This window comes from Actinomadura sp. 9N215 (assembly GCF_044326345.1).
GTDB lineage: Bacteria > Actinomycetota > Actinomycetes > Streptosporangiales > Streptosporangiaceae > Spirillospora.
Window position 1 is genome coordinate 1 of record NZ_JBIRBA010000033.1, and the last position, 55,711, is coordinate 55,711.

57 protein-coding genes, 1 tRNA gene and 1 pseudogene (1 of these 59 cut by a window edge) are annotated in these 55,711 nt (G+C 71.2%); 32 read left to right on the plus strand and 27 right to left on the minus strand.

Annotated elements, in window-relative coordinates; all coding sequences use genetic code 11:
* The first annotated feature begins 47 nt into the window (after positions 1–47).
* Positions 48–944 (plus strand): endonuclease/exonuclease/phosphatase family protein, encoded by an 897-nt coding sequence (locus ACH34T_RS37545; RefSeq protein ID WP_396025751.1) that lies wholly within the window; start codon positions 48–50, stop codon positions 942–944.
* Between the two features lie 28 nt (positions 945–972).
* Here the strand turns inward: ACH34T_RS37545 and ACH34T_RS37550 are convergent, their stop codons facing one another.
* Both ACH34T_RS37550 and ACH34T_RS37555 read right to left on the minus strand, forming a co-directional pair.
* Complete coding sequence (locus tag ACH34T_RS37550) at positions 973–2,544, minus strand: long-chain-fatty-acid--CoA ligase (RefSeq protein WP_396025752.1); 1,572 nt, start codon at positions 2,542–2,544, stop codon at positions 973–975.
* Positions 2,545–2,620: 76 nt separating this feature from the next.
* Positions 2,621–2,791, minus strand: a complete 171-nt coding sequence (locus ACH34T_RS37555; protein WP_396025753.1) for a hypothetical protein — start codon at positions 2,789–2,791, stop codon at positions 2,621–2,623.
* 208 nt (positions 2,792–2,999) lie between these two features.
* Between ACH34T_RS37555 and ACH34T_RS37560 the strand changes: the two genes are divergently transcribed.
* Both ACH34T_RS37560 and ACH34T_RS37565 read left to right on the plus strand, forming a co-directional pair.
* Positions 3,000–3,746 carry a response regulator gene (locus ACH34T_RS37560; RefSeq protein WP_396025754.1) on the plus strand — a complete coding sequence of 249 codons (747 nt, stop codon included), beginning with the start codon at positions 3,000–3,002 and terminating at the stop codon, positions 3,744–3,746.
* Positions 3,743–4,861, plus strand: a complete 1,119-nt coding sequence (locus ACH34T_RS37565) for a sensor histidine kinase (RefSeq protein WP_396025755.1) — start codon at positions 3,743–3,745, stop codon at positions 4,859–4,861. The genes ACH34T_RS37560 and ACH34T_RS37565 overlap by 4 nt, the downstream gene beginning before the upstream one ends.
* Positions 4,862–4,917: 56 nt before the next feature.
* Here the strand turns inward: ACH34T_RS37565 and ACH34T_RS37570 are convergent, their stop codons facing one another.
* Both ACH34T_RS37570 and ACH34T_RS37575 read right to left on the minus strand, forming a co-directional pair.
* On the minus strand, positions 4,918–6,744 hold the full coding sequence (locus ACH34T_RS37570; protein WP_396025756.1) for a hypothetical protein: 1,827 nt from the start codon (positions 6,742–6,744) through the stop codon (positions 4,918–4,920).
* Positions 6,745–6,922: 178 nt separating this feature from the next.
* A complete protein-coding gene (locus ACH34T_RS37575) occupies positions 6,923–7,282 on the minus strand; it encodes a hypothetical protein (RefSeq protein WP_396025757.1) in 360 nt (119 codons plus the stop codon).
* A gap of 283 nt (positions 7,283–7,565) precedes the next feature.
* On the opposite strand from ACH34T_RS37575, the gene ACH34T_RS37580 reads away from it, so the two are divergent.
* From ACH34T_RS37580 to mptB, 3 genes and pseudogenes are all read left to right on the plus strand, one after another.
* Positions 7,566–7,901, plus strand: coding sequence for an STAS domain-containing protein (locus tag ACH34T_RS37580; protein ID WP_131965887.1), 336 nt, complete (start codon positions 7,566–7,568; stop codon positions 7,899–7,901).
* A 306-nt stretch (positions 7,902–8,207) separates the two neighbouring features.
* On the plus strand, positions 8,208–8,960 hold the full coding sequence (locus ACH34T_RS37585) for a glycosyltransferase family 2 protein (RefSeq protein ID WP_396025758.1): 753 nt from the start codon (positions 8,208–8,210) through the stop codon (positions 8,958–8,960).
* Positions 8,961–9,250: 290 nt separating this feature from the next.
* Positions 9,251–9,751 (plus strand): annotated as a pseudogene (gene mptB, locus ACH34T_RS37590) (polyprenol phosphomannose-dependent alpha 1,6 mannosyltransferase MptB); the annotation flags it as partial.
* A gap of 577 nt (positions 9,752–10,328) precedes the next feature.
* Here mptB and ACH34T_RS37595 read toward each other — a convergent pair.
* Complete coding sequence (locus tag ACH34T_RS37595; RefSeq protein ID WP_396025759.1) at positions 10,329–12,572, minus strand: hypothetical protein; 2,244 nt, start codon at positions 12,570–12,572, stop codon at positions 10,329–10,331.
* A 54-nt stretch (positions 12,573–12,626) separates the two neighbouring features.
* On the opposite strand from ACH34T_RS37595, the gene ACH34T_RS37600 reads away from it, so the two are divergent.
* The 3 genes from ACH34T_RS37600 to pheA all read left to right on the plus strand — a co-directional run bounded on the left by ACH34T_RS37600 (position 12,627) and on the right by pheA (position 15,685).
* A complete protein-coding gene (locus tag ACH34T_RS37600; RefSeq protein WP_396025760.1) occupies positions 12,627–14,099 on the plus strand; it encodes a glycosyltransferase 87 family protein in 1,473 nt (490 codons plus the stop codon).
* The gene (locus ACH34T_RS37605) at positions 14,099–14,572 is read left to right on the plus strand and encodes a DUF4446 family protein (protein ID WP_396025844.1); all 474 of its coding nucleotides are present in this window, start codon (positions 14,099–14,101) and stop codon (positions 14,570–14,572) included. The genes ACH34T_RS37600 and ACH34T_RS37605 overlap by 1 nt, the downstream gene beginning before the upstream one ends.
* A 174-nt stretch (positions 14,573–14,746) precedes the next feature.
* The gene (gene pheA / locus ACH34T_RS37610; RefSeq protein WP_396025761.1) at positions 14,747–15,685 is read left to right on the plus strand and encodes a prephenate dehydratase; all 939 of its coding nucleotides are present in this window, start codon (positions 14,747–14,749) and stop codon (positions 15,683–15,685) included.
* A gap of 33 nt (positions 15,686–15,718) precedes the next feature.
* On the opposite strand, the gene ACH34T_RS37615 is transcribed toward pheA, so the two are convergent.
* On the minus strand, positions 15,719–16,192 hold the full coding sequence (locus ACH34T_RS37615; RefSeq protein ID WP_396025762.1) for a hypothetical protein: 474 nt from the start codon (positions 16,190–16,192) through the stop codon (positions 15,719–15,721).
* Positions 16,193–16,308: 116 nt separating this feature from the next.
* Here ACH34T_RS37615 and ACH34T_RS37620 point away from each other — a divergent pair, with 116 nt between their 5' ends.
* From ACH34T_RS37620 to ACH34T_RS37630, 3 genes are all read left to right on the plus strand, one after another.
* Complete coding sequence (locus ACH34T_RS37620) at positions 16,309–17,115, plus strand: class I SAM-dependent methyltransferase (RefSeq protein ID WP_396025763.1); 807 nt, start codon at positions 16,309–16,311, stop codon at positions 17,113–17,115.
* Between the two features lie 195 nt (positions 17,116–17,310).
* The gene (gene serS / locus ACH34T_RS37625) at positions 17,311–18,570 is read left to right on the plus strand and encodes a serine--tRNA ligase (protein WP_396025764.1); all 1,260 of its coding nucleotides are present in this window, start codon (positions 17,311–17,313) and stop codon (positions 18,568–18,570) included.
* A 63-nt stretch (positions 18,571–18,633) separates the two neighbouring features.
* The gene (locus ACH34T_RS37630) at positions 18,634–19,455 is read left to right on the plus strand and encodes a Cof-type HAD-IIB family hydrolase (protein ID WP_396025765.1); all 822 of its coding nucleotides are present in this window, start codon (positions 18,634–18,636) and stop codon (positions 19,453–19,455) included.
* Between the two features lie 831 nt (positions 19,456–20,286).
* Here ACH34T_RS37630 and ACH34T_RS37635 read toward each other — a convergent pair.
* Positions 20,287–20,826 (minus strand): bacterial proteasome activator family protein, encoded by a 540-nt coding sequence (locus ACH34T_RS37635; RefSeq protein WP_396025766.1) that lies wholly within the window; start codon positions 20,824–20,826, stop codon positions 20,287–20,289.
* A gap of 13 nt (positions 20,827–20,839) precedes the next feature.
* The gene (locus tag ACH34T_RS37640) at positions 20,840–21,796 is read right to left on the minus strand and encodes an NAD(P)H-quinone oxidoreductase (protein WP_396025767.1); all 957 of its coding nucleotides are present in this window, start codon (positions 21,794–21,796) and stop codon (positions 20,840–20,842) included.
* A 204-nt stretch (positions 21,797–22,000) separates the two neighbouring features.
* Between ACH34T_RS37640 and ACH34T_RS37645 the strand changes: the two genes are divergently transcribed.
* The 6 genes from ACH34T_RS37645 to ACH34T_RS37670 all read left to right on the plus strand — a co-directional run bounded on the left by ACH34T_RS37645 (position 22,001) and on the right by ACH34T_RS37670 (position 26,029).
* Positions 22,001–24,277: an AAA family ATPase gene (locus ACH34T_RS37645; RefSeq protein ID WP_396025768.1), complete on the plus strand. Its 2,277-nt coding sequence runs from the start codon at positions 22,001–22,003 to the stop codon at positions 24,275–24,277.
* A 6-nt stretch (positions 24,278–24,283) separates the two neighbouring features.
* A complete protein-coding gene (locus ACH34T_RS37650; RefSeq protein ID WP_396025769.1) occupies positions 24,284–24,745 on the plus strand; it encodes a hypothetical protein in 462 nt (153 codons plus the stop codon).
* A 17-nt stretch (positions 24,746–24,762) separates the two neighbouring features.
* The gene (locus ACH34T_RS37655; protein WP_396025770.1) at positions 24,763–25,155 is read left to right on the plus strand and encodes a signal peptidase I; all 393 of its coding nucleotides are present in this window, start codon (positions 24,763–24,765) and stop codon (positions 25,153–25,155) included.
* A 4-nt stretch (positions 25,156–25,159) separates the two neighbouring features.
* Positions 25,160–25,636 (plus strand): hypothetical protein, encoded by a 477-nt coding sequence (locus tag ACH34T_RS37660; RefSeq protein ID WP_396025771.1) that lies wholly within the window; start codon positions 25,160–25,162, stop codon positions 25,634–25,636.
* 60 nt (positions 25,637–25,696) lie between these two features.
* A tRNA-Ser gene (locus ACH34T_RS37665) sits at positions 25,697–25,785 on the plus strand.
* A gap of 76 nt (positions 25,786–25,861) precedes the next feature.
* Positions 25,862–26,029, plus strand: a complete 168-nt coding sequence (locus ACH34T_RS37670) for a hypothetical protein (protein WP_396025772.1) — start codon at positions 25,862–25,864, stop codon at positions 26,027–26,029.
* 33 nt (positions 26,030–26,062) lie between these two features.
* Here the strand turns inward: ACH34T_RS37670 and ACH34T_RS37675 are convergent, their stop codons facing one another.
* Positions 26,063–26,806 carry a M15 family metallopeptidase gene (locus tag ACH34T_RS37675; protein ID WP_396025773.1) on the minus strand — a complete coding sequence of 248 codons (744 nt, stop codon included), beginning with the start codon at positions 26,804–26,806 and terminating at the stop codon, positions 26,063–26,065.
* Between the two features lie 164 nt (positions 26,807–26,970).
* On the opposite strand from ACH34T_RS37675, the gene ACH34T_RS37680 reads away from it, so the two are divergent.
* Positions 26,971–27,387: a hypothetical protein gene (locus tag ACH34T_RS37680; RefSeq protein WP_396025774.1), complete on the plus strand. Its 417-nt coding sequence runs from the start codon at positions 26,971–26,973 to the stop codon at positions 27,385–27,387.
* Positions 27,388–27,492: 105 nt separating this feature from the next.
* Here ACH34T_RS37680 and ACH34T_RS37685 read toward each other — a convergent pair whose 3' ends face one another.
* On the minus strand, positions 27,493–27,954 hold the full coding sequence (locus tag ACH34T_RS37685; RefSeq protein ID WP_396025775.1) for a MarR family winged helix-turn-helix transcriptional regulator: 462 nt from the start codon (positions 27,952–27,954) through the stop codon (positions 27,493–27,495).
* Between the two features lie 167 nt (positions 27,955–28,121).
* Between ACH34T_RS37685 and ACH34T_RS37690 the strand changes: the two genes are divergently transcribed.
* From ACH34T_RS37690 to ACH34T_RS37700, 3 genes are all read left to right on the plus strand, one after another.
* A complete protein-coding gene (locus tag ACH34T_RS37690; RefSeq protein WP_396025776.1) occupies positions 28,122–29,132 on the plus strand; it encodes a pirin family protein in 1,011 nt (336 codons plus the stop codon).
* A 341-nt stretch (positions 29,133–29,473) separates the two neighbouring features.
* Positions 29,474–30,667: an ATP-binding protein gene (locus ACH34T_RS37695; protein ID WP_396025777.1), complete on the plus strand. Its 1,194-nt coding sequence runs from the start codon at positions 29,474–29,476 to the stop codon at positions 30,665–30,667.
* A gap of 405 nt (positions 30,668–31,072) precedes the next feature.
* On the plus strand, positions 31,073–31,324 hold the full coding sequence (locus tag ACH34T_RS37700) for a hypothetical protein (protein ID WP_396025778.1): 252 nt from the start codon (positions 31,073–31,075) through the stop codon (positions 31,322–31,324).
* Here ACH34T_RS37700 and ACH34T_RS37705 read toward each other — a convergent pair.
* Together ACH34T_RS37705 and ACH34T_RS37710 are read right to left on the minus strand one after the other, a co-directional pair.
* Positions 31,279–32,169: a MauE/DoxX family redox-associated membrane protein gene (locus tag ACH34T_RS37705; RefSeq protein ID WP_396025779.1), complete on the minus strand. Its 891-nt coding sequence runs from the start codon at positions 32,167–32,169 to the stop codon at positions 31,279–31,281. The two genes, ACH34T_RS37700 and ACH34T_RS37705, sit on opposite strands and share 46 nt — an antisense overlap.
* Positions 32,163–33,305: a hypothetical protein gene (locus ACH34T_RS37710; protein ID WP_396025780.1), complete on the minus strand. Its 1,143-nt coding sequence runs from the start codon at positions 33,303–33,305 to the stop codon at positions 32,163–32,165. Before ACH34T_RS37710 ends, ACH34T_RS37705 begins: the two co-directional genes overlap by 7 nt.
* A gap of 271 nt (positions 33,306–33,576) precedes the next feature.
* Between ACH34T_RS37710 and ACH34T_RS37715 the strand changes: the two genes are divergently transcribed.
* Positions 33,577–34,074: a SigE family RNA polymerase sigma factor gene (locus ACH34T_RS37715; protein WP_396025781.1), complete on the plus strand. Its 498-nt coding sequence runs from the start codon at positions 33,577–33,579 to the stop codon at positions 34,072–34,074.
* Positions 34,075–34,457: 383 nt separating this feature from the next.
* The gene (locus ACH34T_RS37720; protein WP_396025782.1) at positions 34,458–34,784 is read left to right on the plus strand and encodes a hypothetical protein; all 327 of its coding nucleotides are present in this window, start codon (positions 34,458–34,460) and stop codon (positions 34,782–34,784) included.
* Positions 34,785–34,893: 109 nt separating this feature from the next.
* Here the strand turns inward: ACH34T_RS37720 and ACH34T_RS37725 are convergent, their stop codons facing one another.
* Positions 34,894–35,319, minus strand: coding sequence for a hypothetical protein (locus ACH34T_RS37725; protein WP_396025783.1), 426 nt, complete (start codon positions 35,317–35,319; stop codon positions 34,894–34,896).
* On the minus strand, positions 35,316–35,567 hold the full coding sequence (locus tag ACH34T_RS37730) for a hypothetical protein (protein ID WP_396025784.1): 252 nt from the start codon (positions 35,565–35,567) through the stop codon (positions 35,316–35,318). The genes ACH34T_RS37725 and ACH34T_RS37730 overlap by 4 nt, the downstream gene beginning before the upstream one ends.
* A 225-nt stretch (positions 35,568–35,792) precedes the next feature.
* Between ACH34T_RS37730 and ACH34T_RS37735 the strand changes: the two genes are divergently transcribed.
* Complete coding sequence (locus tag ACH34T_RS37735; RefSeq protein ID WP_396025785.1) at positions 35,793–37,541, plus strand: RNA polymerase sigma factor; 1,749 nt, start codon at positions 35,793–35,795, stop codon at positions 37,539–37,541.
* Here ACH34T_RS37735 and ACH34T_RS37740 read toward each other — a convergent pair.
* Positions 37,538–38,329, minus strand: a complete 792-nt coding sequence (locus ACH34T_RS37740; RefSeq protein ID WP_396025786.1) for a MerR family transcriptional regulator — start codon at positions 38,327–38,329, stop codon at positions 37,538–37,540. The genes ACH34T_RS37735 and ACH34T_RS37740 overlap by 4 nt on opposite strands.
* Before the next feature lie 91 nt (positions 38,330–38,420).
* Here ACH34T_RS37740 and ACH34T_RS37745 point away from each other — a divergent pair, with 91 nt between their 5' ends.
* Both ACH34T_RS37745 and ACH34T_RS37750 read left to right on the plus strand, forming a co-directional pair.
* A complete protein-coding gene (locus ACH34T_RS37745) occupies positions 38,421–39,407 on the plus strand; it encodes an adenylate/guanylate cyclase domain-containing protein (protein WP_396025787.1) in 987 nt (328 codons plus the stop codon).
* An 88-nt stretch (positions 39,408–39,495) separates the two neighbouring features.
* Complete coding sequence (locus tag ACH34T_RS37750) at positions 39,496–40,074, plus strand: dihydrofolate reductase family protein (RefSeq protein WP_396025788.1); 579 nt, start codon at positions 39,496–39,498, stop codon at positions 40,072–40,074.
* Positions 40,075–40,128: 54 nt separating this feature from the next.
* On the opposite strand, the gene ACH34T_RS37755 is transcribed toward ACH34T_RS37750, so the two are convergent.
* Positions 40,129–40,314, minus strand: coding sequence for a DUF397 domain-containing protein (locus ACH34T_RS37755; protein ID WP_396025789.1), 186 nt, complete (start codon positions 40,312–40,314; stop codon positions 40,129–40,131).
* Positions 40,315–40,985: 671 nt separating this feature from the next.
* On the opposite strand from ACH34T_RS37755, the gene ACH34T_RS37760 reads away from it, so the two are divergent.
* Both ACH34T_RS37760 and ACH34T_RS37765 read left to right on the plus strand, forming a co-directional pair.
* Entirely contained in the window at positions 40,986–42,584 is a 1,599-nt protein-coding gene (locus tag ACH34T_RS37760; protein WP_396025790.1) for a hypothetical protein, read from the plus strand.
* Between the two features lie 190 nt (positions 42,585–42,774).
* On the plus strand, positions 42,775–43,107 hold the full coding sequence (locus tag ACH34T_RS37765) for a hypothetical protein (RefSeq protein WP_396025791.1): 333 nt from the start codon (positions 42,775–42,777) through the stop codon (positions 43,105–43,107).
* 4 nt (positions 43,108–43,111) lie between these two features.
* Here the strand turns inward: ACH34T_RS37765 and ACH34T_RS37770 are convergent, their stop codons facing one another.
* The 5 genes from ACH34T_RS37770 to ACH34T_RS37790 form a co-directional block, all read right to left on the minus strand.
* Positions 43,112–44,740: an FAD-binding oxidoreductase gene (locus ACH34T_RS37770; RefSeq protein ID WP_396025792.1), complete on the minus strand. Its 1,629-nt coding sequence runs from the start codon at positions 44,738–44,740 to the stop codon at positions 43,112–43,114.
* 128 nt (positions 44,741–44,868) lie between these two features.
* Positions 44,869–45,750 (minus strand): NAD(P)H-binding protein, encoded by an 882-nt coding sequence (locus ACH34T_RS37775; protein ID WP_396025793.1) that lies wholly within the window; start codon positions 45,748–45,750, stop codon positions 44,869–44,871.
* A gap of 146 nt (positions 45,751–45,896) precedes the next feature.
* On the minus strand, positions 45,897–46,319 hold the full coding sequence (locus tag ACH34T_RS37780) for an MmcQ/YjbR family DNA-binding protein (RefSeq protein WP_396025794.1): 423 nt from the start codon (positions 46,317–46,319) through the stop codon (positions 45,897–45,899).
* Between the two features lie 266 nt (positions 46,320–46,585).
* Positions 46,586–46,753, minus strand: coding sequence for a hypothetical protein (locus tag ACH34T_RS37785; RefSeq protein ID WP_396025795.1), 168 nt, complete (start codon positions 46,751–46,753; stop codon positions 46,586–46,588).
* Between the two features lie 296 nt (positions 46,754–47,049).
* Entirely contained in the window at positions 47,050–49,680 is a 2,631-nt protein-coding gene (locus ACH34T_RS37790) for a replicative DNA helicase (protein ID WP_396025796.1), read from the minus strand.
* A gap of 338 nt (positions 49,681–50,018) precedes the next feature.
* On the opposite strand from ACH34T_RS37790, the gene ACH34T_RS37795 reads away from it, so the two are divergent.
* Positions 50,019–51,344, plus strand: a complete 1,326-nt coding sequence (locus ACH34T_RS37795) for an MATE family efflux transporter (RefSeq protein WP_396025797.1) — start codon at positions 50,019–50,021, stop codon at positions 51,342–51,344.
* 63 nt (positions 51,345–51,407) lie between these two features.
* A complete protein-coding gene (locus tag ACH34T_RS37800; protein ID WP_052357975.1) occupies positions 51,408–51,596 on the plus strand; it encodes a hypothetical protein in 189 nt (62 codons plus the stop codon).
* Between the two features lie 391 nt (positions 51,597–51,987).
* Here the strand turns inward: ACH34T_RS37800 and ACH34T_RS37805 are convergent, their stop codons facing one another.
* The 6 genes from ACH34T_RS37805 to ACH34T_RS37830 all read right to left on the minus strand — a co-directional run bounded on the left by ACH34T_RS37805 (position 51,988) and on the right by ACH34T_RS37830 (position 55,383).
* Positions 51,988–52,821: a peptidoglycan recognition family protein gene (locus ACH34T_RS37805; RefSeq protein WP_396025798.1), complete on the minus strand. Its 834-nt coding sequence runs from the start codon at positions 52,819–52,821 to the stop codon at positions 51,988–51,990.
* Positions 52,822–53,005: 184 nt separating this feature from the next.
* Complete coding sequence (rplI, locus tag ACH34T_RS37810) at positions 53,006–53,452, minus strand: 50S ribosomal protein L9 (protein WP_396025799.1); 447 nt, start codon at positions 53,450–53,452, stop codon at positions 53,006–53,008.
* A 16-nt stretch (positions 53,453–53,468) separates the two neighbouring features.
* Positions 53,469–53,705 carry a 30S ribosomal protein S18 gene (gene rpsR, locus ACH34T_RS37815; RefSeq protein WP_019631633.1) on the minus strand — a complete coding sequence of 79 codons (237 nt, stop codon included), beginning with the start codon at positions 53,703–53,705 and terminating at the stop codon, positions 53,469–53,471.
* A gap of 221 nt (positions 53,706–53,926) precedes the next feature.
* On the minus strand, positions 53,927–54,502 hold the full coding sequence (locus ACH34T_RS37820; protein ID WP_396025800.1) for a single-stranded DNA-binding protein: 576 nt from the start codon (positions 54,500–54,502) through the stop codon (positions 53,927–53,929).
* 53 nt (positions 54,503–54,555) lie between these two features.
* Entirely contained in the window at positions 54,556–54,846 is a 291-nt protein-coding gene (gene rpsF / locus ACH34T_RS37825; protein ID WP_396025801.1) for a 30S ribosomal protein S6, read from the minus strand.
* A 375-nt stretch (positions 54,847–55,221) separates the two neighbouring features.
* A complete protein-coding gene (locus tag ACH34T_RS37830) occupies positions 55,222–55,383 on the minus strand; it encodes a hypothetical protein (RefSeq protein ID WP_396025802.1) in 162 nt (53 codons plus the stop codon).
* A gap of 217 nt (positions 55,384–55,600) precedes the next feature.
* Here ACH34T_RS37830 and ACH34T_RS37835 point away from each other — a divergent pair, with 217 nt between their 5' ends.
* Positions 55,601–55,711, plus strand: the 5' portion of a protein-coding gene (locus tag ACH34T_RS37835) for a hypothetical protein (protein ID WP_396025803.1). It continues 189 nt past the right edge of the window; only the first 111 of its 300 coding nucleotides appear in the window; its start codon is at positions 55,601–55,603; the stop codon falls past the right edge of the window.

A 55,711-nucleotide genomic window follows, 5' to 3' on the forward strand; every position in this document is an offset into this window, starting at 1 on the left:
GTGGGATTCCGGCATCGTCCCCGGCTGACCCCCCTTCTGGAGAACGTGTGCGATCCCCCCGCGCCCTGATTCCGCTTCTCTCGGTCTGCGCCGCCGCCGCCGTCGTCGCGGCGGCCGCCACCGGCGCGAGCATCGAGGGGCTGGCGGGCGGCGACCGTTCCCCCGCCGCCCACGCCGACGGCGCCGCGGTCCGGCCGGACGCCGTCACGATCAACGCGCTGACGTGGAACGTGTGCGGCGGCGCGGAGCCGGGCTGCCCGCTCGGGGCCGCCCCGGCCGCGCTGGCCAAGCAGGTCGCGCAGCGGATGCACGCCACCGAGGTCGGCGGACGGAAGGTCGCGACGGACGCCGTCCTGCTGCAGGAGGTCTGCGAGGGGCACGTGCGCGCGTTCAAGAAGGCCGCGGTGACGTCCCGGTGGGCGTGGGCCTTCGCCGCGCCGCCCAAGGGAGCGTCCTGCGCGGCGGGGCAGGGACGGCTCGGCGTCGCGATCGGCACCACGGCGCCGCTCGCCGGGACGGAACGCGCCGACCTCCCCGCGCCTCCCGGACGGGCGCACGTCGCGCTGTGCGGCGAGGTCCCGTCCTGGACGACGCGGGTGTGCGTGACGCGGCTCGACCCGTCCGAGGACGCCGGATGGCGCCGCAGGCAGACCACCGCGCTCGCCGCTCTGGCGGGCACCGGCCGGGTGCTGTTCGGCGGCGACCTCGGCGCCGCGCCGGCGAGCCCGGCGTTCGACCCGCTGTACCGGTCGTACGCCGAATGCGACCAGTCGGAGCAGTCCCGCACCGGCGCCATGACCCGCCAGGACTGGACGGGCGCCGCGGTGGAGAAGACCGACTACCTCTTCATCGGCAAGTCAGCCGCCGTCTCGTGCAGCGTTCCGGCGGAGCGGGTGAAGGCGTCCGACCATCGGCCCCTTTCGGCCGTGGTCCGCTACTCCTAGACGCCCGCCGCCCGGAGGTTCGTCGGGCTCAGTGGACCTGGCGCTCCTGGCCCTCCCAGTAGGGGGCGCGGAGCTCGCGTTTGAGGATCTTGCCGGTGGGGTTGCGGGGGATGCTCTCGCGGCGCTCGATGACCGTGGGGCATTTGAAGTGCGCGAGGCGTTCGCGGCAGTAGTCGATGATGTCCTTGTCGGTGAGGTCGCCGGCGTCCGGGGAGAGGACGACGATCGCCGTCGGCGTCTCGCCCCACTTGGCGTCCGGGACGCCGATGACCGCGCAGTCGCTGACGCCGGGATGCCCCATGAGGACGTTCTCGACCTCCGCGGGATAGATGTTCTCGCCGCCCGAGATGATCATGTCCTTGACGCGGTCGTGGATGTAGAGGTAGCCGTCCTCGTCGACGTAGCCGGCGTCGCCCGTCCGGAACCAGCCGTCGTCCGACTGGGCGGCGGCGGTCGCCTCGGGCATGTCCCAGTAGCCCTTCATGGTCTGGGACGTCCGGCACAGGATCTCGCCGACCTCGCCGAGGGGCAGGTCCTCCTGCGACGCCGGGTCGACGATCCTGAGTTCGCAGCCGGGGTTGGGGAGGCCGGCGCTGCGCAGCCGGTGCGTGTTCGGGCCGTCCGGGTCGTGGTCCCCGGCGGGCAGCATCACGACGGCGCCGGTGAGCTCCGTCAGCCCGTACACCTGCATGAAGTCGGTGTCCGGCAGCATCCGCATCGCGCCGCGCAGGACGTCCTCGCTGATCGGCGACGCGCCGTACAGCATCAGCCGGAGGCTCGACAGGTCGCAGGCGGTGACCTCCGGGATCAGCGGCATGAACTGCAGCAGCACCGGGACGAGGAAGATGTGCGTGACCCGGTTCCGCTCGATGCCCCGCGCGATCTGCGCCGGGTCGGGCTCGCGGGTGATGACGCCGGGGATGCCGTTGTAGACCGCGGAGAGGGTGAGCATGTTGCCCGCGATGTGGTACATCGGCATCGCGATCATGAGGACGGACGAGTCGTCGACGTCCCACGATTCGTTGGTCACGGCCAGCGCGGCGAAGTAGTTGTCGTGCGTCAGCATGACGCCCTTGGGCAGGCCCGTGGTGCCCGACGAGTACAGCTGCGCGAACACGTCCGCGGTGTCGGTGACGTAGCCCGGCTCCGGCGGGGCGTCCGGCGCGCCGTCGACCCAGGCGGCGTAGTCGTCGTACCGGTGGCCGGAGCCGCCGATGACCACGAAACGGGTGGTGTGCTCCAGCCTTTCGGCGATCGCGTCCAGGACGGGCACGAACTCGTGCCCGACGATGAAGACCTTCGCCCGCGCGTTGTTGACGATGTAGGCGACCTCGTCCGGCGCCAGCCGGTAGTTCACCGGGACCTGGACGGCGCCGATCCGGGCCGCGCCGAAGAGCTGCTCGGCGTATTCGAGGGAGTTCTTGTCGAGGATCGCGATCCGGTCGCCGTACCCCGCGCCGGCGGCGGCGAGCGCGGCGGCGACCCGGTCGGCGCGCCGGTCGAAGGCGCCGTAGGTGATCTCGGCGTCGCCCGCGACGTAGGCGACACGGTCCGGATGCGAGCGTGCACGCTCGCGCAGCAACTCCGTCAGACCCGGCACGGTAGGTCCCTTCGCCGATGACCGCCTGGTTGTCCCGGCATCATGCGGTCACCGGAGAGGCCCCGGCAAGGCCCGGCTAACTGCTTTTGTACATCTTGGAAACGAACGTGACGGCGAGCACCACCAGGACCGCGACGAACCCGATGAAGAAGAAGAACTTCAGCATCGAAAGGATCGCGCCGATGGCGGTCATCGCCAGCCACACCGCGAGGATGACACCGAGGACGGTCAGGATCGTCTTACCCATGACCACACCGTATGCGCTGGCCCGGTGAAGGTCATCACTCTCGGGAACGACCCTGGCCCCACCGTCCGGCGGAGCGCCCCCTGAGGCCGACCCTGAGGCCGTGGGCGCCCGCACCCAGGGTCGTGCCGTGATCGGCTCCCGCAGGTCAGTTCCTTACAGGGTGATGACGTGCGGGCTGGAACGGTCGCGGTGGCCGTAGCGTGAGGTTGTGAACACCGTGTCCCATGCCGGCCGCGTCCTGGTCGTCGACGACGACCCGACGGTGGCGGAGGTCGTCGCCCGCTACCTGACCCGCGACGGGCACCAGGTGGTCTGCGCGGCGGACGGCCCCGCCGCGCTGCGCAGGGCCAGGTCCCTGGACGACCCGCCGGACCTCGTCGTCCTCGACCTGATGCTGCCCGGCATGGACGGTCTTGAGGTGTGCCGGCGGCTCCGCGAGACGTCCACGGTCCCGATCGTGATGCTGACGGCGCTCGGCGCGGAGACCGACCGGCTCGTCGGCCTGGAGACCGGCGCCGACGACTACGTGACGAAGCCGTTCAGCCCGCGCGAGCTGGCGCTGCGGGTCAGGTCGGTGCTGCGGCGGGCGCGGGGCTCGCTCGTGCCGACGGGGGCGTCCGGGGCCGGGCCGTCCGGGCCCCTGCGGGACGGCGGCCTGGTCGTGGACGTCGGCGCGCACGAGGCGGAACTGCGCGGCGGGCATCTGGCGCTGACGTCCCGCGAGTTCGACCTGCTGGCGTTCCTGCTCCGCCATCCCCGGCGGGCGTTCACCCGCGAGGAGCTGCTCGAACAGGTCTGGGACTGGACGTTCGGGGACTCGTCCACCGTCACCGTGCACGTCCGGCGGCTCCGCGAGAAGATCGAGGACGATCCGACCGCGCCGCGCCGCATCGTCACCGTCTGGGGCGTCGGCTACCGCTACGAGCCCGCCGCGCCTTCTGGCGAGGTCCGATGATCCCGTTCGCGGACCTCCTCCTGGTGGTCTTCTACGCGACCCTCGCCGCGTTCGCCGTCGCGGTGGTCGCGCTCGGCGTCCTGTACGCGCTGCGCGGCCGGTCGGTCGCGACGCAGCTGATCGTGGTGGCCGTGGCGACCGTGCTGGCGACGATCTCCGGCATCCTCGTGATCTCGTTCCTGATGCTGCTGAACGACCATGACCGCTCGGTCGTCCTCGCGGTGGTGACGTCCGCCGGGCTGGTGGCGATGGCCGTGTCCGTCCTGCTCGGACGGCGTCTCGTTGCCGCGAACCGGACGCTGGTGGACGCCGTCCGCGCCGACCCGTTCAGGCCGCCGCCGGCCGAGCGGCTGCCGCGCGAGCTGGCCGAGCTGTCCCGCGAGCTGGCGGCCGCCTACGACCGGCTCGCCGCGTCCCACGAACGCGAGCAGGCCCTGGAGACCAGCCGCCGCGAACTGGTCGCCTGGGTGAGCCACGACCTGCGCACGCCGCTGGCCGGGCTGCGCGCGATGGCCGAGGCCCTGGAGGACGAGGTCGTCGCCGACCAGGACACCGTCCAGCGGTACCACGGGCGCATCCGCGTCGAGGTGGAGCGGCTCACCGAGATGGTGGACGACCTGTTCGAGCTGTCCCGCATCCACGCCGGGGCCCTGCGGCTGTCCCGGCAGCGCGTCGGCCTGGCGGACCTGGTCGCCGAGGCGGTCGCGGGCGCGGAGGCGCTGGCCCGCGCGAAGGGCGTCCGGCTGCACGGCGACGTCCGGGAGGGCCTGCCCGTCCAGGTGGACGCGGGCGAGCTGGGCCGCGCGCTCCGCAACCTCGTCGTCAACGCGATCAGGCACACGCCGAGCGACGGCGCCGTCGAGATCATCGGCGAGGTGCGCGGCGGCGAGGCCCGGGTGACGGTCGCGGACGCCTGCGGCGGCATCCCGGAGGACGACCTGCCCCGCGTGTTCGACGTCGCGTTCCGCGGCGAGACGGCCCGCACGCCGGGCGGCGGCGCGGGGCTCGGGCTCGCCATCGCCCGCGGCATCGTCGAGGCCCACGCGGGCGAGATCGGCGTCGCGAACGACGGCCCCGGCTGCCGCTTCGAGGTCCGCCTCCCCCTCACCGTCTGACCGGGCGCCGTCTGACCGGGCACCGCCTGACGGGAGCCGCCTGAGGCGGTCGGAGCTCACTCCGGGATCGGGATCCTGACGCGCGGGAGCTTCGGGACGGGCCCGCGCCAAGCGCCCGACAGCAGCACGCTGAGCGTGTACACGTGCCAGATCTGCTTCAGCCACCGGCGGCTTGACGTGTCGGCCAGCACGTCCGCCATCGCCTGCCGGTCCACGAGATCGAACAGGTTCGCCGGGCCGTCCATGATCTGCTCCGTGAGCACCCGGCGGAACGCCTCGTCGCGGGACAGGCGCCAGTTGAACGACGCCGTCCGTCCCACCGCGGGGAGCGTGGCGCGGGCCCGCCAGGCCCGGCGTCCGACGAGCCGTGGCCGCCGCTCCCGGTCGAACCGCCACCGCTTGCCCTCCGGCGGGATCAGGGCGAGCGCCGGGGCCAGCTCCCGCAGGAGTAAGAAGAACGGCTCCTCGCTGCGCCGCCACGACGGCGGCAGGGCCAGCACGTCCCGGACGACGCGGTTGTCGAAGAACGGGTGGTAGTACGGCGAGTTCATCAGGACCGCGCTGTGCGAGCCGACGATCCAGCGTCCCGTCCGGTAGAAGAGGTACAGCTTGTCGAGGACGTCGAAGCCGTCCCGCTCCGCACGGTCGGTCCAGCGGGCGTGCTCGGCGGCGGCGAGCGCGTTCGCCTCCGGCGTCATGATCGGCTCCGCCGCCCGGAAGATCAGCCGGACCCGGGCGAGCAGCCCGTCGGCGCTGATGTCGTCCTGGTCGTACAGGAAGCCGCCGCGGAACGTCTCCCCGCCCGATCCGGACGTCTGCGGGACGAAGCTGTACTCACGGTACGAGTTCACCCGCTCGTAGGCCGAGTTCATTCCCTCGCACATGCGGACGATGTGATGCGCCCGGGCGAGCGGATGCTGGATGGCGACGGTGTCGCGGCTCGGCTCGGGAACCGCCAGGCTCACGCGGTGCTCGATGCCGAGCGCCGCCGCGACCCGGCGGCCGAGGATCACGTCCGGCTCGTCCGCGAACCCGTGGGTGGACCCCTCGAACCGCACCCCGGCGGCCGACAGCGCCGCCGCCATCAGCCTGCTGTCCCGTCCGCCGGACAGCGCCAGCGTCACCGCCTCGCGATGCCGTCCCAGCGGCTCGGCGGCGGCCACGAGCGACTCGGCGAGCGGCCGGACGGCCTTCGCGCGCGCGGCGGCCTCGCGGGGCGCCGGGCCCGTCCTCGGCAAAGGCAGCCGGCGGACCACGGTCGGCTCGCCCGGCACGGCCTCAAGCACGCTCGCGGCGGGGAGCGCCGTCACCCCGCGGAACGGAGTGTCGTCGTTGGTGAGGAACCCGTGCCGGACGATCGGGTGCAGCGCCTCCACCGCGATGTCGACGGACGGGTCCGCCAGCCCCGTCTCCAGCGCCCGCGCCACCAGATGGACGAGCAGCGCGCGGCTCCCGGCGATCCGGACGCCCCGCGTCTCGGTGTGGTAGACGGGGCAGACCCGGGCGATGGCGGTCGCGGCGGCGACGCCGTCGTCGCCGGCCCGGAACGCGGAGAAGACGCCGCCCATCTCGGCGGTGACGTCCCCGAGATCGTCCTTGGCGAGCAGGGCGTCCGTGTCGCGTTCCGGGTCGGTGAGGTAGCCGCAGTACCCGAGGACGCGCCCCGGCCTGCCGGTGAGGATGCCGGGCAGGAGCTCGTGCTCGGGCTCGTTGGACCAGCCGAGGAGCGCCGCGCCCCCGCCGGGCGCGGTCCAGGAGTCGGCCGAGATCACGTCGGCCGGTACGGGGAACGCTTCACTGACGGCGCGGTGCGCGGCCTCGAACAGCAGGGGCGCGAGACGTTCACGGCCTCGGCGGGCGGACAGAGCGAGATAGACGCGCACGAGCACTCCCCACGCGGGTGGGACCCTACGACATCCGGTCCCCTCACCCGGCGGGACGAAAACGGGATGACGTTCGCACGGCCAATCGGTGAACAAACACCGATTTCTGTCACCCTGGGTGATCGTTTGATTTCGCGGCTATCGGTCGAGGCTCGCGGCTACCGGTCGAGTGTCTCGGCTACCGGTCGAGGGTCTCGGCCATTGTGCGGAAGGTCGGGCAGGGCCAGCGGGACATGCAGGCGCGGCACCGCCGGATGGGGCTGCCGGGATCGCTGGTGATGCCGCCCGCCTCCTGCGGACGGTGCAGGTCGAGCAGCCGGACGCCGAGGTCGGCGAACGCGATGACCTCCTCGCGGGCGCCGGCGAGGAAGGCGAGGTCCTCCCGGGACAGACGCGTCCTGACGGGGACGAAGCCGCTCTTGTTCACCAGGCGCCCCAGGTACTGGGTGGACGAACGCCACGAACTGGACTTCGCCGAACGCGCGCGAATCGTCTCAAGACGTTCACGCAGCCGGGTCTCTCTCGGATCCGCCTTCATGCGCGGCGCACCCCCTCACACACGCGCTTGGCCTGCCGCTGTCTGCACCCGTTCAGCCTCCCCTACTCGACGGCTCCACGGGACGGGAACCGCCGAGATCACCCTGACCGGGGCGTCGACCCGAACCGACCGGGGCTCCATCCCAGGCCGGAGGCGAATTCACGCCATCACGGTGCGTAGTTCACAAAGCGTACGGGACCGCGCGGACGGCGACACGCCCGCCCCACCGGGGACTTGGCGAACTGTCTGGCCCGCGGGCCATTCCCGAGATAGTGTGCCGGACGTGGAGCTAAACGTCTCGACCGCGTCTCAGGAGGGTCACGCCGTCGTCACAGCGACCGGCGAGCTCGACCTGTACACCGCGCCCAGGCTGCAGGCCGCGCTCGCGGGCCTGCTGCGCGAGCAGGTCGACCGCATTGTGGTCGACCTCAGCGGCGTCGAGTTCTGCGACTCGACCGGCATGAACGTGCTGCTCGCCGCCATGAAGCGGCTCAAGGAACAGGGCGGCTCGCTCGAACTCGCCGCCCCGCGTCCGGCCGTCCGGCGCATCCTGCAGGTCACCGGGCTCGACACCGTCTTCACCGTGAACGACGCCGCCCCCGCCATGGACGCCGGCTGACCCGGCCGTCCCTGTTCATGCACGCCGCCTGACTCGGCCGTCCCTGCTCATGGACGCCCGCCTGAACCGGCCATCCCCCGCCATCCGCCGCCGTCTGCCGCCCGCGACGGGTGGCGCGAAGATCCCCCGCCCGCCGCGAAACCGTCCCCGCCCGGTACGGAAACGTCCCATACCTGGCCGCCGGCTGACGTCAGGCCGTCCCGCCGGTTAACTCCGGTGGGCGCGTGCCGTCCCTACGGATAACGGGTTGAACCGTTCACCCCCGCGGGACCCGCCGCACCGCCAACCCCGACTACGATCGCCGATATGCAGGACCTAGCGGTGATCATCCCGGCCAAGGACGAAGCCGACCGCATCGCGGCCACCGTCAAGGCCGCGCACGAGCTCCCCGGCGCCGGCCTCGTCGTCGTGGTCGACGACGGCTCGTCCGACGGGACCGGGCGCGCCGCCCGCGAGGCCGGGGCGCGGATCGTCCGGCACAGCCGCAACCGCGGCAAGGGCGCCGCGATGGAGAGCGGCGCCGAGGCCGTCCGCCTCCTCGACGAAGGCCGCGACCACCCCCGCCACCTGCTCTTCCTCGACGCCGACCTCGCCGATACCGCCCGCGAGGCCGCCCCGCTCGCCGAACCCGTCCTGGCCGGCGCCGCCGACATGACGATCGCCGTGTTCACCACCACCGTGAAGCTCGGCGGGCACGGGTTCGTCGTCCGGCTGTCCCGCGACGGGATCCGCCGCGCCACCGGCTGGGAGGCCACCGCGCCCCTCAACGGGCAGCGCTGCCTGACCCGCGCCGCGTTCGACGCCGCGCTGCCGCTCGCCGCCGGGTTCGGCGTCGAGACCGCGCTCACCATCGACCTGCTCCGCCAGGGCTTCCGCGTCACCGAGGTCGAGGTCCCGCTCGCGCACCGCGCCACCGGCACCGACTGGAAGGCCCAGCTGCACCGCGCCCGGCAGTTCCGGGACGTGGCCAGAGCGCTCGCCGTCCGCGACCCGGCCGCGGCCGGGTTGACCCGACGTGTGACGCGGCGCCTCGACGGCCTGCGCGGCAGCCGCCCGTGACCCGACTCGGAACGGGCGGGCTGTGCGGAATCGGGTTCAGCCTGGCGTGCTTCCTCACGACCGCCCTGCTCGGCCCGTCCGTGTTCCAGCCCGCACTCGGGGGCCCGCGCACCGAGCCGCCCTTCTCCTTGGACGTCAACCCGTCGCCATACCTCGTCATCGGGCTCGTCGTGGCGGGCGTCGTCGCGGGCGCGGCCGGGCTCTGCATGTGCTTCGTCGCCGCCCGGAGGGGCTGGCGGGTCGGAGCGCGGCCGCTGGTCGTCGCGGGGCTGCTCGCCGCCGTCGCGTTCATGGCGATGCCGCCGGTCGGGTCCACCGACCACCTCAACTACGCCTCGTACGGGCGGATGGCGGCGACCGGCCACGACCCGTACGCCACCCGCGCCGTCGACCTGCCGAGCGACCCGGTCGCCGGGGCGCCGGAGGAATGGCGCACCACGCCGTCCGTGTACGGGCCGATCGCCACCGGCGAACAGGCGTTCGCCGCCTGGATCGGCAGCGGGTCCGTGCGGGTGACCGTGTTCGTCCTGTCGATCGTGAACACGCTCGCGTTCGCGATCACGGCGCTGATCCTCTACCGGACGTCCAAGACCGAGGAACGGCGGCTCCGCACGGCCCTGCTGTGGACGTGCAACCCCCTCGTCCTGTTCCACCTGGTCTCGGGCTCGCACAACGACGTCCTCGCGATCGCGCCGATGGTCGCCGCGCTCGCCCTCTTCAGCGGACGGGAACGTCCAGGCTGGGTGCGGGCGCTCAGCGCGGGCGTCCTCGCCGGGGCGGGTGCGGCGATCAAGGTCCCGGCGGCGCTCGTCGGCGGCGGGCCCGCCTGGACGCTGCTCCGCGAGGCGTGGACGGAACGCCGCTGGCGCTCGATCGCCGGCCTCGCCGCGCTGTTCGGCGGCGCCGGGGCCGTCGCCGCGATCTCCTACGCGCTCGCCGGCCCGCACGCCCTCGACCAGGTGCGGGAGGCGAGCGACATGGTCTCGTTCGCGACCCCGTGGCATCTCGTCGACGAGTTCCTCGGCCGCGGCTCGCAGCGCACCATCATCAAGACGGGCGCCCTGCTGGTCGGGATCGCGCTGTTCGTGCTGCTCGTCCGCGTCCTGCCGACGGAGGAGACGGCGGGGGAGTCCCTCGCGCGGGACGCGGAGAACCGCCGGGTCGCGGCCGCGTTCGTCCTCGCCTGGCTCCTCGCCGCCCCCTACGCGCTGCCCTGGTACGACGGGTTCGGCTGGGCGGTGCTGGCCCTGCTGCCCTGGACGCGGGTCGACTGGATCCTCCTCGCCCACACCACCGCGCTCAGCCTCGCCTACCTCCCGGCCCGCGCGCCCGCCCGCATCAAGCTCCCGGACGACCTGTCCTGGCTGTTCACCGTCGTTCGGCCGACCGTTGTTCCGTGGACGCTGATGGCGATTCTGGCGGCGCTGGTGGTTCAGAGTCTGCGTTCCACAGGTCGATCTCCAGTGCCCGAACCCCGGCGGCGAGCATCAGCGGAGTCGCCAGGCTGAACGCCACCGACAGGATCACCACGCCCGAGTCGTTCACCAGCATCCCGATCACGCCGACCGTCAGCGCGCACAGCAGCGCCGGACGCATCGTCACGCTGTGCTCGTACGCGCGCTGCAGCAGCGACACCCGCCACCGCGTCGGCCGCGCCAGCACGAAGAACAGGAACCCGATCGCGGCGGCGAGCGGCAGCGTCAGGTGCCAGTACCCGAGGCTGTTCAGCATCGCGTTGAACTTGCGGACGATGACGCCCCACGCGTCGCCGTCCATGAGGTCCTGCCAGAAGCGGCCCAGGTGCGTCGGGTTGGCGCTCTTGGAGTTCAGGTACGAGATGAGCAGCACCAGCGCGGCCCCGGCCAGGCAGAACAGGCCGAGCTTCAGCGGCGAGACGCGCCGTCCCGTCACCATCAGGCCGAGCATCGCGAACGCCGGGACCATCGCCAGCACGCCGCCGAAGTCGCTGCCCCACGACGGGAGCCCGTCCACCGCGACCGCGAACGCCCCGATCGCCGCGACGATCCCGAGCGCGACCGTCTTGCGGCCCGCGCGCAGCGGGAACTCCGTCAGCCACGCCGCCGTCAGGATCGCGGCGACGGCGAACAGCGAGAACGCCTGGTTGCCGAAGCCGTAGAACCGTCCGGCGACGAGCGCCGTGTACCCCATCAGCGTGTTCAGCTGGAGGCTCGAACCTGTCATCACGTCCAGCGCCAGGACCAGCGCCGTCACCAGCGTGATCACCAGGCCGGGCGCGAACGCGGACCGGCGCCACGGCCCGGCCAGCGCCAGCCCCGTCAGCAGCCCCGCGAAGCCGAGCACCGTGCAGATCAGGACGGGCGTCGCATGGGACGCCCGCCACCACGGCAGCAGCCCCGCGAGGAACGACGCGCCGGTCGCCGCGCCGCCGAGCAGCGCGATCACGCGAGTGCCGCCGAGGATCCGCGCCCGGGACTTGCGGTCGCCGCCGACCCGCCGCAGCGCGAGCGCCGCGATCCCGTACAGGACGAGCTGCGTCGCGAACAGCACCCAGTAGAACGACGTCTGGACGCTGCGGATCGCCTGTGCGGCGACGTCCTCGTCCTCCAGCTCCTCCACCCGCTCCGGCGTCGGCCGCGACGTCGGCTGCGACCGCCACACCGACCCGACGGCCTCCTTCGGCTGCCGCAGCCCGAGCAGCTTCATCGCCGTCGCGGTGAGGTCGGTGAGCGTGACGAGGCCGTCCTGCCGGGTGGCGCTGGACGTCATGTACCCGGCCTTGTACCCGCCCTCTCCCTTGGTCTGCGCGATGGCGACGCGGAGGTGCGGCTCCACGCTGACGTCGGACAGGCCCGCGAGGAGCACCGTCGTCCCGTCCGGGACCCCGGCGACGACCTGGCCGACCCGGCGGTCGGCGGCGGCCGCGGCGGCGGCGCGCTTGCGCTCCGACAGCGGCTCCTGCTCGCCCTTCAGGTCGACGCCGGCGTCGATGTAGGCGCGGAACAGGTCGTCGACGTCCACGGCGGTGAGCGGGCAGCGCGCCCAGTCGGCGGCGGTCGCCTTGTCGGGCGTGGGGACGTACCGGTCGACGCGCCCGCCGCCGTCGCCGGCCCCGAACACCGCGCCGGGCCCGACCGCCATCGTGCACCCGCCCGCCCCGTGGACGGCGTCGCCGAGCAGCCCGATCTGGGCGTGGTAGTTGGTGTCGGCGTTGTCGCTCTTGATCGCCGGCCAGCCGGGCGCGACGGCGCCGCCCACCGGCGGCGGGCCCGTGGCGGACGGCTGGCCCGGCAGGATCGGCGCGGCGGGGAGCGCGCAGTTCCCGTTCGGCAGCCGGGACCGCTGCCCCGCCGACAGCGTCAGCCAGGCGTCCGTCGGGCAGGTGTTGACCCGCGTCGTCCGGACGCTGAGGCTCGCCGCGGAGCCCCCCGCCGTCAACTCCCAGAGCGCGGGCGTCTTCTCCCGGTCGATGTCGCTCCACTTCAGCCCGGGAACCCCGACGACCACGACCCGTCCGCCGATGGCCGCCCCCTCCGCGCGCGCGGCAGACGCGGGCGGCGCGAGGGCGGACGCCGTGAGCGTCGCGACGAGGATGGCGAGGAACATGGCGATCTTGGTCCCCCGCGAAGTCATGGCGCTCAGGTTACAAGAGGCCGATGACCCCACAGTGGCCATATCCTGCGGGCTGTGGACGGTCCCGAGGCGCATCTGGTCGGCGAAGCCGGTGACGGAACCGGCGAGGCCGGAGCCGGGGGCGGCCACGCCCATGAGCCGTCCGGCGAGCAGGCCCGCGACGCCGACGAGCCCGCACGCCCGTCCGCACGCCCGTCTGTACGCGAGTCCGGGCGCGGCGCGGGGCCGAAGTCCGTGCGCGGCGCCGGGCGGCGGAGGAGGAGGACGGCGGGCGATCTGCTGATCGTCCTCGCGGGGGTCGTGGTCGCCGCCGTCGCGATGTCGCCGATCGTCACGCGCTGGCTGGGCAACGAGCCCGACCAGCGGCTCGTCGACCTGGAGGTCTACCGGGACGGCGGACGCGCCATCCTGCGCGGCGCCCCGCTGTACGACGTCCTCACGCAGCCGCCGCAGCTCCTGCCGTTCACGTATCCGCCGTTCGCGGCCGTTCTCGCCGTCCCGTTCACCGTCATCCCGTGGCGGGCCGCGCAGCTGGTGTGGACGGGCCTGATCTGCGTCGCGCTCGCGATCTCGGTCTGCTACGCGTTCCGCGACCTCATCCGCCGCGCCGGGCGGTGGGCGCCGCTCGCCGCGGGCGTGCTGGTCGGGGCGATGGCGTGGCTGGATCCCGTCCGCGACCAGTTCAGGTTCGGGCAGGTCGGGCTGTTCCTCCTCGCGATGTGCCTGGCCGACTGCTGCGCCAGGACGCCCCGCTGGCCGCGCGGGATGCTCGTCGGCCTCGCGCTGGCGATCAAGCTGGTGCCGGGCGTCTTCCTGATCTACTTCCTGATCACCGGACGGCGCGAGGCCCTCGGGAACACGCTGGTCACGGCCGCCGCGGCGACGCTCGGCGGGTTCGCGTTGCTGCCGTCCGACTCGTCCGACTACTGGTTCGGCGCGCTGCTCCAGGGTGGCGACCGGACGGGCGCGGTCGACGGCACCACCAACCAGGCCGTGCACGGGATCGTCGCGCGGATGCTGCCCGAGGGGCCCGCCCGGACGCTCATGTGGCTCCTGCTCGCGCTGATCGTGGCGTGGTACGGCTTCGCCTGGGCCCGGCGCGCGTCGCGGGCCGCCGAGCTCCACGACGGACCCGAGTCGTACAGCCTGCTGCTGGCGGCGGTCGCGATCGTGGGGCTGCTGTCGGTCGTGCTGTCCCCGGTGGGCTGGATCCACCACCTTGTGTGGATGATCGCGGTGTTCGGCGCTTTGGTGGGGGATGCCCGAGACACGCGAAGATGTCTTTTCGCGTTCGGACTCTGGCTGCTGTTCCTCTTCCCGATCCCCTGGTGGGGACGGTCCCTGATCGGCCCCGAGCACTCCGCCGTCTCGGTTTTCGCGGGCCAGGTCGTCCGCGACCTGTTCGGCGTCGCCGCCCTCGCGTCGATCGTCCTTCTCGGAACCTGGCTGGTGAAACGGGCCGAACCGCGGCTCCGGCGCGAAGATCCTTCGCAACCCGAGGTCGGGATGGGTACGCTCAGCCCGTGATGCTTGTCGCGGTGGCCGTCGCGGGCCTGGTCGCCGGGGTTGCGGGGCTGTCCATCGCCGTGGTCGCCCACAACCGGGTGAACCAGGTCGTCGACGAGTGCGGGGAAATGCTCAGGCGCCAGCTCCAGGTGGCCAGTGGGTCGGGGGCGATGGACGAACGCGCGCTGCGCGACCTCGCCATCGTCCACTACGACGCCCTCAAGGAGATGTCGGGACACCGGTCCTTCTCGCTCGCCCTGATCAACGCGGTCGGGGACGGGATCGTGATCAGCTCGATCAACGGGCGCACCGAGACGCGGACCTACGCCAAGGCCGTCCAGGGCGGCCACCCGGTCGAGATGCTCTCCCCCGAGGAGAACCAGGCCCTGCGCGCGGCCCGCCTCGGCAAGGGCCCCATCGTGTCGATGGACGACCCCCTGCCCGACTTCGGCAGCGGCAACGGCGACCGCCCCGCCCCCACCGCCCGCACCTGACCCACACCCGCGCCCCGCAGGCGGAGCGGGCTTGGAGTGTGCGGGGGCTTGGGCGGGTGGAGCAGTTGAACGCTCCAGGGGGCTTGCGCATGCGGGCAGTAGACTCGGTCTGCACAACTCGCATGTCCGCGAGGCGCATCACGCACACCAGGAACGCTCGCACCGGGGGACCTCGTGACCTTAGACGCCAGGCCAGCGCGCTACGCCTACCTGGGTCCGCGCGGCACTTTCACCGAGGCCGCGCTGCTGACCCTGCCCGGCGCCGCCGAAGCCGAGCACCTCCCGCTCGCGACCGTCCCGGCCGTCCTGGACGCCCTCCGCCGCGGCGACGCCGACACCGCCGTCGTCGCCTTGGAGAACTCCGTCGAGGGCTCCGTCCCGACCACGCTGGACGAGCTCGCGACCGGCGAGGCCCTGCAGATCGTCGGCGAGATCCACCTGCCGGTCTCGTTCGCGCTGCTCGTCCGTCCCGGCACGAGCCTCGCCGACATCAAGACCGTCGCGTCCCACCCGATCGCGCAGCCGCAGTGCCGCCGCTGGCTGCTCGACACCGTCCCGGACGCGGAATGGCGCGCCGCGACGTCCAACGCCGAGGCCGCACAGCACGTCGCCGACGGCCACTACGACGCCGCCCTCGCCGGGTCGTTCGCCGCGCCGCGCTACGGCCTGTCCATCCTCGCCGAGGACATCCACGACGTCGCCGACGCCGTCACCCGGTTCGTCGTCCTGCACCGTCCGTGCACGCCGCCCGCCCCAACCGGCATGGACAAGACGACCGTCGTCGCGTTCATCGGCGAAGACCACCCGGGCGCACTGCTGGAGATCCTCACCGAGTTCTCCGTCCGCGGCATCAACCTGACGCTGATCCAGTCGCGCCCGACCGGCGCCGGCCTCGGCTCCTACCTGTTCTGGATGGACTTCGAGGGCCACGTCGCCGACGCCCGCGTGGGCGAGGCCCTGATGGGCCTGCGCCGCGTCTGCTCCGACGTCCGCTTCGTCGGCTCCTACCAGCGCGCCGACCAGGGCCGCCCCGAGATCCGCCGCGGCACGCACGACACCGACTTCACCGAGGCCGCCGCCTGGCTCGGCTCCATCCGCGACGGCCACACATAATCCCCGCGTCCACGACGACCCCATGGCGTCGGCTCAGGTTCTGGGGCGGGCGCTGCGGTTGCCCCACCATTGTTCGGTTTTCTTCCAGCCCTCTTGGCAGGCGGCCACGTAGGCCTCGCGTCCGGCGGGGAATTTGCCGCCTCCGCTCAGACCTTCCTGGTAGGACTTGGCACAGAAACCGGACGGCGGGTTGTCGCCGAAGGTCATGCGCATGCCCGCGGCCAGCTGGGCCATCTTGGTGTACGTGTAGCTCTTGCCGTCCGGGTCGATCATCACGATCGTCCGGCTGTTGGTGATCTTCGGGTCGGACGGTGTGGCCCGGGGCGCGGCGGAGGCGCTGGTCGTCGGTGCGGCGGACGCGGGCGGCGCCGACGTCGGCGTCGTGGGCGTGGTCGACGCCTGCGGGGACGAGGGTCCCTTGGCCGTGTTCTCGCCGTCGCCGTCGCACGCCACGGCGCCGAAGAGAAGGCCGACCAGAGCCAGCGGAATCGCAATCTTCTTGTGCACGGGCAACTCCGGGCGGTAACAGGGGATTTCGGGCCGGACTTTACACGAGTCGTAGACGTCCGCCCCTGGCGGTTGGTTCGGGGACGTTTGGACGTGCGCTGACGTAGTCTGCGTGGGTGGTCAAGGACTTCGATCTCTACGAGCGGGAACTGTGGGCCGGACTGGCGTCCGCGTACGAGCGGGGAGGCGGCCGGCTCACCCGTCACATGGTCGGTCCACTGCTCGACGCGGCGGGCGTCGCGGACGGCACGCGGTTCCTCGACGTCGGGACCGGCCCGGGGTTCGTGTCGGAGGGCGCGGTGCGCCGTGGAGCTGAGGTGTCGGCGCTGGACGCCGAACCCGACATGGCCGACACCGCCCGCCGGAACGTCCCGGGCCTGGACGTGCGCGTCGCCGTCCTGCCCGAGGTGCCGTTCCCGGACGCGACGTTCGACGCCGTCGCCGGGAACTTCGTGATCAACCATGTGGGCGCGCCGGACGTGACGCTCGCGGAGCTGCGGCGCGTCCTGCGGCCCGGCGGGCGGCTGGCGCTGACCTGCTGGGTGATGCCGGTTCGCGGGGCCCTCGGGATCGTCAGGGAGGCGATCGAGGCGGCGGGCGTGCCGTGGCCGGACGACATCCCCGAGCCGCCGTTCCTGGAGTACGGCGAGCCGGCGGCGTTCCGGGGCCTGGTCGCCGCGGCCGGGTTCGGGGAGGTGGGCGTCGAGGAGGTGACGTGGGAGCACGTCGTCGACCCCGAGGAGTGGTGGGAGTCCGGCGCGCTGTCCGGGGTCGGCACCAGCGGCGTGATCGTCGGACGGCAGCCCGCGGAGACCGTCGCGCGCATCAAGGACGCCTACGACGGGATCGTCTCCGCGTACGCGGCGGCGGACGGCGGGGTCGCGCTGCCCGCGCACGCGCTCCTGGCGAGCGGCGCCCGCTGACAGCTGGCCGACGGCCCCTGCTGACGGCGCCCGCTGACGGCTGGCCGACGGCACCCGCTGACGGCGCCTGCTGACGGCTGGCCGACGGCGTCCGCTGATGGTCGGCTGACGGCGTCCTGACATCTCGGACGGGGGTTTTCCACAACCGGGATAGTCGCGCGCGGAGCGGGGGGTCCGGCCGGTAGCCTCGGGTCTGTGATCGACCTGCGAGCTCTTCGAGAGGATCCCGAGCGGCTGCGCGCGTCGCAGCGCGCCCGCGGTGAGGATGACGGCGTCGTCGACCGGCTGCTCGACCTGGACGGACGGCGCCGCTCGGCGCTGACGTCGTTCGAGCAACTCCGGGCGGAGCAGAAGAGTTTCGGCAAGTCGGTGTCCAAGGCGCAGGGCGACGAGCGGCAGCAGCTGCTGACCCGGGCGAAGGAGCTGGCGCAGCAGGTCAAGGAGGCCGAGGCGGAGGCCGACCGGCTCGCCGAGGAACTCGACGCGCTGCTGAAGGGCGTCCCGAACCTCATCGAGGACGGCGTCCCGCCCGGCGGCGAGCAGGACTTCGTGGTCCTGGAGCACGTCGGCGAGCCGACGAAGTTCGACTTCGAGCCGAAGGACCATCTGGAGCTGGGCGAAAGCCTCGGCGCGATCGACATGGAACGCGGCGCGAAGGTGTCCGGCGCGCGGTTCTACTACCTGACGGGCGTCGGCGCGCGGCTGCAGTACGCGCTGCTGAATCTCGCCATCGAGCAGGCGGTCGCGTCCGGGTTCGTCCCGATGTACCCGCCGGTGCTGGTGAAGCCGGAGGCGATGGAGGGCACCGGGTTCCTGGGCGCGCACGCCGCCGAGGTGTACCAGCTGCGCGAAGAGGATCTGTACCTGGTCGGGACGTCCGAGGTGCCGCTCGCCGCGTACCACATGAACGAGATCATCGACGGGCTGCCGCGGCGGTACGCGGCGTGGTCGTCGTGCTTCCGCCGCGAGGCCGGCTCCTACGGGAAGGACACGCGCGGCATCATCCGCGTCCACCAGTTCGACAAGGTGGAGATGTTCTCCTACTGCGACCCCGGCGACGCGCACGCCGAGCATCTGCGGCTCCTGGAGTGGGAGAAGGAGATGCTCGCCAAGGTCGAGATCCCGTACCGGGTGATCGACGTGGCGGCGGGCGACCTCGGGTCCAGCGCGGCGCGCAAGTACGACTGCGAGGCGTGGGTGCCGTCGCAGAACACGTACCGGGAGGTCACGTCCACGTCCAACTGCACCGAGTTCCAGGCGCGGCGCCTGGCGGTGCGGTACAAGGACGACGCCGGCCGCAGCCGCCCGGTCGCGACGCTGAACGGGACGCTCGCGACGACGCGCTGGATGGTCGCGATCCTGGAGAACCACCAGCGGGCGGACGGGACGGTCCGCGTCCCGGAGGCGCTGCGGAAGTTCCTCGGGCAGGACGTCCTGGAGCCCGTCCAACGGTAAGGCCGCAGGAGAGCCTGTCGTATATGTCGCCTAGGGTGGGTCTGACCTGCCCTGGAAGGTGACATGACCCAAGCCTCGCCACGCCTGATCGCCACCGATCTCGACGGGACGATCGTGCGCTCCGACGGCACGCTCTCCACCCGGACCGTCGCCGCCCTGGCGCGCGTCGAACAGGCCGGGGCGGTGCTCGTGATGGTCACCGGGCGGCCGCCGCGCTGGATGACGGAGGTCGCCGCGGCCGTCCGCCACCACGGCGTCGCGATCTGCGCCAACGGCGCCGTCGTGTACGACCTGCACACCGACACCGTCCTGCACGCCGCGGAGATCACCCCCGACGTGGTCGCCGAGACGGTCGCGCGGCTCCGCGCCCTCGTGCCCGAGCTGCGGTTCGCCGTGGAACATCCGACCGGTTTCGTCTTCGAGGACAGCTACGACCTCGGCCGCTGGGACGCCGAGGCCCTCGGCGGACGGAGCGTGACCGCCGCCGAGCTCGTCGGCCACAGCGGCACCAAGCTGCTCGCCTTCCACCGGGACGCCGACGCCGACGCGCTCACGGAGAAGGCCGTCGAGGCCGTCGGCGACCTCGTGACCGTGACCAACTCGTCCGGGCGCGGGCTGCTGGAGATGAGCGCGCGCGGCGTCACCAAGGCGAGCGCGCTCGCCGAGCTGTGCGCCGAACACGGCATCGCGTCCGGCGACGTCGTCGCCTTCGGCGACCAGCTGAACGACCTGCCGATGCTCACCTGGGCGGGCACCTCGTACGGCGTCGCCAACGCGCACCCGCTGGTGCTGGCCGCCGTCACGCACAAGACGTCCAGCAACGACGACGACGGCGTCGCAAAGGTCCTCGAACGCCTCTTCCCCACCACCAACGCCGCGTCCTAGAACTCCCCCGCCACACCCCGACGAAGTCCCGACGCGGCACACCCAAACACCACCGTGACGCGGCACACCCCCGCGCCGCCACGATGCGGCACGTCCCGGCACGGCTGTGACGTGATGCGTCCCGGCACCGCCGTGACGCGACACGCCCCCGCGCCGCCGTGAACCGGCACGCCCCCGCGCCATCATGAAGCGGCACGTCCCGGCGGCGCCGTGAAGCGCCACGCCCCCGCGCCATCGTGAAGCGGCACATCCCAGCGCCGCGGTGATGCGGCGCCTCCGCGGCGTCGTGATGCGGGATGGCCCGGCACCGTCGTAAAGCGGCACGCCCCCGCGCCATCGTGAAGCGGCACGCCCCCGCGCCGCGGTGTTGCGGCACATCCCAGCACCGCGGTGATGCGGCACGCCTCCGCGGCGTCGTGATGCGGGATGGCCCGGCACCGTCGTAAAGCGGCACGCCCCCGCGCCATCGTGAAGCGGCACGCCCCCGCGCCGCGGTGATGCGGCACGCCTCCGCGGCGTCGTGATGCGGGATGGCCCGGCACCGTCGTAAAGCGGCACGCCCCCGCGCCGCCGTGAAGCGACACCCTCCCGGGCCATCGTGAAGCGGCACATCCCCCGTGCCGCGGTGATGCGGCGCCTCCGCGGCGTCGTGATGCGGCACGCACCGGCGGCGGCGAGATGCGGCATGGCCCGGCGGTGTCGTGATGCGGGATGGCGCGGTGCGGGTGTGATGGGGTGGGTCGCCGGCGGGGTGGTATGAGAACGGCCGCCTCCGCGTGGGGGTCGTCGGCGTGGCGACGGACCCTGCGGGGCGGCCGTTTCGTTCGTGTTCTACAGGTAGGGGCCGGACGAGTGGGGGCCGGGCTGGTCGTCTTCTACGCCGGGGGGCATCATTCCGGCGGGGAGGGCGCGGCGCATCTGCTCTAGCTGCGCGCGCGCCGCCATCTGCTGGGCGAACAGCGTCGTCTGGATGCCGTGGAACAGGCCCTCCAGCCAGCCGACGAGCTGCGCCTGCGCGATCCGCAGCTCCGACTCGCTCGGGACCGTGCCCTCCGTGAACGGCAGCGACAGCCGTTCCAGCTCCTCGACCAGCTCCGGCGCGAGACCGTCCTCCAGCTCCTTGATGGACGACTTGTGGATCTCCCGCAGCCGGGCCCGGCTCGCCTCGTCCAGCGGGGCGGCCTTGACCTCGTCCAGCAGCTGCCGGATCATCCCGCCGATCCGCATCACCTTCGCGGGCTGCTCGACCATGTCGGTGATCGACTTGCCCTCGGAGTCGCCCTCGCCGCCGCCCTCGACGGCGATGCCGTTCGGGCCGACCACGAGCACGTGCGGTTCCTTTTCAGACTGGTTCTTTGAAGCCTCGCTCATAGTCCCTTCATCCTCACACGGTGAGCAGGATTTTGCCGACGTGTCCGCTCTCTTCGAGCAGCCGGTGCGCGCTGGCCGCGTCCGCCATCGGGACCCGCCGGTCGACGACCGTCCGGACGTCGCCCGACTCCAGCAGCGGCCACACATGCTCCCGGACGCCCGCCACGATCTCCGCCTTCTCCTCCAGCGGACGGGCCCGCAGCGTCGTCGCGTGCACGAGGGCCCGTTTGCGCAGCAGCTTGCCCATGTTCAACTCCGCCTTCGCGCCGCCCTGCAACCCGATCACCATCAGGCGGCCGCCGACGGCGAGCGCGTCCACGTTCCTGGCCAGGTACTCGGCGCCGATCAGGTCGAGGATGACGTCGTACGGGCCGTGCCCGGCGAAGTCGTCCTCGCGGTAGTTCACGGTGACGTCCGCGCCGAGCTCCCGGCAGCGGGTCGCCTTCTCCGCGCTGCCCACCGTCGTCACCACCCGCGCGCCGCGCGCTTTGGCGAGCTGGATCGCGTGCGTCCCGATGCCGCTGCCGCCGCCGTGGACCAGCAGCGTCTCTCCGGCGCGCAGCCCGCCGAGCATGAAGACGTTCGACCACACCGTGCAGGCGACCTCCGGGAGCCCTGCCGCCTCGACGACGTCCACGCCGCGCGGCACCGGAAGCACCAGCGAGGCGGGCACCGCGACCCGTTCGGCATATCCTCCGCCGCCGAGCAGCGCGCACACCTCGTCACCTACGGCCAGACCGGTCGCGTCCGGGCCGAGCTCCGCGACGCGGCCGGACACCTCCAGGCCCGGATACGGCGGAGCGCCGTCCGGCGGCGGGTAGAGGCCCTGCCGCTGCATGACGTCCGCACGGTTGACAGCGCTCGCCGTCACCTCGATCAGCACTTCGCCCGGTTTCGGCGCCGGGTCCGGGACCTGCGTCCATTCCAGGACGTCCGGGTCCCCCGGCTCGCGGATCACGATCGCATGCATACCGGCCACGCTACCGGGGGCCGGACGCCGAACAACCCGAACCGGACGGCACCGGACGCACCACCGCGAGCCCGGCGCCCAACCGCGCAAACGTCGATCTCCACTGTGGATGCGTGGTATTGGCACACGGGTATCCTGCGTGGGGGTCATTTTGCCCGCCCGCACCGTGTTGATCATCAGAGGCGTGCCCGAGGGGGAAGAACGGTGGCAAGGAACGAGCACGACGGGCGCTCCCTGGAGGAGCGGCTGGCCTCTCTGGACGCGATGAGCGGGGAAACGTCCGGGCAGCCTCCCGAGCAGCAGCCACCGGCCGAGCAGGAGAACGCGCCGCCGGAGGAAGCCGCCCAAGCCCAGCCCCAGGCCCCCACCCAAGGCCAGCCCCTGCCACAGCCTCCGCCTCAGCCTCCGACCGAGCAGACCGACCCCCACGCCAACCCCTGGCTCGCCGCCCCGCCGCCCATGTTCCAGCAGCCCCCCGAGGCCTATCCGCCCGACAACTTCGGCCCGCCGCAGCCCCCGCCCTACGAAGGCGGCCCCATGCCGCAGCCGTTCGACGGAGGAATGCTGCCGCCGCCGTACTCCGCCCCTGGCGGCTACCAGGGCCAGGACGCGTCCCAAGGCGGTCAGGGTGGTCAAGGCGGACAGGGCGGTCAGGGTGGACAGCCGCAGGCGCCGTACCCGCCGCAGCAGCAGCCGTACGACGCCAACGGCAACGCCGCGCCTCCCCTCGAACAGCTGCCGCCGTACCCGTCCGAACAGTTCCCCCAGCAGGACGCTGAGGCGACCGTCCAGCCGTACCAGCCGATCGACCCCGCGACCGGCCGGCCGTACCCGCAGGACACCGACGCCGCGGGCCAGCCGTTCGTCCCGATCGACCCGAACACCGGCCAGCCCCTGGCACTCGACCCCAACGCGACCCGCCAGCAGTTCCCGCCGATGGACCCCAACGCGGGCCAGCCCTACCAGCCGCTCGACCCCAACACCGGCCAGCCGTACCCGCAGTACGACCCGACCACCGGCCAGCCCTACACGCAGGATCCGAACGCGGCCGGCCAGCCGTACGCCCAGGTCGACCCCAACACGGGCCAGCCCTACCAGCCGGTCGATCCGAACACCGGGCAGCCGTACGCGCAGTACGACCCGAACACCGGCCAGCCGTACATGCAGGATCCGAACGCGGCCGGCCAGCAGTTCCCGCCGCTCGATCCCAACACCGGCCAGCCGTATGCCCAGGTCGATCCGAACACAGGGCAGCCGTATCAGCCGGCAGATCCGAACACGGGGCAGGCGTACACGCAGGTTGATCCGGCCAGCGGGCAGCCTTACACGCAGGTTGATCTGAGCACCGGGCAGGCGTACGCGCAGGTTGATCCGAATACCGGGCAGCCTTATCAGCCGGTCGATCCCAATACGGGCCAGCCGGTGCAGGGGTACGGGTATGCCGGTGGTCCGCAGCAGGAGCAGGGCGGGTACCCGCAGGGGGCCAACCCGATGATGCAGCCCACCCAGGGCTATCCCGGCCAGGCGCCCCAGCAGCCGCAGAACGCCGACAGCCTCAGTTCCGAGAACCTTCTCGGCGAGCGCCGCATCGCGCCGTCGTCCGGGTGGCGGCGCGCCGTCTACAAGGCGACGGCCGGGAACATCCATCCCGGGGAGTCGCAGGGCGATGTGCGTCGCAAGGACCTCATCGCGCGGGCGCGCACCACGGTGGCGGGCGGGCACCACCGGGTCGCCGTCATGTCGCTGAAGGGCGGCGTCGGCAAGACGACCACCACGACCGGGCTCGGCTCGATGCTGGGGTCGCTGCGCGGCGACACCGTGATCGCGGTGGACGCCAACCCGGACCGCGGGACGCTGTCGGACAAGGTCCGCCTTGAGACGGCCGCGACGGTCCGCGACCTGCTCAACAACCGCGACCAGATCCACCGGTACGCCGACGTCCGGGCGTTCACCTCGCAGAACGCCGCCCGGCTCGAAGTCCTGGCGTCCGACCGCGACCCGGCGGTCAGCGAGGCGTTCAGCGCCGACGACTACGCCGCCGTGGCCGTCGTCTTGGAGCAGTACTACTCGATCTGCATCACCGACTGCGGGACCGGGCTGCTGCACTCCGCGATGGCGGGCGTGCTGAGCCTCGCCGACCAGCTCGTCCTCGTCAGTTCCCCGTCGGTGGACGGGGCCCGCTCCGCGAGCGCGACGCTCGACTGGCTGGAGGCGCACGACCACGGACATCTCGTCCGCAACGGCGTGGTCGTGCTGTCGATGGTCCGCAACCGGACCCGCAGCCAGGTCGACCTCGACAAGCTCCAGGCGCATTTCGAGAGCCGCTGCCGCGCGGTCGTCCGCATCCCGTACGACGATCACCTGGAGGAGGGCGCGGAGGTGGAGCTGGACCAGCTCGCTCCCGCGACACGCGAGGCGTACCTCACCCTGGCCGCCGTGGTCGGCGACGGTTTCGCGTACCAGCGTCCCGCGCAGTCCTGACCGGCGGTGGTGTGCGCCGTCTGCGGGACGCTCCTGAACCGGCGCGACCTGCCCGGCAACGAGGTCTGGAACTGCGGCGAGTGCGACGCGCTGTACGTCCGGCAGGCGGACGGCCCGCTCCTGCGCCGCCCCTTCCGGCCCGCCGATGAACGGTGGGCGGCCGCCGTATTCGACGACGCTGGTGTGCAACCCAGCAGAGCGCGAGTGGAGCCCGGCGACGCGGATGTGCAGCCCCGCAAAGCAGATGCGGAGCCCCGCAAAGCAGATGCGGAGCCTGGCGACGCGGGTGTGGTGTCCGGCAGGGCGGGTGTGGAGCATGCTGTGGCGTACGGGGGCACGTTGTGCGGGATCGACCGTGATGCGGTCAGCGTGCTGCGTCATCACTGGTCGCCCCGGAGGCCTGACGCCTGCCCGGAGTGCCGGACGGTCGCGGACGGGCGCGTCGCCCGCTGGCCCGCCGAAACCTGACGCTAGGGTCCCGATCTGTGGACGGCGTGTACGTAGGCAAAGCGGGCCCGGACTCCGCCGGTGACAGCGGCTGGCTGCTCGGCCATTTCAAACCGCCGGGCGATCCGCGCCGCAGCGACGACGTCGAGATCAAGTGGGGCGTCCATCCGAAGGGCGAGCGGCGTGCCCGGTGGACGAACGGCGAGAAACGCACCGCGCTTCTCGTGCTGGTCAGCGGCCGGTTCCGGCTGGAGTTCCCCGAGGGTGACGTGGTCCTGGCCGAGCAGGGCGACTACGTGGTGTGGGGGCGCGGCGTCGACCATTCGTGGTGCGCGGAGGAGGAGTCGATCGTCATGACCGTCCGCTGGCCTTCGATCCCCGGCTACGCCGTCCGGCACCCAGACGTCCACGTCGACGGCGCGGAACCGTGAGGGTGTGAGGGGCGTCTCAACGTCCATGATCGGTGGAGCGCGGCCGGTGCTCGCGGCGGCGGTGATGGCGGTGTGCGTGGGCTGCGCGTCGTCCGGCGGCGGTGAGGTGATCTGTGGGCCGTGCCGCCAGCCCGTGACGGTCACCGTCTCAGGCCTCGACCGGCTGACAGTCGAGGGTGTGCGCATGCAAATCTGTGTCGGCGAGGCGCCGTGCACGGACTTCCGCATCACTCGCCGCGCGGATTCGGTCTCCTGCGGCTCGGTGGGCTGTTCGCTGGACGAGACAGCCGACCCAGGTGGAACACCGCTGTTGCACGTCACGCTCGGACAGAAGGAGGCGCGGACGGTCGCCGACCGTCCGGTGCGGGTTACGGCGTCGTCCAGGAAAGGCCAGCGGGAGGGCGCGGCGACGATGAAGTACGTCTCCGAGAAGGGCCCCTGCGGGTGCGAGTACTCGTACGCCCGCGTCGCGCTGAACTGAACCCGCGTTATGCGGTCGAGGTCACTGGACCACGCCCGCTATCGTGGGCGTTGCTCATCTGGAGAGTTCGCATAGTGGACTAGTGCAGGCGCCTTGAAAGCGCCCAGGGCTGGGGACAGTCCTCGTGGGTTCGAATCCCACACTCTCCGCTTGGAAGCCCGGAATGGGAGACGGACGCCCGGACATGTCCGGCTCGGGCGTATTTGATCCGTTACCCTCGTCGGCATGTCTGAGACACCCCAGGATCCGGCAGGGACCACCCACCAGTTCCAGAGCTTCGCGAACGAGGCGCCGCCTCAGAAATCGGGCCCGAACGTCGCGCTGATCGGCGGCATCGTCGCCGTCGTGGTCGTCGTCGCGCTCATCGTGGTCGCCGTCCTGGCGATGGGCTGATGGGGCTGATGCACTGACAGCCCGACGCCCGGCTCAGCGGCCCTTGGAGAAGTGCTGGTAGTCCTTGGCGCCGCTCCATTCGCCGCCCCAGCCCCAGCCGATCGACGCGAACGCCTTCACGACCCTGTCGCCCGCGTGGATGACGCCGGGGTCGTCGCTCCGGCGGTTCTTGTACTTCCCGCAGTCGGCGTGGGCGATATGGCCGTCGGCGTAGACGTACGGGTTCTCGCACGGGTTGATGTCGATCGCCAGGCCGTACGCGTGCTGGGAGAACGAGCTCGACCCGGTCGCCGCACGGCAGTTGAACGCCGAGGTGTTGTTGGCCTCGATCGACTGGAAGTCGCTGCCCTTGTACTTGTCGACCGGCTCCATGCGCTCGATCGGGTAGCGCATGTCGTACAGCTTCTCGAACACGGTGACCAGGTCTTCGGCCTCCTTCGCGTTGACGACCAGCCGCCCGCCCGCGTGTGATTTGTCGTCCATGCCCCAGTAGGTCATCTCGATCATCCGCAGGCCGGACGGCGGCACCGGGCAGCCCTTGCGCCACGAGTGCTTCAGGTCCCCGGCGGTGACCTTCCCGATCTTCGCCTGGAACCCGGCCGGCGCCGCGCCCGTCCCGGACGGGGACGCCCCCGTGCCGGACGCGGTGGGCGGCGCAGCGGGCGGGGACGTCTCGTCCGAGTCGTCGCCGCCACGGCCACAACCGGCCGCGACCGACGCCGCCGTGACCAGCGCGGCGAGGAAAGCCACGCTGCGAATAGGCCCTCTACCTGGCATCTTTCCAGCATGGCACGTTCCGGCGGCGTGCGCGTGACGGCCCTGGTTCGCTACCGTGCGTTTGACGGCGCGCCCGCCGGAAAGGGGCCGGGACGGACGGGCCGTGATCCTCATCCGTCCGCCGGGCATGTCGTCCGGTGGTGTCCGGCCCCAGGGGAGCCGGGATGGCGGAACCTCAGGAGAGGGACCACCCAAGCCTCGAAGACGAGATCTTCGCCGTGGCGCACAACGTGGAGGTCGAGCAGGGAGCGCACACACGGCTGGAACCGGACAGGGCCCAGGTCTTCATGGAGCGCGCCCGCGCCTTCCTCGGCCGCGACGTCAAGGCGCTGGCGACGGGCTTCGGCATGTTCCTGCTGGTCGACGCCGTGATGATGTACGCGCCGCTGATGACGAGCCGGCGGCCGAGCCTGCTGCCGCAGTTCATCACCCTGCTGATGCTGGCGTTCGGGCTCGGCGGCCTGCTGGTGTGGAAGGTCGGGGGACGCTGGCGGACGTTCGGCTACGGCATGATGCTCGCCTGGGTGTTCCTGACCTTGGTGTCCGTCGGCTTCCTCACCGGCGTCACCGTCCCCCTGTAGCCGCCGTCGCCGCCGTTGCCGTCCCGGCGTGGTGGCCCGCCGTTGCCGTCCCGGCGTGGCCCGGCCGGCGCGGTTCGAGGTGGGCGGCGCGGTTTGGGTGGGCGGTCAGGCCGTGGGGCCGAGGCGTTTGCGGACGAGGGTGAACGCGCGTCCGATGGCTTCGAGGTCCTGGGGGTCGATCACGTCGATGAAGTACTCCCGGACGGTCTCGACGTGGTCGCGGGCAGCGCGCTCCAGCGCGGCGAAGCCCTCGTCGGTCAGCTGCGCGAAGACGCCGCGCTTGTCGTTGGGGCAGCTGTCCCGCTTGACGAGGCCCTTCGACTCCAGGCGGGAGCACGTGTGCGACAGCCGGCTGCGGGACTGGCTGGCGTTCTCGGCGAGCTCCGCCATGCGCAGCTGGCGCTCCGGCGCCTCGGACAGCCGGACGAGGATCTCGTACTCCGACACCGACAGCCCGTGCCGCGTCTTCAGGTCGCGGTCCATGATCTCGGTGAGCCGGACGCTGCCGTCCACGAACGCCCGCCAATCGCGCTGCTGGGCGGCATCGAGCCAGCGTGGTTCGGTCATAACCCGCAAGTATAGAACACAGGTTGAAGGTTCAACTAACACGCACTATCTTCACGTTAGCAGGGCGTCCGGGCGTCCGCTCGGGGAATAGTTGAATCATCAACTAGGTTCCGACCTGTGTGCACCCGCCCGAACGCGGACGGGCACCCGAACGATCGGAGGACCCCATGCCCGCCGTGACCGCCGACCCGCTGACCCTGCCCCGCCTGCCGCTCCTGCCGGAGGCCGACACGGACTGGCGCCGCGTCGCGCGGATCGTGACCGCGCAGCGCCACCTGGAGGGCGAGGGCTTCCAGGTCAGGCGCCCGTTCCCGGGCGCCGACCTTGCCCTGGCCGACCCGTTCCTGCTCCTCGACCACATGGGCGCCATCGAGTACGCGCCGGGCGAGGCGATGGGCACACCCTGGCATCCGCATCGCGGATTCGAGACCGTCACCTACATCATCGACGGCGCGTTCCAGCACCAGGACACCACCGGCGGCGGCGGTCTCATCTCCGACGGCGCCACCCAGTGGATGACGGCCGCGTCCGGGATCCAGCACATCGAGCAGCCGCCGCCCGAGCTCGTCACCAAGGGCGGGCTCTTCCACGGCATCCAGCTCTGGGTCAACCTGCCGCGCGCCCAGAAGTGGGTCCCGCCGCGCTACCAGGACATCGAGGCGCGGGACGTGAAGCTGCTGGCCGCCGACGACGGCTCGTCCCTCGTCCGCGTCATCGCCGGGTCGGTCGCCGGATACGACGGCCCAGGCGTCACCTACACGCCGATCAACTACCTGCACGCGACCGTCGCGCCGGGCGCCCGGCTGGCGCTGCCGTGGCCGCGCGACTTCAACGCGCTGGTGTACGTCCTGTCCGGACGCGGGACGGCCGGCGCCGAAGAGGCCGCACTGGACGAGGGGCAGCTCGCGGTCTTCGCCGGCTCGCACCACAAGGGGACGGGGGACGGGCTCGTCGTCCGCGCCGCCGACGTCCAGCCGGCGGGCAGCGCGAACGGCTGGGAGATCCTCATCCTCGGCGGCCTGCCCATCCGGGAGCCGATCGCGCGGTACGGGCCGTTCGTGATGAACACCCGCGAGGAGATCATCCAGGCGTTCGAGGACTTCCAGGCAGGTCGGATGGGCACCGTCCCCGCCGAGAAGGTGCCGCATCAGACGTCCGCCGACGAGCCGCCGGCCTGAGCCCGGCCGCCGCGGCCGAATCGGTCGCGGGAGTTCCCGGGGTTCGGGTGACGGGGGTGGACGCATGCGCTAGTGTGTTCGAATAGTCGAACAGAAGTTCGACCTGCTTGTTCGAACACGCACTTGCCCGGGGAGGCGATATGGCGGCGACCATTGCCACGGGGACGGAACCCCATGCCCGGCAAGCCTCGCGCCGCCCGGCTGGCGCCTTCACCGCCGAGCGGGACGGGAGAGCCGACGGGGCGGCGCCCTGCGGACGGCGGCGGGAGCACGCGACACGCCGTAGCGGTTTCTACGCAAATCTACGGCCTCAGCTATATCGCCTCATAGAGTCCGAGAGCGTGGACCCCGTGCGCAATCCCTATGCCCCTGGCGCTGGGCAGCGCCCCCCGGAGCTGGCCGGCCGCGACCGTGAGCTCAAACAGTTCGAGGTGGTGCTCGAACGCGTCGCCCGCGGCCGGCCCGAACGCAGCATGATCGTCACCGGGCTGCGCGGGGTGGGCAAGACCGTGCTGCTCAACGCGTTCCGGTCGATGGCGATCCAGCGGCTGTGGGGGACGGGGAAGATCGAGGCCCGGCCCGACCAGTCGATCCGGCGGCCGGTCGCGTCGGCGCTGCACCGGGCCGTCCGGGAGCTGGCGCCCCGGCACCGCGCGCCCGACCGCATCGAGGACTTCCTCGGCGTGCTCAAGGCGTTCGCGCAGTCGGAGCCCGAGCCGTCCGGCAAGGGCAAGGCGCGGGCGCACCGCTGGCAGCCCGGCATCGACGTGCCCGCCACGCGCGGCCGCGCCGACTCCGGCGACCTGGAGATCGACCTCACCGAGCTGTTCGTGGACGCCGCGTCCGTCGCGACCGACGTCGGCGCCGGGATCGCCCTGTTCGTGGACGAGATGCAGGACATCCCCGCCGACGACGTGTCCGCCCTGTGCGCCGCGTGCCACGAGTTGTCGCAGGTCGGCGGCCCGCTGATCGTGGTCGGCGCCGGGCTGCCGCATCTGCCGGCCGTGCTGTCCGCCAGCAAGTCGTATTCCGAGCGCCTGTTCCGCTACGCCCGCATCGACCGGCTCGACCGCGAGTCGGCCGACTACGCCCTGCTGGCCCCCGCCGAAAGGGAGGAGGTCACGTTCACCAAGGACGCGCTTGACGCGCTGTACGGCGCGGCCGACGGCTACCCGTATTTCGTCCAGGCGTACGCCAAGGTCGTCTGGGACGTCGCGCCCGACACCCCGATCACCGCCGACGACATCAAGGTCGCCGCGCCGGAGGCGGAGAGCGAGCTCGCGGTCGGCTTCTTCGGCAGCCGCTACGAGCGCGCCACACCCGCCGAGCGCGACTACATGCGCGCCATGGCCATGCTCGGCGACGACCCGGTGCCGACGGCGTCGGTCGCGGACGAGCTCGGTCGCAAGCCGTCCAGCCTTTCGCCGGCCCGCGACGGGCTCATCAAGAAGGGCCTCATCTACAGCGCCGAACGCGGCATGATCGCGTTCACCGTGCCGCACTTCGGCCAGTTCATCCGTTCCCAGCCCGCCTGACCCCGCCCGGACGCTTCACCAGTCCCGACGCTTCACCAGTCCTGACACTTCACCAGTCCCGAGTCCTGACGCTTGGCCAGTCCCGACGCTTCGCACTTTCGACCGCTTCGCACTCCGAACGCTGCGCACTTCCGGCCGCTTCGGCTTCATATCGTTCTCTAGCGAAAAGGCTAGAGAACGATAGAAAGTGGCATGGGGTCGTGTCGTCAGGTGAGTATTCAGGTTTCTAGTGACGGTGCTAGAAAGTCGTAGATTCTGCTCGCATGCCGTCTCGTTCTTTCTGCGATTCTCTAGGGTTTTTCGTAGAAAGCTCTAGAGAGTTGAAGAGGAGGCGTGTCACGGGCATGCGCGGAGCCGTCCGGGTAAGACGGTGCGTGCCACGCGCGAGTCGACACTGGGAGAACCATGGGACACGATGACCGGTTCCGCGGCCAGGACCCGGACAACGAGTACGGGTACGACGAGTCCTCCATGCAGCAGGACCAGGGCGGACGGCCACACACGCAAGACGACGGATACCTCTACGGACAGGACGAGTTCCCATCCGGCCTGAGCCGCGCGAAGCAAGGCCGTCACGGAACGCACGCCCGCGACGTGGACGAGCTCGGAGGCTACGAAGGCGAACCGCCGGACGAAGACACCGACGGCACCTGGTGACTCCGCTCTGAAAGCGCGGTGAGGTCTGCGTCCGGCTCCACCAGCGCCGACCGGACGGTCCTGTCGCGTTCGGCGGTCGACACGGCGAACACGATCTCGACGTCCCGGCCCTCCATCCGGGCCGGGAAGACGACGAACCGCCAGCAGCCCTCGCGCCACACGTCCAGCGGCACCGCGCTCGCGACGAGGTTCTCGTTCTCGACCCACGCGGGACTGTCGTAGAGCGTCGCGTACGTCTCCTCGATCGGGCTCCGCCGCCGCTCGCACGGCATCGCCGCGCGCCCGGGGCAGTGCGGCAGCCCGCACCGGTCCAGCAGCGCCGACAGCTCGGGCGACAGCGCGGCGAACAGCGCCAGCTCCAGCGCGAACACCAGCCCGATCGGGGACTGGACGTCCCGCAGCACGTCCAGCCCGGCGAGCGGCGCGCCCAGCGACGCGACCGCCGCCGCGGTGAACAGCACCGCCCGCAGCACGCTCCGCCGCTCGACCTTCCTGGCGCTAAGCCCGCCGAAGCAGCCGCATCCCGCGTCCGGGCGGCGGACCCGCAGCTCGCCGACCACCCACGTGGCCGCGGCGAACGCGACCGTCGTCGCCAGCCGCACCGACAGATGCGACGTCACCAGCAGCGCCAACCCGAGGACGCCCTCGCCGACCCCGAGCCCGACCGTCATCCCGCGGCTGCCGCGCAGCGCCGTCAGCCGCGCGAGCCCGGCCGGAACCGGCACGCCGTGGACCTGGTGCGACCCGTCCACCGCCGTTTCCCGGACCGTCAGCTTCGCCAGGCACGCCGCCAGCAGCACGGCCGCCAGCAGCAGGACCTGCGTGTTCTGGAACGCGGTCACCATGACGCCGTCCCCTCCGCCGTCCGCCCGGGCGCCGCTGCCGCCGCCGCTGCCGCCGCTTCCGGCGTCAGGGACGGCGCGCCCGGACGGACGGCGGCGTTGAAGCACCCGGTCTCCAGATCGCCGCCGAGCCCGACGAACGCGGCGGGCGTCAGCTCCACGATCCGCCCGCGCGGGGACGCGCCGCAGTCGACGCAGCGGTCGCAGAAGCGGGCCGCCGTGCAACCGCACTCCACGACCGGCACCGGCGCGGCCCGCCCGGCGCATTCGTTGTGGACGACGATCTCGCTGCCGAGCGACAGGTAGGGGAAGGCGACGCAACCGGACGGGGCGTCGGCGCATCCCCCGGCGTCCCCCTCGGAGTCGACCGCCGGGTAAGCCGCCCCGTCCGTCGCGCCCTCCCCATCCACCCCCGGGCCGTCCCGCAGCCCGCCGAACCAGGTCGCCGTGCCGCGCAGCACGCCGGGCACCGGCGCGGCGATCTCCGGCGCGGCCAGGTCGTCCGCCCGGTAGCCCGGCTGCGACGTGCCGGGACGCACGGCCCGCGGCCCGTCGGACGACCTGACGCAGATCACGTCGATCAGGTATCCGGGCTCCAGCCGCGGATGCCGGACCAGCACCCGTTCGAGGGCGCGCGGCGGGACGGCCACCCGGGTGCGTCCCCGATGCGGGCCCATGTCCACGTCCACGGCGTCCCTTCGGCACGCCAGGATCGTTCCGGCGACCCGGCAGACGTCGACCCAGACGCGCTCGGCGCCGACAGCACCCCGGGAAACGATCGAGGGGGCGCTCAGGGAGGCGTCCAGAGCCGTGGCCTCCGGGACGTCGCCGTCGGCGCGGAGTCCGGTGTCCTTGGGCCGGACGATCACGTTGCGGCCCGGCCGGAGCGCGGCGAGGCCCCCGCGCCCGCCGTGCCAGACCGGCGTGGCCTCGCTCATCGCGAAGCGCGTCTCCGTCCCACGCCCGTCATCGCCGGTCGTGCCCACCACCAGCAGGTGCGGGCTGGCGTCCAGCACGATTCCGGCGACCGCCTCCAGCGGACGCCGGGCGCGTTCCGGGAGCCCGTCGCCCGCGGGCGTTCCGAGGACGGCGGCGCGCAGTCGGCGGCGACTCGCTCCACGGCGTGGGGGTGGCGGCATCGCGGCGCTCCGGCATCGAAAATCATCACACTGGGCCACTGCTGTTAGGACAGTGAGTCAAGGGTCACGCTTGGTGACTCGCGCTGTCGACGGATTTGTCGCGATAAGTCAGCCGGTGGAGGATGTTTGATCTACCTGGGTTGAAGATTATTCTCTGGTTGACCCGGATAAGTAGTTTCTGTAGGCCCGAAATTACGATCGGCGTGCGATCGTCGACCGTACCGGGAGTTCGCCGTGGCGGCGGCTCCGCAACCCCTGGTCCGGTGGTGACGTGAACGGGACGCGGCACGAGGAGTTCCGCGAGTACGTGGCGGAGCGCGGGACCGTGTTGCTCCGCGCCGCGACCCAGCTGACCAGCGACCGCGCCGAGGCCGAGGACCTCCTCCAGGCCGCCCTCGCCAAGACCTACCTCGCCTGGGACCGCATCGAGGACCACAACGCCGTCGACGGCTACGTCCGCCGCGCCATGGTCAACACGCAGATCTCCTGGTGGCGGCGCCGCAAGCTCGACGTGTACCCGACCGACCGGCTCCCCGACCGTCCCGTCGACGACCACACCGACCGCAGCGGGATGCGCGACGCGCTCGGCCGCGCCCTCCGCCGCCTCCCTGAACGGCAACGCCTCGCCGTCATGCTCCGCTACTACGAGGACATGTCCGAACGGGAGATCGCCGAGGTGCTCGGCGTCAGCGTCGGAACGGTCAAGTCCACGGTCTCCCGCGCCATGGCCAAGCTCCGCGACGACGACGCCCTCGACGAACAGCACTGACCCAACCCCGTTCGCCCGCCGCCAGCCGCCGGCCGCCACGAGCACCGGATCCGCTGCTCGTCCGGCAGGCAAGTCGCGGCGTGCCGATCAGAAATTCCGCCGGTCCGTCATCCAGTGACCGCCCGGATGCGAACCCTGCGTGGTTGTTCGCGGTCGTGCGGCCCGGGATCTGGTCGGCGGCGGTGGGGCACGTCCGGTAGGACGCTGCCGGCTCGGCCCACCGTCCTGATCGACGGTCCACCCCATCGGGTCGACACGCCCCCGCGACGCGCCAATCACGCCGTCGGCGCTTTCGGCAACCCGCCGGTCGGTGACGAAGCGGTCACCGGCCGGACCGGAGGCGCCGACGGTGTAACCACCCCCTGCACGAAGGGAAGGATCCGATGAAGAACACACACGTGTCGCGGGCAGGCAGGAAGGCGGCGATGGGCTCGCTCGCCGTCGTGGCCACCGCGGCGACGCTGGTGGGCATCGCGCCCAGCGCCTCCGCCACCCCCACGGGCTGCACCGCCACGGCCATCGACTCCCGCAACGCGGAGAGCCGGTGCACCGGCGGCACCGGGGAGCACCGAGTGATCATGCGGCAGCGGCACTTCAACCCGGACGTCGGTGAGGTCGACTGCGTGGGGCCGTGGGTGCCGGTGGGGTCCGTCTCGCGCGTGCTCTGCGGTGTCCACCAGGTCGTCTCGGTCAGGGTGGAGACCCGGTGACGGCAGCCGGCCGGTGACAGCGGACAGCCCTTGGTCGTCCGGCTTCTCGTCCAGAGAAGACCGTGATCAAGGGCTGTCGGCTTGGCGATCCGGGGTCAGGGGGTGGGGTTCAGGGGTTCAGGTGCGTGGCGATCGCTTCTTCCCAGGAGTGGAGGAAATCGGGGTAGGCGGCGGCGAACTCTTCGAGGTTTCGGGCGGCCGCTTCGGTGAGCGCGGTGAGGTCGTAGGTGACGGTGGCGGTGCCGTCCTCGTCGATGTCGACGGTGACCGTGCCGGCGCGCTGTCCCGGGGTCACGCGGGCGTAGGAGATGTGCCTGCCTGGGGTGCGGGCGAGCACCACCCAGGTCGTGGTCGCTCCGTCGTGGACGGTCTCGAAGACCGTTCCGGGCTCGGTGTCGTCGGCGGTGTCCGCCGGGAAACGCGGGCGCCAACCGCGCACCCAGCGCTCCTCGCCACGCGGTGTGAACAGGGTGAAGGCCTCGTCAGGGGGGAGCGGGACGCGGACGCGTCCACTGAGCCGCCGCCGGGTCGTCATGGCGTCCGCTGCTCGGTGAGCGCGTGCGCGTCGGCGGCGGTGAGCGTCAGCCCGTACACGGACTTGAGCTGCTCGATCTTGCCGAGCGTCTCCGGCGAGAAGGGCGTCCGTCCCTCGAAGGCGTGCAGGGCGAGGCCCTCGACGAGGTCGCCGAGCGAGACGTCCAGATACTCGGCCAGGGCCTTCAGGACCTTGAGCACGTTGCGCTCCACGCGCAGCCCGGTCTGTACGCGATCGATTGTTACCATGGTACCAAGATAACAGCTTGGCGCCGGTTCGCTGACTCGATTCTGACGCCGAGTCATTGGTAGCGTGATCACGGAGAGAAGCGGCATCTCACCCCGCGGTCACCTTAATGGTGATTTCGGGACATCATGTGGTGCGGATGGGGTTGGCGGGTGTATGCAAGGTGGGCTGAATGTCCGGACGATCCCGAGTCGACGGACGTCTCATGCCGGTTTCCGGGAGCGTGAATGCCCAGGTTGTCCCCCACCGTCCACACGGCTGACCGAACTCTGGTCAAGGGACTGAACGACGGGGACGAAGCCGCGCTCGCCGCGCTCTACGACGAATACGGTGAGCGCATTTATGACTACGCCCTGTCAATGTCCGGTGATGAGAAAATCGCGGCGGACATCGTCCACGACGCGTTCATCGACGCCGGGCGCCGCGCGCCCCGGATGCGCGACCACCTGCACCTGAGCTCCTGGCTGTACGGGGCGGCCCGGCGCCGCTGCATCCGGCGCGGCCGGGCGAAGAACCTCTACTGGGACCGGGACGCCGACTTCTCCGACATCCCGTTCCTCGGGCGCGGCGAGCCGGACGACCCCGTCCCCGACTGGCCGCCCCTGGACGAGCTGCACGGCCTCCTGCGCGCCTGCCTCGCCCGGCTGGCGCCCGTCGAGCAGGAGATCATGCTGCTGGCGTTCCGGCACGGGCTGCGTCCCACCCGGCTGGGCGCGGCGCTCGGCATGTCCTCGCGCCGCGCCGCCCTGCGGGTGCGCAGGGCGCGGACCGACCTTGAGGCCGCGCTGCAGAAGGAGATCCACCGCGCCAACCGGGCCTGCGCCGCGGCCGCCGCGGCCACCGCTTCGCGCTCGGCCGAGGCCCCCGAGGCCGAGGCTGCCGAGGCCCCGGACGCCGTGGAACCCCCGGACGCCGCGGAATCGGCGGGCTCTCCGGTCGAGCGGGACGAGGCGCGTCCCACGGCGGTCGCCGTCCTCGCGGCCCGTCCCCCGGCGCGCAAGGACGACCCGCCGCCCGCCCCGCCGGAACCGTCGGCGCCCGGCCCGGAGCCGGCGCCGGCACCGCCCGCCCCCCGGACGCGCGTCCAGGCGCTCTGGCAGGCCTTTCACCGGCGCGCCGACGCCTCCCCCGCCGACCCGTCCACGGACCGGCACGCCGCGGACTGCCCCGCCTGCCGCCGCCGCGGACGGGTGACCGCGACCGCGCTGCTCAAGCGTGCGCCCGCGCCGGTGCTGCCCGCGGCGCTCCGCCACCGCGTCATGCACACCGCCACCGACCCGGAGCTCGCCGGCTACCGGGCCGACATCGCCGCGCGGGGCGGCGCGCTCACGCCGTCCGGGCTGCCGAGCCAGCCGGACGTCCCCTCGCCGTTCACGCGCCGCTGGCTGTTCACCGGCGGCGGCATGGCGGCCGCGCTGGGCGCCGCGTTCGTCGCCGTGTTCGCCATGGGCCCCGGAATCAGCGGCGACCCGCTCAAATGGCCGCCGTTCCACACCCAACCGCAGCCGTCGATCACGCATGAGTCGCCGCCGCAGGGGACGGGCCACAGCAGGCAGCCGTCCGACGGGCCGGGCGGCGGCGGTCCCGGGCGTCCCGGCCACGTGCCCGTCGGCCCGCAGACGGAGGAGAAGGGCCCGGAGGATCGAGGCAGCCCGTCGCCGCCTTCGTCCACCGCGCCCGCACAGCCAGGCGTCCTCGTCGTCGGCCCGGCGAAGGTCGAGCTCTACGGCAAGAAGACCGCCGTCGTGAGCCTCGCGGCCAAGAGCGGCCCCGTGACGTGGACGGCGGTGACGTCGACCGAGCAGCTCGTCCTGTCCGAGGTGCAGGGCGGAATGCCCGAGGACGGCACCACCCGCCTCACGCTCACCCTGCGCACGGCGATCATCGGCCTGCCCGGCAAGGGCACCCTCACCTTCACCGACTCCGAAGGCGCACCGCAAACGATCACGGTCGTCTGGGGCGCGTCCCTCCTCTAACGAGCCCGGCCCGGCCCCGGCTGGTCGGGTTCCGGGGGCCGGTCGAGTTGGGCTCTGATCGTCTCCAGGTGGTCGCCGAGGGCCGCCTGGACGCGGGCCTCCATCGCCCGCGCGATGAACGGGTCGACGACCATCTTCACCAGCGGCCGCATCCGGCGCACCACCGCCGCCACCTCGGTGACCTGCTCGCCGTCCAGGATGGGACGGTCCTCCAGCCGGTCGAACACGTGCTCCTGGACGAGGCTGACGAACCGGTCCGCGATCACGTCGCAGTCGGCGCGGATCTGCTCGGCGATGTCGAGGACGGAGTCGAGCGGGACACCGGCCGCGACCAGCTCGGCGCCGACGTGCAGCAGCCGCGGGCTCGGCACCCGGTACGCGGCGCCGTCCGGTTCGATGAGGCCGATCTCGATCGTCCGGTCGCGCATCCGGGCGACGTCGTCCGCGTCCAGCCCGGCGCCGAAGATCTCGACGAGTTCGCCGTAGCCGACCGTGCCGGGGATCTCGTCCGACCACGGGTCGGTGAGGACCTTCTCCAGCCCGAGCACCTCGCCGACGTCCTTGCCGGTCTCCCACGCCGTCAGCAGGTCCTTGATGACGGCGAACGTGTAGCCGCGGCCGAGCAGCTTGCCGATCAGGCGGAGCCGCGCGAGATGCGCGTCGCCGTACAGGCCGACGCGGCCTTCGAGCCGGGGCGGCGGCAGGAGGCCCCGGTCCTGGTAGGCGCGGACGTTGCGCACGGTGCTTCCGGCCAGCCGCGCCAGCTCGTCGATTCGGTACTGGGCCATGTCCCGTCCGCCGGACTCGTCCTTCTTGACCGCCGTGATCTTACTCCGGCACTATTGTTACATCGATCGATGTCACATAGGAGCAGGGGACATGGCGGACGACATCGAGGAGACCCTCCTCGGCGGCCCCCTGCGCTACACGCGCAAGGAGGTCGAGGCCCACGCGGGCGTCTCCGACGAGTACGCGCGCCGCATCTGGCGGGCGCTCGGCTTCCCGACGCCGCCCGACGACGAGGTCGCCTTCACCGACGGCGACGTCGCCGCGCTCCGCGAGATCAAGGACCTCCTCGGCAGTGACCTGGTCGACGAGGACATGGTCCTCCAGCTGGCCCGCGCCGTCGGCCAGACCATGGGACGGCTCGCGAGCTGGCTCGGCGACGTGTGGCTGCAGCGCCTCGGCGAACTCCCGTCCGACGAGCCCGTCACTCCCGACCTCGTCACCGCCGCCCTCGCCGCCACCGAAGAGCTCCGTCCGGCGTTCGAACGCCTGCTGCTGCACGGCTGGCGCCGCCAGCTCGCCGCCGCCGGGATGCGCGCCGCCGCGACGACGGCCGCCGCGCAGTCCGACCCCGCCGCCGGGATCGCCCACCTCGCCGCCGGTTTCGCCGACGTCGTCTCCTTCACCCGGCTGAGCCGCCGCCTCGACGGCGACGCCCTGGCCGCCTTCATCGAGCGCTTCGAGTCCACGGCCGCCGAGATCGTCGCCGAGCACGGCGGACGCGTCGTCAAGACCCTCGGGGACGAGGTGCTGTTCGTCGCGTCCGACCCCCGCTCCGCCGCCGAGATCGGCCTCCGCATCGCGGAACGCTTCAACGAGGACCCGGACTTCCCCAAGGTCCGCGTAGGCCTCGCCTACGGCGAAGTCATCCAGCGCCTGGGCGACGTCTTCGGCACGCCGGTCAATCTGGCCGCCCGCCTGACCGCCACCGCGTACCCGGGCACCGTCCTCATAGACCCCGCCCTGGCCTCCGCCCTCCCGGCCGACACCTTCGACACCACCGCCCTGCGACCCCGTCCCCTCCAGGGCCTGGGCCGCGTCCGCCCGACCGTCCTACGCCACCCCCAACACCAGCGGTGACCAGGTTGCGCTGAGTACGTGATGAGTCTCGTCGCGGCTGCCAGTCTGTATCCCCAACACACGATCAGCCGCCTTCGAGGAGAGAATCATGACCGCCACCTACACCTTCGACGTCTTCTCCAGCCTCGACGGCTTCGGCGCCGCCGGCGGCAACTGGACCGGCTACTGGGGCAAGCAGGGCCCCGAACTCCTCGACCGCCGCCTCGCCCTGTACAGCGAGGAGCAGCGGATGGTCTTCGGGGCCAACACCTACCGGGCGTTCGAGCAGATGCTGGCCACCAGCACCGACGACTCCGACGTGCGCGACCCCTGGGTCACGCGGATGCTGAACCTGCCCGCGACGGTGGTGTCGACCACGTTCGCGGGAACCTCCGTCCGGCCGGACACGACCGTCGAGCGCGGCGACGCCGTCGACGTCGTCGCCCGCCTCAAGGAGGAGTCCGACGTGCCGCTGCGCTCGCACGGCAGCCTGGCGATGAACCGGTCACTGATGGCCGCCGGCCTGGTCGACCGCGTCCAGGTGACGCTCTTCCCCGTGATCACCGGCCAGACGGGACTGGACCCGGTCTTCGAGGACGCGGCCGACTTCGACCTCGAACTGATCGAGCACCGGACCCTCGACGGCCGCACCCAGGAACTCATCTACCGCCCCACCCTGCACACCTAAGCTCATCGACGATGGAAGGAGAGAGGGACCACACGGCCCCTCTCCCGCCCCCGATCAGGTGAGGTCGTGGCCTCCTTCCTTGATCTGGCTCAGAAGGGCGCGCCATTGGGACGCGGCCATGGTCACGACGCCGCCACCGGGGTCCTTGCTGTCGCGGACGGCGGCCGCCCTCTCTCCGAAGGCGGCGCAGACCTCCACGCACTCGTTGGCCTGGTAGGAGCGGGAGCTCTTGCGCCACACGGACTGTTGAACGTGCGCATCTGTGGTTGCAGTCGACATTGAGTAGAGCCTTTTCCGTATCGCAATGGGTGATTCTTCGCTGTGCAGAGCCTCGTTGCGCCGTGGTAGGGGCACCGATTCTCTGGTGCGGGCCTTTCTGCGTCCTGGCGGACACCGGAGGGCCCCCGACTTTGCTCCGGCATTTGGCGGGGCCGGTCCCTGAGACCGGACGCGTGGCGTCCGGTTCGAGTCCAGGACAACAGGCTGATCCGCCGTCCGGCCGGGCGCTGAACGGCCTCGGCTGAATCTGGACCGATCAAAACGGACTCGGCGTCCATCGAGTCGATTCTGGACGTCCGCGGCCCGTCCCCGGCGGTAATGAGATGCCCATTTCGGAGCATCTGGCAGCGCCGTGGGCTGGGGCTTCTCTACGCTTGGACGTCTACAGACGTAAATAGACGCTCCCGGACGAAGGCAGTGACCCAGTGACAGATCCGCCCCTGCCCCCGATCCCGGGCCTGGAAACGGTGACCACGAGGGATGTGCTACGCAGCAAACTCGGCGAGTTACGTGATGTGACCGGAGTGAGCTATCAGACCATTGAAAATCGCTCGACAGAGGTCGGCGGATTTCTGAGCAGGGCGACGGCCCACGGAATGGTCAAAGGCACTGCCCGCCTCAGCCGCCGGAATGTGACCATCTTTGTTCGCGCCTGCGGCGTCGTCGACGGGACCGAGATCGAACGGTGGGCGCAGGCGTGGCTCCGGACGGCAATGCCGCAGCCTGAAGAAGAAATGCCGCAGCCTGAAGAAGAATCGTCTCCCGTCCCCGGGGCTCATTGGTGGTCGAGATCGCTCGTCGTCGCCGTGATGGTCGTGGCGGTGATCGTCGTCGTGGTGGTCGTTCCGGTCGCCTGGTCCGCATGGTCCTCGGACGCCTGCGCCGACGGGTTGGCCTGGCGTGGAGCGGAATGCGTCGGGGTGACCGACGGGACGCTCGACGGCCATGCCGAGATCTTCGGGCCCGAGCTGGAGCCGGTGATGCGGGCGATCGCGGCCGAGAACCGCCGGGTCATGGACGAGGGCGACAACTTTGTGACGGTGGCGTATCTGGGCCCGCTGGGAAAGGGGCCCTACAGCCTGCTCGACGGACGGGACGTCCACAAGCTCGAAGGCGCCTTCATCGGGCAGGTCACCGCGAACCGCGAGCAGCGCTCACCCCGGATTCGCATGGTCGTGGCGAACATGGGGAGCGACGAGAGCGCTTGGCGGTTCGCAGTCGATCAGCTGAAGGCCCGCCAGGCCCGGGAGCGGATCGTCGCGATCGCCGGGGTGGGGTTGAGCCAGCAGGAGAGCGTCGACGCCGCGCGGCGGCTGGCCGCCGAGCCGGCGATCCCGATCGTGGGCGACACCAACACCGCCGACGGGTTCGACGCCACCGGAGCGGTCGACGGCAAGGGCCGCATCCCAGGGCTGGTGCGGGTGAGCCTGAACGGCGGGGCGCAGATGGCCGCGGTCCGCAGGGAACTGGCCAAGCGGCCCGAACTCACCAGTGCCATGCTGGTCCAGGCCGAGAACACGCCCCAGGGAACACCCGACCTCTACACGGCGTCGTTGCGCGCTTCCTTTCGCGGACCCGACCTCAAGCCGTATCTCGACAAAACCGGATTCGAGTTCTTGTACGACCCGCGCGGCGGTCCAGGCGCGGCGGGCACCATCTCCGACCTGGTCTGTGCCAAGTCCACCGACATTCTTTTCTACGCGGGCCGTCAGGCGTTCCTGCCCGTCCTGCTGAAGAACCTGCGGCACAGGCCGTGCCACAGCGAGCCTCTCACCGTGGTCACCGGGTCCCAGGCCGACGGCCAGGATCGCGACGACCCCAACCTGCACGCCCCCGAAGCGCCCCTGGACATCCTGCACGTCCCGCTCGCCGACCCCGGCCGGCTCGATGACCAGGACAATCCCCACCGGGATCTGTTCGAGGACTTCATCGACAAATTCACCCGTCCCCACCACGGACAGCGGTTCCCCAGGGCTCACGTGTCGGGGTGGACGATCGTCGGCCACGACGCGATGGTGACCGCCACAACGGCGATCAACAAAGCCGGGGCCAGGACGGACTCCTCGCCCCGCCTGCCCACACCCGCCCAGGTCAGCAATCAGCTGTCGCTGTTCCAGGGGCCCAATGTCGTCCGCGGCGCCGGCGGCGTCTTCAACATCGACCCCACCACCGGCAACCGGATCAACAGCCGGCCGTCTCCCGAGGCCGTCTGGCTCGGCGGCCCTCGATAGCTCTCTCGGCGGGACGCGGCCGACCCCTTAATGTCGGAGGTCACGGACACGCCGTGCTGTGGCTCGGCGACAGGAAACGGAGCACTCTGCCATGACATCGCTGCCACCTAATCCGACACTGAAGCCGCTTGAACCGCTGATCGGAGAATGGACGGTCCGTGTTCCCGCGTTCGGGGAGGGGGAGGCCCCGGTGACGTTCGGCTGGCTTGAGGGCGGTGCCTTTCTGCGCATTCACTCGGTGCCGCCGACGCCTGTCCCGACCGCGACGCAACTCGTCAGCCGGGACGACTCGTCCGACACTTACACCGTCCTCTATTACGACTCGCGTGGCGTGTCCCGCGTCTACCTGATGACGTTCAGCGACGGTCTGTGGAAGATGTGGCGCGATGCGCCCGGCTTCGACCAGCGGTTCTCCGGGACGCTCAGTGACGACGGCCGCACCATCGAGGCCAGCTGGGAGAAGTCGCTCGACAACGCGACCTGGGAACACGACTTCGACCTCGTCTACACGAAGGGCGAGTGAACGGTCAGCCCTCCGCGCGCACCGAAAGGGCGTGGTGGAAGACGTTGCGCGGGTCGTACTTCGCCTTGATCTGCTGGAGCCGCGGATAGTTATCGCGGAAATACAGGGCGTGCCAGGGGGCGCCGCGGTTCCAGGCCGGGTCGGCGAGATCGGTGTCGGGGTAATTGATGAAAGCGCCGTCGCCGGGCGCGGGGACGCCGCCGGTGTCGGCGAACAAGTCGCGGTAGAGCTCCCGCATCCAGGTGATGTGCTTGGCGTCGTCCTTCGGGTCCTCCCAGCCGTTGACGAAGAACAGCTTCATGATCGTGTCCCGGTGCGGGGCGGCGGTCGCGTCCGCGGCGACCGTGTTGACCTGGCCGCCGAAGGTGTAGAGGCTCAGGCTGCCGCCCGGATGGTCGTAGTCGGACCTGGTCAGCTGGTGGTGCAGGACGTCGATCTGCCGGTCGGTAAGGCGGCGGCGCAAATATCCGGACTTCACCTTCAGCCGGTACAGAGGGCCGGGGTCGCCGGGCGAGCCCTCCAGCGCGGCGGCGAGCCAGGGCCGGTTCCTCACCTGGCGGGACGGCGTCGCCGGGACGCCCTCGTTGATCGCGGCCAGGTGCTCGTCCAGCAGCCGCTCGGCGTCGCCGGACGCGGCCGCCACCTGTCCGATCATGCCGAGCTGCCCGAGCGGGCGGCGGTTGAGCTGGAGCTCGCTGTACAGCTTCGTCGACGGGGACCCGGGGGAGCTGTTGCGCTCCACCCACGCGCCGTGGTTGCGGACGAGACGCGCGAACGCGTCCTGGGTGGGGAAGTCCCGCCAGTCCCACGTGATCGTGAAGCTCAGCACGGTTGGCGGTGGGGCGGGCAGGAGGCGGGACGGGTCGTCGCCGCGTGCGCCGGGCGTCCGGAACCAGTAGCGGGTGACGATGCCGAAGGTGCCTGAGCCGCCGCCGGTGTGCGCCCACCACAGGTCACGGTTCGGGTCGGACTGCTCCCTCGTGGCGATTACGCTGCGTGCTCGTCCGCGGTGATCCACGACGACGGCTTCGACGGCGTAGAGGTGGTCGACGGCCAGGCCCATCATCCGCGAGAGCGGCCCGAAACCGCCGCCCGGGACATGCCCTCCGGCGCCCACGTCCGGGCACCATCCCGCCGGGACCGTCACGCCCCACCCCAGGTAGAGCCTGCGGTACGCCTCCCCCAGCGACGACCCTGCCTCGACGGCGAAGGCGCGGCGGGAAGGGTCGTGGTAGACGGCGGTCATGGCGCTCATGTCGACGACGACCTGCACGGCGGGATCGCCGACGAAATCCTCGAATCCGTGGGCGCCGCTGCGGACCGTGACCCGCCTGCCGGTGTCGACCGCCTCCTGCACGGCGCGGACGACATGTTCGGTGGTCCCGGCGACCCACACATGCTCGGGCGTGCCGACGAACCGCCGGTTGTAGCCCCGGTAGGCCAGCGACGGGTAGCGCGGGTCGTCTCGTCCGACCTTGGCGGGCCCGGGAGGCGGCGGCCAGCCGGAAGGACGCGAACCCGCCCCGCCCGGGGCCGCCGAGGCCGGGTTCGCCCCGACCACGGGGACGGCAAGGCTCGCCGCCGTCACCGCCAGGCCGCCTCGCAGCACATTCCTTCTGGTCTTCTCCGCCATGCCCGCTCCTCAGTTCGGATGATCTTCAACCTAGGAGCGGCCACGGCGAAGGGCAGTAGGCCCAGCACCACCACCGCGGTAGGCCTACACCCTGAACCCCCGCAAGCGGCAACGGCGGTCGTCCGGGTTCAGGCGGCTTTGTGGACGGCCGGGCGCAGGTGGGCGTAGGCCCAGGCCGCGAGCGGGGTGGGAGTCGTGGTCACCAGGTCGCGCGGCTGCTCGGGGACCAGGTCGCGCGTCCCTGCGGACATGCCGACGACGCCCTCCACGGCGCCCGGACTCAGCCCGGCTGAGGTCAGCGCGGCCCGGACGTCGTCCTCGCCGACGACGTCCAGCCGGACCGGCCGGTCCAGCACCTCGGTGAGCAGGGCCGCGACCTGCTCGAAGGAGAGGTCCTCCGGCCCGTGGACGGCCTGTACCTCGTGGCCCTTCCAGCCGTCGTTGAGCAGCCGCGCGGCGACGACGTCGCCGATGTCGCGCGGATCGACCCACGGCATGGGCGCGTCCGGCCGGAACGGCGTGGTGAGGACGCCGCGGGCCAGGCCGTCCAGGTCCATCAGCAGGTTGGTGAAGAAGTAGGCGCAGCGCAGGTGGAGCGTGTCGGCGCCGGTGGCGTCGAGCCGCTCCTCGATCCGGGCCAGCGCGTCGATGTGACCGGCTCCGTGGCGCTTCTCTGCGCCGACGCTGCTCAGCAGGACGACGCGTGGGACGTCGCCTGCCTGGGCGGCTTCGACCAACGGGTCCGCCGTCCGGTCGGAGGTCTCGATCGGGTCGTCGGACGTGTGCGGAGTCGGATCGACCCAGAAGACCGCGCGCGCTCCGGACATCGCCTCGCGGACGAACGCGGCGTCCGTCATGTCGCCCTGCCGGACGTCGACGCGCTCACGGGTCGCCGCGTCCAGCCGCGCCGGATCGCGAACCAGCACCCGCGGACAAACACCGGCCTGCAACAGCAACCGGACCACGCGGGATCCGACCTGCCCGGTCGGTGTGGTGACGACGATCGTCATAGGTGCCCCCTTTGTGTTCGTTCTGCTTCCCAGAAGCTACGAACCAATGCGGACAGGACGTGACCGCGTTCGAGGCCATTGCCGAAACAATGCCGACCCGCGCAACTACCAAACCCCAAGCCCAGCCGAATAGCGCCCCGTCCGGTTTACTCGGTCGGGTGGGCGTCGAGCCAGGTCGTCGCTCTGCGGCGCGAGGCCTGGGACAGCCAGGCGTCCTGGACGATCTCCGTCAGCTCCCGCAGTGTCAGCTCACCGATCCGGCTCGCGCGCAGCAGCACCGACCGATGGCCGTCGAAATGCGGTGTCGTGAAGAACGGCGACGATCGATCCTGGACCAGCGCCTGCTTGTCGGACTCGGACGGCACCCATAACACGATCACGTCCGGGTAGCGCTCGCCGGTCTCGGGATCGACCGCGTCGGGACGCGGAGTGCGGAAGAACACGAACGACTTGCCGCCGACCTGGTAGACGGGGTTCTCGCCCTTCCCGTGCTCGACCGTCACATGAGGCATCCCCAGCGCCAGTTCGTGGACGTCCTCGACCCGGGCAGGGCGCTCCTCCGCAGACATGCCCGCAGCGTAACCGCCACACCACCGAGCCCACCAAACTCGCCGCCCGGCGGCGAGGCGACCAGACGGCCAGGCGGGCAGACGGCCAGGCGGGCAGACGGCCAGGCGGGCAGACGGCCAGGCGGGCAGGCGGACAGGCGACCAGGCGACTAGGCGGCCAGGCGACCAGGCGGGCAGGCGGGCAGGCGGGCAGGCGGAACGAAAACCCGCGCCCGCAAGGAAACCAAGTCCCTCCAGGCGTGAGCGAACCAGCCTGCTGCGACCGATCACGGACGGGCGGGCTCCGGGCCCGGCGCCGCCAGTTCCCAGTCGAGCTCCCACACGCGTACGGTTCCGTCCGAGCCCGCGGACAGGACGTGACGGGAATCGGGGGTCACGCACGCGGAGTGGACGCTACCGATGTGGCCGGCCAAGGTTCGCAGGCAGCGCCCCATGGACACCTCCCACAGCCGGACTTTGCTGTCGAAGGTCCCCGCGGCCGCCCCGGTCGCCCCGGTCGCCCCGGTCGCCCCGGTCGCCGTGAGCGTACGAGCTCCTGCGGATCGTTCCGGCAGGAGGGGCAGACGATGACGCCCTCACGGCCCCGGTCGGCACGTTCGACGTCGCGGCCGCAGTGGGTGCGGGCCTCCCGGTCAACGCTCACGGCGCCGCCTCCCCGGGAGAGGCGTACTCCTAGCCCCACTTCTAGGGAGAAAAAGCGGGGTCTTCTGCGGGCTACAGATTCCCCGCGTCACTGGGCCATGTCGACGAAACGGCTGTAGTGGCCCTGGAACGCGACGGTGACCGTCGCCGTGGGCCCGTTGCGGTGCTTGGCCACGATCAGGTCGGCCTCGCCCGCGCGCGGCGACTCCTTCTCGTAGGCGTCCTCCCGATGCAGCAAGATCACCATGTCCGCGTCCTGCTCAATGCTGTTATGAAGGGAGATTCCATTCGCCAAGAAATTGTGGAGGCCCAGCACAGTGGCATCGTAGACTTCCTGTTCTCCGATGCTCTCGACTCCGACGATCTCGTCCCAGAAAACGTCGTTGGTGCACAGCATCTCCAGTTCAACGCTGCCCAGTGCCGCCGCTACCCGACCAAGTCGCTCACGGCTGGGTGCGCGCTTCCAAAGAGCGCTGCCACAGAACTCGGTCCCAATCGCGACAGAGAATTCACGATGCGTCATTTGCCGCTCCGCGAGGATAGCTCGAACGTCATCCCACACTTCGCGAGGAACGGTGTCACGATTAGTGTTCGACTGGATGCCACGGAGGTTCTCAGCTGCGACCACCGCAGTGGTTCCGCGCGCCCCGTGCACACCGACCGATGCAAAGAATGCAAGCTGGTTCTCGGCACCGTAGAGATGGAGCTGATATCCAGGACGATAGGCCCCTTTCGTAACGGTCTTGACGCGCGAAAGGAGGCCGAACCGTAGAAGCAATTTGGAAATGTCGTCCACGAGCCGCCGACTGGTGGAGGCATAGTAGACATTGCACCGACCCCTAGTTGCATCCCAGTGCACGCAGCCATCTGTCGCCCAAATGTGCCTGAGAAAAAGCGCCACTTGCTCCTTGGGCAGGCTGAACACCGACGGCGGCACGAATTTTTCGTGCGAACGGAGCCCGAAGAGTCCGAGATCGTCAAGCCATTCGGCAACCGGGTTCCGGCGACCATGCGTGAGTCGATAAGGTGCCGGTAGTCGCAGAGTGGTGACGCGAGCGGCAGTGTGCTCATCCCGCACAGCGGTGACGCCGAAATGCTCAGCCGCTTCGGTGACGACCTGAAGGCACGCCTCGTCCACACTGGCATAACGGATCGGCTGGCGTTTGACGAAGGACCCGTCACCGATGAGGTGAGCCAGAAGGATCACGCGGGCCTCCGGCCACGGGCTGGGCTCCAGCGGTGGTGGCACATGCCTGGACGCGGCGACACGCGAGCCGGGAGGCAATTCGCCAAGCGGCTTCCAGCCCCCATAGGTGAGAAACGGATGATTGGCCGTCGCCTCGATCTCCCGGCCTGAGGCCAGCCTCACGCGGAAGACCTCCTTACGTCCACTGGAGAAGGCGTGCGTCATGGTTCGCGGCACATACTTCAAGCGCTCATCGAGGGCCCACACAGGAAGATCACGTACGCCACTCGCCACGAGCTCGCCTATCGTGACTTCCTCGTTGGTGTCCGCGCGCATGATCCGGGTAGCGGCCGTGACGCACCCCGATTCGCGTAGATCGGACACCATGGGCTTCTTGTCCGTTCGCTGCTCAGGACCTCGGTTGAGCTGCGACAACGCGATGACCGGGACGCCCAGCTCCTTGGCCAGCAGCTTCAGCGAACGGGAGAACTCCGAGACCTCTACCTGGCGGCTCTCGACGCGCTTCCCCGACGTCATCAGCTGCAGATAGTCGACGATCACCAGGCGGAGGTCGTGTTGCTGCTTGAGCCGACGGCATTTGGCGCGGATCTCCATCATCGACATGTTGGGCGAATCGTCGATGAAAAGCGGCGCCTCGGCGACCTCGCTCATCCGCCGCGCCAACCGCGTCCAGTCCTCGTCCTGCATGGTGCCAGACCGCATCGCGTGCAGCGCCACCCGCGCCTCCGCGGACAGCAGCCGCATCGTGATCTCGTTCCGCCCCATCTCCAGGCTGAAGAACGCCGCGGTCAAACCATGCTTGATTGCGGCAGCTCGGGCAAAATCGAGAGCAAGCGTACTTTTACCCATGGCAGGTCGGGCGGCGACCACGATCATCTGGCCGGGGTGGAGGCCGTTGGTGAGGGCGTCGAGGTCGGCGAAGCCGGTGGGGCAGCCGACCATCTGGCCGCCGCGGCTGCCGATCGCCTCGATCTCGTCCAGGGCGCCGGGCATGATCTCGCTGAGGGCGATGTAGTCCTCACCGGCGCGCTTCTCGGCGATGGCGAAGACCTCGGCCTGGGCGCGGTCGAGGACCTCGTCGGCGTCCGCGCCGTCGGCGGCGTAGCCCATCTGGACGATGCGGGTGCCCGTCTCGACCAGCCGCCGCAGGATCGCCCGCTCGTGGACGATCTTGGCGTAGTACCCGGCGTTGGCCGCCGTCGGCACCAGGGAGATCAGGGTGTGCAGGTAGGGGGCTCCGCCGATGCGGCCGATCTCGCCGTTCTTGGTGAGCTCGCCCGCGACGGTGACGGCGTCGGCGGGGTCGCCGCGGCCGTAGAGGTCAAGGATGGTGTCGTAGACGATCTGGTGCGCCGGACGGTAGAAGTCGGGCGTCCGCAGGAGCTCGACGACCTCGGCGATGGCGTCCTGGGAGAGCAGCATGCCGCCGAGGACGCCCTGCTCCGCGGAGATGTCATGCGGCGGGGTGCGCTCGAACTCGGGTTCTGGAGGTCCAATCTCGGCCACGCTCACCGTCGCACCCCCTTCATCTCGGTCGCCGGCGGCCCCGTCCGCCCCATGGCCGACCGTTCATCTCACGTCTACCTGAAGCGTCCGACATTCTCCCGAGCCCACGCGGGCGGGAGCAAAGCATCCTGTGGACGAGCCTGTGGACCACCTGTGCAGACACGCCGATTCCGTTGTGCACGACCTGTGGACAACTTTGTGGATTCACCGTGGACGACGCACACAACAGCCCGCTGAACTGCGAAAACATCATCCACCGGGTGTGCGGGAAAGAAAGTTCGCCCGGAAGTGAGATGTAAGGCGTGAAGTTTTTATGTGAGTTACATGCTGGTACCCTCGACGCGGTGTCCACTCCCCGGCGGCTCGCGACCGCGCACGACCGCGAGATCCTGCGCCTCGCCGTGCCTGCCTTCGGCGCGCTCGTCGCCGAACCCCTCTTCCTCCTGTCGGACTCGGCGATCGTCGGGCACCTCGGCACCGCGCCGCTCGGCGGCCTCGGAGTCGCAGGGCAGGCCCTGAACACGCTCGTCTACCTGTGCATCTTCCTCGCGTACGGGACGACGGCCGGGGTCGCGCGACAGGTCGGCGCCGGGAACCTGGGCGCCGCCGTCCGGCAGGGCATCGACGGCATGTGGCTCGCGCTCGCCATCGGGACCGCGCTGATCGTGGTCGGCTGGCCCCTCGTCCCCGGCGTCGTCGACGCGTTCGGCGCGTCCCCCGCCGTCGCCCCGTACGCCGAGACCTACCTGAAGGTCAGCCTCTTCGGGATCCCGGGGATGCTGCTTGTCCTCGCCGGGACCGGTGTGCTGCGCGGCCTCCAGGACACGCGCACACCGCTCCTCGTGTCGATCGGCGGGTTCTCGATGAACCTGCTGCTCAACGTGCTGTTCGTGATCGTCCTGGACGGGGGGATCGCCGGTTCGGCCTGGGGCACCGTGCTCGCCCAGACGGCCAGCGCCGCCGTCTACGTCGCCGTCGTGCTACGGGCGGCCCGCCGCCACGGGGCCCCGGTTCGTCCCGACCTGGACGGGTTGCGGACGTCCGCCACGGCGGGCCTCGGGCTCCTCGTCCGGACGGCGGCGCTGCGCGTCGTCCTGATCGCCGGAACGTCGATCGCGGCACGGATGGGCGACGAGGAGATCGCCGCCTACCAGGTCGGATTCCAGGTGTGGATGCTCCTCGTCTTCGCCCTCGACGCCATCGCGATCGCCGGGCAGGCGATCACCGGGCGCTACCTCGGCGCGTCCGACCTCGCGGGCACGCGTGCCGTCACGCGCCGGATGGTGTGGTGGGGCGTCGTCTGCGGCGTGGTCTTCGGCCTGGCGATCCTCGTCGTCAGGCCGTTGCTGCCCGGCCTGTTCACGTCGGACGACGGCGTCCGTGACCTGCTGCTCGCGTCGCTGCTCCTCATCGCGCTGATGCAGCCGGTCGCGGGCGTGGTGTTCGTCCTGGACGGAATCCTGATCGGCGCGGGCGACGGCACCTACCTCGCCGCGACGACCCTGATCGCCACCGCCGTCTTCCTGCCCGCCGCGATCGTCCTCTACCGGACGGACGCGGGACTGACCGGCCTCTGGGCGGCGATCGCCCTGTGGATGCTGACCCGGATGCTCACGCTGGGGCTCCGCGCCCGCGGCGACCGCTGGATGGTGACGGGCGCCGTCCGCTGACGACCTTCGCTCAATTCCGCGAACCGCACCCGCACCGGCCGCCACACTCGCTACTATTCGAACATGTGTTCCACGCACGGCGAGCGGATGGCCCGGCTGACGCAGGCGATCGACGACCTGGCGGCGGAGGGCCTGGCCGGTCTGCCCCCGGAAACCCTGGTGGAGCGGGTTGCGGGCATCTGGTCGCTCGTCGAGGGCATCGACCCCGAGATCGCCCGCCGCCGCACCCGCTACACCACCCCCGAAACCTGACCCCCCACAACCCAACAGCACCGTGCCCGAACGGCCCAACACCCCACCCCCACACCCCAGCGGCGCCGTACCCGGACGCCCCGACACCCGACCCCAACAACCCAGCGGCGCCGTGTCCAAGCGGCCTGACACCCCACCCCCAACCCGGCGGCGCCGTTTCCGGACGGCCCAACACTCCGCCCCCACACCCCAACGGCACCGTTTCCGGACGGCCTGACACCCATCCTCATGACAGGGCGGCGCCATGTCCGAGTGGCCTGGTGGGACACCGCTATGCGCAGGCCACGGTCGAGATCCGGGGTCGGGTCGTCGGGACGTCGGGTCAAGTCCGGCCGTCGGTCAGGTCAGGTCGTCGGGTCGGGTCAGGTCGTCGTCAGGTCGGGGCGTCGGGTCAGGTCAGGTCGTCCAGGGGCGGGAGGATGGGCAGGAGCCCGTCTCCGGTGGCGTTCTCGGGCGGGCCCGAACCCCCGTCGAGGCGTTCCGCCACGGCGCGGCGGAGGGCGGGCAGGCGGGCGTACAGGACGTCGCCGGGGCAGGCGGTCTTGTTGAAGTCGCGGTGCCCCACGATGGCCTTGGACGGCTCCAGGTCGTACGACTGGCAGAGCCAGACGCACACCTCCACCAGCGAATCCCACAGGCGGCGCGGGACAGCCTTCTTCGTGTACGTGCCCTCGTTCTCGATCCCGATGGTGTGCTCGTTGTGGTGCAGGACCTGGGCGCCGACGGCGAGGTCACCGGCCCGGATGGCGCTGAGGCTCCTGTTCCGTCCCTCCATCACGATGCCGCCGCGGCTGATGGTGAGCTGCTGGCCCGCGTCGTCCCAGCGGTTCTTGTTCATGTGGAAGTCCTGGATGAACCGGGACAGCGCGAAGGCGTGGGCGAGCGAACGGTCGGTGGCGTTCGCCGTGGCCGTGTGGTGCACGATGATGTGGTCGGGACGGCGGTCGAGCACCTTGGCTGGACGGCGCGGCGGGCGCGCGTTCCATTGCTCGCGGGTGTACACGCGTGGAGCGTCCGCCGTGAAGAGCACGCCCTCGCCGGCGCCCGGACGTTCACCCGGCCCGGCGGGAAGATCGTCCGCCATGGCCCCATTCTGGACGGGAGACGCCACGGACAGCATCTCCAGCAGACCGGCCCCCACCACGCCGCCGATGACCGACCGGCGCGTGACCGGTGAACCGTCGCGTTCCCGGGCGTCCGCGCCCTCCTCCGAATGCGCGTTCAACACCGTCCCCCTTCATCCCGCGATGTTCTAGTTACGGAACGTAGTTGGACCGTTGCACATCGGCCAAGCACAGGGCGGTTCACGGACGTTTCACATGAAACGCGGAAATAGCACGAACGGCCCCGCGCCCACCCAGGGTGGACGCGGGGCCGTTCTGCGGACGGTCTGTTCTGCGGACGGTCTGTCAGGCCTCGACGACGTTGACGTCGATCGTGGCGTTGACGTCGCTGTGCAGGCGAACGCTGACGCGGTGCGTGCCGACCGTCTTGATCGGGTTGCCGATCTCGATGCGGCGGCGGTCCAGGTCGGGGCCGTCGGCGGCGCGGACCGCCTCGGCGATGTCGGCGGCCGTCACGGCGCCGAACAGGCGGCCGCCGCTGCCGGTGCGGGTGCGCAGCGTCACCCGCAGCGCCTTGAGCTGGCCGGCGACCTCCCTGGCGTGCTCGACGGTCGCGATCTCGCGGGCCGACCGCGCCTTCTTGATCGACTCGATCTCCTTCTCGGCGCCCCGGGTCCACCTGATGGCGAACCCGCGGGGGACGAGGTAGTTGCGGCCGTAGCCGTCGCGGACCTCGATGACGTCACCGGGCTCGCCGAGCCCGGAGACCTGCTGGGTCAGGATGAGCTTCATGATCTTTCCCCCTGGCTCAGCGCGCCGTGCTGGTGTACGGCAGCAGCGCCATCTCGCGGGCGTTCTTGATCGCCGTGGCGACGTCCCGCTGGTGCTGGGTGCAGTTGCCGGTCACCCGCCGGGCACGGATCTTGCCGCGGTCGGAGATGAACTTCCGCAGCAGCCCGGTGTCCTTGTAGTCGACGTAGGAGATCTTCTCCTGGCAGAAAACGCAAACCTTCTTCTTCGGCTTGCGGGGAGGTGGCTTCGCCATCGTGGTGCTCCTTTGGGAGAGCCCCGCTCACGCGGGAATGGACGTTGTCATTGATCTTGCTGGTCGTGCATGGAGCGGTGAACCTGATCGTGCGTGGAGCGGTGAACGCTCCGAAGGCCCGGCCCGCCGGAACGACCGACCGGAACGACCGACCGAAGGGCCAACCGGAACCGGACGACCGAACCGGACGACCGGAACGGACGACCGGAACGGCTGGGCGGTTAGAAGGGCGGGTCGTCGGAGAATCCGCCGCCGCCTCCGCCGCCACCGCCGCCGGTGGCCCAGGGGTCGTCGGCCGGGGCGCCGCCCCCGCCCTGCTGGCCGCCGCCACCGCCACCGCCGAAGCCGCCGCTCGGTTGGCCGCCGCCACCGAAACCGCCGCCGCCACCCTGGCCGCCGCCACCGCCGCCACCGAAGTTGCCGCCGCCCTGCCGCTGGGTCTTGTTGACCTTGGCGGTGGCGTTGCGCAGCGACGGGCCGACCTCGTCGACCTCGATCTCGAAGACGGTGCGCTTCTCACCTTCGCGGGTCTCGTACGACCGCTGCTTGAGGCGGCCCTGCACGATCACCCGCATGCCGCGCTGCAGGGTCTCGGCCACGTTCTCAGCGGCCTGCCTCCAGACGTTGCAGGTCAGGAAGAGCGCCTCGCCGTCCTTCCAGTCGTTCGACTGGCGGTCGAAGAACCGCGGGGTCGAGGCGATGCGGAAGGACGCGACCGCCTGGCCGCTCGGGGTGAAACGGAGGTTCGGGTCCTCGACGAGGTTCCCGACGATGGTGATTACGGTGTCGCCTGCCATGGGGCTCGCTCCGGCTGCTGTGAGGGCCTGGGGCCTGACGCTGGGCGCCTGGCTCAGTGGACCTCGGGGCGGATGACCTTCGTGCGGAGGATCGACTCGCTCAGGTTGAGCTGCCGGTCGAGCTCCTTGACCGTGGCAGGCTCGGCCGACAGGTCGATCACCGCGTAGATGCCTTCGGACTTCTTCTGGATGTCGTACGCCAGGCGCCGGCGGCCCCAGACGTCGACCTTCTCCACGCTGCCGCCGCCATCTTTGACGACCTGCAGGAACGGGTCGAGCGCGGTGTTGGCGGTGCGCTCGTCGACGGCGGGGTCGAGAATGGCCATGAGTTCGTAACGACGCATGCTGTGTCCCTACCTCCTCTGGACTGATGCGGTCACGGTCTCTCCGTGACAGGAGGGCTGTTGCGTCCCTCGCGGCTGCGCCGGAACCCGGATCGCCGGGCGCGCCCGCCGCGAGACCGATACAGGCTACCAACAGTCGGGCAGCACAAGAGCCGGTTCCCCGTGCAGAACACCAGCCCAGCGAACACCTGCGCACCGCCCTCCCCGCGCTACCGCCCCTCCAGAACCGCAGGAGACACCCGCACCACCTCCATGCGGGCCCCGGAAACACACGGGGCGATGAGGCAGGGGAGCCGGGACGTCGCACTGGGCACGGGGCACTGGGCGCTGTGGGTGCGAACGGCTTGCGCTATGAGGGCGTGTGCTGGGGTCGGTTCAGCGTCTTGCTCTCGGGACCGTCCTGGCGCAGCGGCGCCGCTCCAGCTCCGCCATGATGTCGGCCATGCGGGCGCGCATGCGGGCGGTCTGGGTCGTCAGGAGCGACAGCTCCTCCACGAGCTCCGCCTCACCGACGAGCCCGAACTCCGATTTCGTCACGATGGTGCACCTCCTGCTCTCCCCCGCTTCCCTCGGGGGCCGAACCGAGCCGGTGTTCTCGAATCCATGTTCGACAGTACCGCCTTCGGCCGACATTTCCGCGCGCCTCCGCCGGTTGATCTTCGGCACCGCTGGGAACTTCTAAGGACGTGGTCCGTCCGGTCCCGCGCGCACCCTGAGCCCCGGCGCGGGAGACCTGACCTGGAGGAGGATCCCGATGCCCCAGGAGGCAGCAGGCACGAAGCGGCAGGCCGTCGCCGCACAGGCCGAATCGCACCGGCTCCAGGACGTTCTCGCCGTCGCCGCCGTCACGATCGGGCTCGCCGCC

Coding starts and splice junctions, on each gene's coding strand:
- ACH34T_RS37730 (WP_396025784.1), bottom strand. CDS start 35,567: ATGGTAACAATCGATCGCGTACAGACCGGGCTGCGCGTGGAGCGCAAC.
- ACH34T_RS37750 (WP_396025788.1), top strand. CDS start 39,496: ATGACCGCCACCTACACCTTCGACGTCTTCTCCAGCCTCGACGGCTTC.
- ACH34T_RS37680 (WP_396025774.1), top strand. CDS start 26,971: ATGGCGGAACCTCAGGAGAGGGACCACCCAAGCCTCGAAGACGAGATC.
- ACH34T_RS37705 (WP_396025779.1), bottom strand. CDS start 32,169: ATGGTGACCGCGTTCCAGAACACGCAGGTCCTGCTGCTGGCGGCCGTG.
- ACH34T_RS37575 (WP_396025757.1), bottom strand. CDS start 7,282: ATGAAGGCGGATCCGAGAGAGACCCGGCTGCGTGAACGTCTTGAGACG.
- ACH34T_RS37635 (WP_396025766.1), bottom strand. CDS start 20,826: ATGAGCGAGGCTTCAAAGAACCAGTCTGAAAAGGAACCGCACGTGCTC.
- ACH34T_RS37605 (WP_396025844.1), top strand. CDS start 14,099: ATGCTTGTCGCGGTGGCCGTCGCGGGCCTGGTCGCCGGGGTTGCGGGG.
- ACH34T_RS37725 (WP_396025783.1), bottom strand. CDS start 35,319: ATGACGACCCGGCGGCGGCTCAGTGGACGCGTCCGCGTCCCGCTCCCC.
- ACH34T_RS37630 (WP_396025765.1), top strand. CDS start 18,634: ATGACCCAAGCCTCGCCACGCCTGATCGCCACCGATCTCGACGGGACG.
- rplI (WP_396025799.1), bottom strand. CDS start 53,452: ATGAAGCTCATCCTGACCCAGCAGGTCTCCGGGCTCGGCGAGCCCGGT.
- ACH34T_RS37690 (WP_396025776.1), top strand. CDS start 28,122: ATGCCCGCCGTGACCGCCGACCCGCTGACCCTGCCCCGCCTGCCGCTC.
- ACH34T_RS37685 (WP_396025775.1), bottom strand. CDS start 27,954: ATGACCGAACCACGCTGGCTCGATGCCGCCCAGCAGCGCGATTGGCGG.
- ACH34T_RS37800 (WP_052357975.1), top strand. CDS start 51,408: ATGTGTTCCACGCACGGCGAGCGGATGGCCCGGCTGACGCAGGCGATC.
- ACH34T_RS37740 (WP_396025786.1), bottom strand. CDS start 38,329: ATGGCCCAGTACCGAATCGACGAGCTGGCGCGGCTGGCCGGAAGCACC.
- ACH34T_RS37780 (WP_396025794.1), bottom strand. CDS start 46,319: ATGTCTGCGGAGGAGCGCCCTGCCCGGGTCGAGGACGTCCACGAACTG.
- ACH34T_RS37670 (WP_396025772.1), top strand. CDS start 25,862: ATGTCTGAGACACCCCAGGATCCGGCAGGGACCACCCACCAGTTCCAG.
- ACH34T_RS37555 (WP_396025753.1), bottom strand. CDS start 2,791: ATGGGTAAGACGATCCTGACCGTCCTCGGTGTCATCCTCGCGGTGTGG.
- ACH34T_RS37775 (WP_396025793.1), bottom strand. CDS start 45,750: ATGACGATCGTCGTCACCACACCGACCGGGCAGGTCGGATCCCGCGTG.
- rpsR (WP_019631633.1), bottom strand. CDS start 53,705: ATGGCGAAGCCACCTCCCCGCAAGCCGAAGAAGAAGGTTTGCGTTTTC.
- ACH34T_RS37710 (WP_396025780.1), bottom strand. CDS start 33,305: ATGCCGCCACCCCCACGCCGTGGAGCGAGTCGCCGCCGACTGCGCGCC.
- ACH34T_RS37675 (WP_396025773.1), bottom strand. CDS start 26,806: ATGCCAGGTAGAGGGCCTATTCGCAGCGTGGCTTTCCTCGCCGCGCTG.
- ACH34T_RS37820 (WP_396025800.1), bottom strand. CDS start 54,502: ATGGCAGGCGACACCGTAATCACCATCGTCGGGAACCTCGTCGAGGAC.
- rpsF (WP_396025801.1), bottom strand. CDS start 54,846: ATGCGTCGTTACGAACTCATGGCCATTCTCGACCCCGCCGTCGACGAG.
- ACH34T_RS37785 (WP_396025795.1), bottom strand. CDS start 46,753: ATGGGGCGCTGCCTGCGAACCTTGGCCGGCCACATCGGTAGCGTCCAC.
- ACH34T_RS37745 (WP_396025787.1), top strand. CDS start 38,421: ATGGCGGACGACATCGAGGAGACCCTCCTCGGCGGCCCCCTGCGCTAC.
- ACH34T_RS37720 (WP_396025782.1), top strand. CDS start 34,458: ATGAAGAACACACACGTGTCGCGGGCAGGCAGGAAGGCGGCGATGGGC.
- ACH34T_RS37640 (WP_396025767.1), bottom strand. CDS start 21,796: ATGCATGCGATCGTGATCCGCGAGCCGGGGGACCCGGACGTCCTGGAA.
- ACH34T_RS37585 (WP_396025758.1), top strand. CDS start 8,208: ATGCAGGACCTAGCGGTGATCATCCCGGCCAAGGACGAAGCCGACCGC.
- ACH34T_RS37700 (WP_396025778.1), top strand. CDS start 31,073: ATGGGACACGATGACCGGTTCCGCGGCCAGGACCCGGACAACGAGTAC.
- ACH34T_RS37770 (WP_396025792.1), bottom strand. CDS start 44,740: ATGGCGGAGAAGACCAGAAGGAATGTGCTGCGAGGCGGCCTGGCGGTG.
- ACH34T_RS37595 (WP_396025759.1), bottom strand. CDS start 12,572: ATGACTTCGCGGGGGACCAAGATCGCCATGTTCCTCGCCATCCTCGTC.
- ACH34T_RS37735 (WP_396025785.1), top strand. CDS start 35,793: ATGCCCAGGTTGTCCCCCACCGTCCACACGGCTGACCGAACTCTGGTC.
- ACH34T_RS37565 (WP_396025755.1), top strand. CDS start 3,743: ATGATCCCGTTCGCGGACCTCCTCCTGGTGGTCTTCTACGCGACCCTC.